Genomic DNA, 56394 nt, shown 5'->3' with positions numbered 1-56394 from the left:
ATGCGGCAAAAACGTTGCCGGTGGATATTCATCTCCTGGCCGGGCACGCAAGTTTTTCTGACGCGGTCATTGCCAGCACTAATCCTGCCGTAGGGGTCTCGCTCACCCGAAACGGTTTACCGCTCAGCCCTGGAGGAAAGTTCTCTACTCGTCTTCAGGACGGCCAGGGGCACGATACGCTGACGGCTACGGTTACTCGTAACCCCGCGGTGGCACCGGGCGCCGTCGATACAGGTCCTTTCAGCGCCAGTGCGATACTTATTCTTGAGCAGCAGTAACCACCGTAAACCCTTTGGGCAAAGCGCTTGTATGCCTATTTCAGTTTATTTACTGGCATCACCCAGCAAGAAGGCAATGCTTTTGCCGCCTTCCGATTGCTCAAGCGCAATTTTGGCGATGATGGTGAGCGGAACCGACAGCAGCATGCCCACCGGACCTAACAGCCAGCCCCAGAAAATCAACGACAGGAACACCACCAGGGTGGAGAGACCTAATCCCCGGCCCATCACACGCGGCTCCAGCATATTACCGATAACCAGGTTTATCACCAGATAGCCTGCCAGCACGACCAGCGCATCATAGAGTCGGCCAAACACCAGCACCTGGAGAATAGGGGGGATAGCCGCCAGTACCGAGCCAATGTTGGGAATATAGTTCAGACCAAAGGCCAGCATTCCCCAGATAAAGGCGAAGCGAACGTCGAGCATCACCAGCATGCCCCAGACCACCAGGCCGGTGAACAGGCTGATGAGCGTTTTGAGCACCAGGTAGTGAGACACGCTGTCGATGGCGCGCTGAATGGCGGCCATGCCCTCAACCGGGCGCGCCATCAATTGCTGCAGTTTGGACGGCAGCTGCGGGACTTCAAGCAGCATAAAAATGACGGTCAGCAACAGCAGAAAAATGGAGGACATGGCATTGGAGAGCTGGGTTAACATGCCGGTTACCATCGACATGACGGCGTTAGGGTCGAGATATTTCCCCAATTCTCCCGCCGAGACGCCAAAACCAAAACGGGTGAGCCAGGGCTGGATGTCCTGCAACGGCACCACCAGTGACGTACGATACTGGGGCAGAGTGCGGGCTAGCTCGTTCAGCGAAGTGCCAAGAGACGCGAGTAGCAGAACGGCAATGAGAATAATCAGCCCAATCAGCAACGAAATGGCCAGTGCCCGGGGGACGCGCCAGCGCACCAGCAGGTTAACCAGCGGATTTATCACCACGGCAATGAACAGGGCAAGGATGAAGGGGACGATGATATCCGCCGCCAGGCGAATACCGGTGAAAATGATGACCAGCATGCCCAGCATGATGACTATCTTTAATCCGTTAAATGTGATGATGGGCTTGACCATAGTGACTCCTGTACTTGTCCGGAGAACATCATAATGGCGATCGAATTAAGAATAAACTTATCCGTGCCAGTCACATTTAGTAAAGATTTGAAAATCTTTTGAGTAAAATGTGCCGCTGTGCTAAATATATAGTGTGTTTAACTACCGAGGACAATTTTGATCCGCAATGACGAGAAGCAATACCGCGGATAATTGTAATTTTATGGACAATATGTTCAGAACTTTCATCTCTACATACATCGTTTTACTATCCCCATACAACCTGCTCTCTGGTGAACAGCACTGGCGCTCTGAGCTATAGTCTTTCTTCCCCTGCATTCGCTGGCGCACTGCGCACGGCACTAACATAGTTTTTTTTCGGTTCGCCCCTTTTTTGGCTTACCGCGATGGATTTTTATTCTCAAGCAGGAGAAGAATGATGTTTTACTGGATCCTTTTAGGTTTAGCAATTGTTGCAGAAATTACCGGTACCTTGTCGATGAAATGGGCAAGCGTGAGCGGTGGCAACACTGGCTATATTTTGATGCTGGCGATGATTGCCACGTCCTATATTTTCCTGGCATTTGCCGTTAAAAAAATCGCCCTGGGTGTAGCCTATGCACTGTGGGAAGGTATTGGTATTCTGTTAATTACTTTGTTCAGCGTGTTGTTATTTGACGAAGCGCTGACACCGATGAAAGTGGCGGGTCTGACAACGCTGGTTCTGGGGATTGTGCTGATTAAATCAGGTACCCGCAAAGCCAAAAAAGCGTCGATGACCAAGGAGCCAGCTCATGCAACAGTTTGAGTGGGTCCACGGCGCCTGGTTGGCCCTGGCGATCGTTCTTGAAATCGCCGCCAACGTATTATTGAAACTTTCCGACGGTTTTCGTCGTAAAACCTACGGCATTCTCTCATTACTGGCCGTACTGGCAGCGTTCAGTTCGCTGTCGCAGGCGGTAAAAGGAATCGACCTGTCAGTGGCATATGCACTGTGGGGCGGTTTCGGTATCGCCGCCACCCTGGCTGCCGGTTGGGTGCTGTTTGGTCAGCGCCTCAACAATAAAGGTTGGGCCGGTCTGGTCCTGCTGATTATCGGCATGGTAATGATAAAACTCGCCTGATGTGATCGCTGCCCGTAATTCCGGGCAGCGAAATTCACCCTCTGTATTACGCTTAACAAAAAGATTGGGAACTCTCCCGGCATCTGCCACCATGAGGGTAGTGAATGTTCAATCCATTAAGTTGGCGTAATATTCCCACCGCACGAACGCTGTTCGTCATGATTTTCATGGCCGGGATAGGTCTTATTATCTCGGTCGTGGCGTTGTTGTACCTCTCTTTACACCTCATCAGTACCAAAGCGAATGAAATCGATGAACATCGTACGGCGCTCTCCGTGCAGGGCGCGGTACAGACCTCGGTTAATCGGGTGCTTTCATTGGTTATTGATAACGCTATCTGGGACGATGCGGTCCACAAAGTGTACCCGCCGGAACTCGATAAAGAGTGGCTGTTCAACACCTGGGGGGCGGGTTTCAAGATCAATAACCTCTACGACGGCACCTTTGTCCTCGACCAGGGCTTCAACGTGCTGTGGGGATCGTTTCACAGTAGCCCGTTCAATGAAACGGACCTCAATTTTTTTGGCGACGGCCTGCAGTCGATTATCCGTCAGCATGGTGACGGACTAAAAACCGGGAAAAATATCTACGCCGGGATCACCAAAACGCGGCAGGGAATTGCTTTTGTTGGCATAGGGCTCATTCGTCCAATGATGGGCCGCCTGCAGGTTTATGACAGCACCCGCCGCTATCTGGTCATCACCCGTCATCTCAATCCGCAAATTTTGCGTGAGCTGGGGAATACTTTCCAGATTACCAATCTTAACCTCACGGCAGAACGAACCAGTAAGTTCAGCGTTCCGATGAAAACCTCTGGCGGTACGGTAGTGGGGTATCTGAACTGGGAACCGCGTCTGCCGGGGGCGGAGGCGGCAAAAGCAGCGTCGAGCGGAATTCGCCAGATTGTTCTGCTAGCCGCGGCGATCATCCTTGCCTTTATTCTCTTCAGCAGCGTCGGCCTGTTTAAGCTTGCCAGTAACGAAAAAATTGCCCGTGAAATAGCGCTCACCGACTGGCTCAGCCATTTACCGAACCGCAGAGCGCTGATTGAGCGCCTTGAGTCGGTGAAAGGCCGGCCGGATAACGGTGTCAAAACGGCGGTGTTTATCGATCTTGATGGCTTTAAGGACGTTAACGATATCTACGGCCACGATGTGGGTGATGAACTTATCGTACACATAGCCCATACGCTGCAAAGCATTGTGCCGCCTGGCGGTATGCTGGCACGCCTCGGCGGCGATGAGTTTGCCATGTCCACTGAGGGGAAACATTCTCTGGCGCAGGCATCTGCCTTCGCCGGACGTGTACTGGAGTTTCTCAACAACCCGATTCGCATTGGCGAGAGAACTATTCATATTGGCGCTTCCATCGGTATTGCCAGCGGTACGGCGGAGGAGTGTTCCCGTACTGAACTGTTCCGCCGGGCAGACATTGCGATGTATCACTCAAAAATTACCGGAAAAGGGCGTATTACGCACTACGACACCGAGCTAAACAGCGCACGTGAATATCAGTTGATGATCGAAAATGATATTCGTCAGGGGCTGGAAAATGATGAGTTTGACGTCTGGTACCAGCCGATCGTCGATGCACGAACCCAGGTAATGATAGGCGTTGAGGCGCTGGTACGCTGGCCGCGCCGCCCTCAAGGTGCGTTGACCCCGGACGAGTTTATTACCATTGCCGAGACCGGGGGGCTTATCTATGCGCTGGGCCAGTTTGTGCTGCGACGAGCCTGTCAGGACCTGCAGGCGCTGGACGATTTGAAGCTGTCAGTCAACATCTCCCCGGCGCAGTTCCGTGACCCGGAGTTTGAAGAGAAGGTAGCAAACGTACTGGAAACCTGCCGCTTCCCGGCGCATCGCCTGCAGCTGGAAGTGACGGAAACCTACGTGCTGGAAAGCCCGGAGCGGGCGCGTACGGCCATTTACAATCTCAAAGCACTGGGCACCGCCGTGGCGCTTGATGATTTTGGTACCGGTTATTCCAGCATTGGTTATCTGCGTCGTTTCAATTTCGACTCTATCAAAATTGATAAATCGCTGGCGGGCCTGGTGGATAACGATGAACAAGCCGCTGCGCTGGTGAGCGGTACCATTCGCATCGCCAGTGCGCTGGGGATGACGGTGATTGCCGAAGGTGTTGAAAATGAGAAGCAGGTAAAATTGTTGCGTCTGGCGGGGTGTGACCAGCTGCAGGGATTTTATTTTAGCGAGCCAATGCCAATTGACTCGCTATTACAACTGCGACAGCAGCGCCAGTGCTAGGTTATTCTTGCGCCAGCGCTTCGAGTTTGTCGCGAAATCCCGTGACAGAGATAGCCCGGTTGTCCGCCCGCCAGCGATCTTTCGCCGCAGGAGCGGAGCTTTGTACGCCGATAACCTGCCAGCCACTGTCGGTTTTCAGCAGCAGCGGGGAGCCGCTGTCGCCGGGCAGAGTATCGCACTGGTGCGACATTACCGAGGTTTGCGCCCAGCCGGTCACCAGACAGTTGTTATGGGTGTACAGCGAATCAAGGTGATCCAGCGGATAGCCCGACTGGGTAACCTGACGTCCCGTGGCTTTCAGCGCGTCATTCAGTGCGGCTTTATCACCTTCAAAAATGGGCAATGGCTCAATCCCTGATGGGGCGTAGCGCAGGATAATCAAACCAAAATCCCAGGGCGCGGCAGAAGGCGGAACTATCCAGCCATCGCCATCGGCTTTTAATCGTTTACCGAGAGAGGGCTCAACACGCCCTTCGATCCCGTGAATTTCATAGCGCCAGACGCCTTTTTTCGACACAAAGCGCAATGCTATCGCTTTATCCGGTTTGGCATTTGGCGGCGTTAACAGGCAGTGCCCGGCGGTTAACGCCAGACGCGGGGAGATAAGTGTGGCGGTACACAGATTGCCACTGGCGGTTTCCAGCTGACCAATAGCGTCCCACGGTGAATCTGTTGGATTGCTGACGCGAGTACGGTCGTCATGGCCGAAAAATAGTGTCTTTTGGTCACTGGCGCTAAGGCCGTCATCGCTGGCGTCGTCTGCATGAGCGATGGCAGAAAACAGACAAAATGAACCCAGAAATAGCGCTACGGTTTTATGCATATCACACTCTGATGGGGCAATTAGAATTATAAAATGTAAACCCAATGACACTACTATAGACGGGACGGTAGAAAAGTGGGAGTAAAATCAGCGTGCTACACTCAGTAGAAAAAGAACCGCGTGGCAATAAGCGCGCAGATGATTAGCAATATAAGGATGAGCTCAAAACGATAGCGCCGCAACATCATTGCTCTCTCCAGAAAAAAACGGCGCTGAACCAGCGCCGATTTATCATAAGGTCTGTACTACCAGGCAATTATTATGCAGCTGGTTTCACAGCCGGTTTAGCTGCTGCTTTGTGGTGTTTTTTAGCAGCCTGAGCTTTCTGAGCTACTGGTTTAGCAGTTTTGTGGTGCTTTTTAGCAGCCTGAGCTTTCTGTGCTACTGGTTTAGCAGCAGTTTTGTGGTGCTTTTTAGCAGCCTGGGCTTTCTGCGCTACTGGTTTAGCGGCAGTTTTGTGGTGCTTTTTAGCAGCCTGGGCTTTCTGTGCTGCCGGTTTAGCGGCTTCTTTTTTGTGTTTCTTAGCAGCCTGCGCCTTCTGAGCTACTGGTTTAGCGGCTTCGGTGGAAGCGGCTTTTTTGTGGTGTTTCTTAGCAGCCTGCGCCTTCTGAGCGGCTGGTTTAGCGGCTTCAGTGGTAGCAGCTGCTTTCTTGTGTTTCTTGTGATGAGTAGTGGCTTTCGCCGGTGCTGCGTGAGTTGCGGCAGCAGCAGGAGCCGGAGTCGTGGTGCTTGCAGCATCAGCTGCAAACGCAGCAGCAGAAGACAGACCCAGAGCAGCGGCAACAACCAGAGCTAATACTTTTTTCATTCTCATACCCTCGAAATTGGTTTCTTCATTTCAACCCCACTGCGGGGCCGTTGAAATAACTATATCCTTGTGTTTACTCGCTTTCCGTGAGTGTTTGGTTTCGGCGTGTAACCGTTTGTACAATGTACAAAAACCACAGTACATGCGCCGTGGCGCGGTGTACCGGGGGTATCGAGAGAGAAAGAAGGGGGATACTCAGACGTAGGATGGTGTTATGCGGTCACAGTTTGTGTCAGCGCTTTTAAGGAAAGCCATTGCGCGCCAGAGAATTCACCTGCACTGACGGCCTTCACTTTATGCTGGGCATTCCTGTTGAGCAGATAAATGGCGTCTTTAACCGGATAAAGCCTGTCGCCTGTTTTGATAGGGATTACAGAAGTCACTTCCGCCAACATCTTTAATTTTGCGGACTGGAGGATCAGGGCATAACAGCCAGTAGTTCTCAGAAAAATGGCGTCAATAACCAGCCACTCCATAGATAACCTGCTTAAAATTCAACGTCGATGCATTAAGGCTAACAGATATTTTGATTCACAACGACGCTTCATTTATAGAAATGTGACCTCCACCAGGCGGCTTCGGAAGAATATATTTTTACAACTGGTTGATTTTCAACCTCTGGCTGCGAGCTGCATATTTGGCTATATTCTTAATTCAGAACAAGTACTTCTCTATTCCAGGAGTGAAATTTTATCTGATGGGTGCCATATGAATAAAAAAGATATTTTTCGGTTTCATCGACCATTATCTCGTTACTCGCATACTTTTGGCGATGAATGGTTTGCGCTGAAGGCAGAAGCGTTCGCTCGATTTTTCGGCACACCCACATTTCTGGTCGCGCAGACGATCATTGTTGGGGTCTGGATCCTGATTAACATTGTCGGCTGGACTAAGTTTGACCCGTATCCTTTTATCTTGCTTAACCTGGCCTTCAGTCTACAGGCCGCCTATGCCGCACCGTTGATTTTACTGGCGCAAACCAGACAGGCAGAGCGCGACGGGGCGCATGCGTTAGCCGATGCCCAGCACCGGGAAGATCTGGCGGATGCTATGAGCCAACGGCAGGAGCTCGCCGAGCGACAGTCAGAACAATTATTCAAGTTATTGCAGCAAAATACGGAATTAACGGATCTGACGCGGCAAATGGCTGAACGTATTGAAAAATTAACGCTGCAGCTTGCCCAACATCAGACTCAGGATGTTAAGCCAAACAACTAAGTGCGTGGGATAAAAATGGACAGCAACAGCGTAGAAAGCCACAGAACGTCGGGAAAGCTCATGTTAGCAGGCGGAGCACTGGGCGTTGTATTTGGTGATATCGGCACCAGCCCGCTTTATACCCTGAAAACAATATTACTATTGTCCGGGGATAATCCCACACCTGAGGTTATTCTGGGCTTGTTGTCGCTTATTTTTTGGACGCTAATCCTGGTCACTTCGGTAAAATACGCCATCTTCGCGATGCGTATCGACAATAATGGCGAAGGCGGCATTATGGCATTAATGTCATTGCTGGTGCATAAAGGGAAACACAGCAAGTGGGTGATGTTTGCCGCGTTGCCAGGTGCCGCTCTGATATATGGTGATGGTGCCATTACTCCCGCTATCTCCGTTCTTTCGGCTCTTGAAGGTCTTAACATCATCGTCCCGGAAGCTCAGTCTTATATTTTGCCTGCGACGGTCGTGATTCTGGTGGCCTTATTTGCTATTCAGCCCTTCGGCACCGCGAGAATAGGCAAAATCTTTGGCCCGGTGATGACTCTGTGGTTTATCGCCATTGCCGTGCTGGGGATATCAGGCATCGTCAAACATCCGGCGGTACTGTTGGCGATTAATCCGGCCTATGGAATTTCGTTTTTATTCTCTAACGGCTTCAGCAGTTTCCTGGTGCTGGGCGGCGTGTTCCTGTGCGTTACCGGTGCGGAGGCGCTGTACGCCGATATGGGGCATTTTGGTAAAAAACCTATCTGGTTGGCCTGGTTTGCTCTCGCGTTTCCTGCGTTATTACTCAACTATGCGGGGCAGTCAGCGATAATACTTTCCGGCGCTGACATTACGGGCAATATCTTCTTCCGTCTGTGTCCGCCGTTCCTGCAAATTCCGCTGGTGATTCTTGCCACCCTTGCCACGATAATTGCCAGCCAGGCGATTATCACAGGCGCATTTTCGATGACCCGACAGGCCATTCTGCTCGGCTGGCTCCCGCGTCTGCGCATCAAACAAACCACGGCGGAAAGCTATGGCCAGATTTACATCGGTACCATTAACTGGCTGTTGATGGTGGTGACGGTAGGCCTCGCCGTGACGTTCAAATCGTCGGAGAATCTTGCCGCGGCCTACGGCATTGCGGTGTCGCTGACCATGCTGATGACCTCCGGACTGCTGTTTATGGCCATGCGGCAGATCTGGGGCTGGAGCTTGTTGGCCAGCGGTCTGGTCGCCGCCTGTTTCCTGGTCATTGACAGCAGCTTCCTGATTGCCAACCTGGTGAAAGTGATGGAGGGGGGGTATATCCCGCTGACCCTGGCGGCGATTATCTGCGCCATTATGCTTATCTGGAACCGGGGAGTGAAGGCGACGTCACGTGCCATTAGTGAGAAAGTGATCGGTGTTGATGAGTTTTTCCAGAAACTCAGCGACATGCAGATCCCCCGGGTGCAGGGTACCGCACTGTTTTTAACCCGTATGCAGAATGGTGTTCCACCGGTGATGCGCTGGCATGTGGCGCGCAACCGTGCGCTACAGCAGAAAGTGGTGTCATTGACCATCGAAATACAGAACTTCCCGTACGTGAAGGCCAGCGACAGGCTGGTGTTTTGCGAACGTGCGCCGGGATACTGGCAGGGCGTGGCGCGCTATGGCTTTATGGAGCAGCCGCATATTCCGCAGCTGTTGCAGAGCGTTTCCGGTGCGCCAGCCCCGTTTATTGCCGATGAAATTACCTGGTATCTGGGGCACGAGACCATCATCGCCCGTGAAAGGGATGGGATGGCCTCGTGGCAGCGCAACTGCTATGCCTTTATGGTGAGAAACAGCACCCATATCACCAACTATTATCGTTTGCCGGGCGATCAGGTGGTGGAGATCGGTCGACGGGTCGCTATTTAACCGTATCGTGCAGACGATTGTGCAGCATCGAGCCGGTCAGCAGGGCGGCAATCAGCATCAGGGCGATAAAACCGCCCACGCCGTTCCAGCCGTAGTTATGCCAGAACACTCCGCCCAGCGTACCGGCGATACTGGAGCCAAGGTAATAGCTGAACAGGTATAACGAGGAAGCCTGACCGCGGGCGCGGCGGGCGCGTGGGCCTATCCAGCTGCTGGCAACCGAGTGTGCGGCGAAGAACCCGGCGGAGAACAGCAGCATCCCGGCAAAAATCAGCCACAGGGAAGCAAACAGGGTCATCAGCAGACCGAACAGCATTACGGCAATAGCGAACAGCATCACCGGGCCACGGCCATAGCGGGTGGTCATGGCGCCCGCTTTTGGCGAACTCCAGGTACCCGTGAGATAGGCAACCGACAGCAGGCCGACCACGGCCTGGCTCAGGGACCACGGCGAGAGCATCAGGCGGTAGCCGATGTAGTTGAACAGGGTAACAAACGACCCCATCAACAGGAATCCTTCAAGGAACAGCAGCGGAAGCCCGCGATCGCGCCAGTGCAGACGGAAGTTAATGAAAAGGGTTTTGGGGCGCAGGGACGTCGGGCGGAAGTGGCGCGAATCCGGCAGGATCTTCCAGAACATCAGCGCGGCCGCCAGGGCAAAACAACCGATAACCGCGATGGCAATGCGCCAGCCAAGGAAATCGGTAAACACCCCGGTAAGCAGACGTCCGCTCATCCCACCTATCGAGTTGCCGCTGATGTACAGCCCCATCGAGAATGCCACAAAGCTCGGGTGAATTTCTTCACTCAGATAGGTCATGCCGACCGCCGCAACGCCGCTCAGCGACAGGCCGATCAGGCCACGCATAATGAGGATCCCTTGCCAGCTGGTCATCATTGTCGAGAGCAGGGTGCAGCAGGAGGCCAGCAGCAGGGCGGTGACCATCACCTGCTTGCGGCCAATCGCGTCAGAAAGCGGGCCGGTAAACAGCAGACCAACGGCCAGCATCCCGGTAGAAATCGACAGAGAAATACTGCTGCCTGCCGGTGAAACACCGAATTCCTGCGACAGCACGGGCAGGATGGGCTGCACGCAATAGAGCAGGGCAAAGGTGGCAAGGCCTGCAGAAAACAACGCGAGCGTCACGCGGATAAACGCGGGAGTGCCGCGACGGATAAACTCATTCGACTGAAGTGCAGGTTTTTCGATGACGACGCCAGTCGGGGCGGTGTCAACGGTCGTTGTACGGCTCACGAGAGATCCTTGCTAATAGGGTGTAGATAATGCGACTCAGGTCACACTCAAAGAGTATGAAATTGTAAATATTCTGTCTAATATATTAATAATCTCAAATGATACGTTTTAAATATGAATATCGAACTGCGTCATTTACGCTATTTCATTGCCGTTGCTGAGGAACTTCACTTTGGCCGCGCCGCTGCCAGGCTCAACATCTCTCAACCCCCGCTGAGCCAGCAAATTCAGATCCTCGAGCAGCAAATTGATGCCCGCCTGCTGGCGCGCACCAACCGCAGCGTTAGCCTTACGGCGGCCGGGAGGCAGTTTCTGGCCGACAGTCGACAAATTCTCGGTATGGTGGAAGAGGCTTCCGCCCGTGCGTCCCGGCTTCATCATGGCGAAACGGGTGAGCTGCGTATCGGGTTTACCTCATCAGCACCGTTTATCGAGGCCGTTTCCTCCACGTTATCGCGGTTTCGTCACCAGTACCCGGATGTCCATCTACAGACCCGTGAAATGAACACTCGCGAGCAAATCACGCCGCTCAGCGAAGGTACTCTCGACTTAGGCTTAATGCGTAATACCCAGCTCCCGGACAACCTGACCTGGCAGGTTATTCGCCGTGAACCGCTGATGGCAATGGTGCCGCGCAGCCATCCGCTGGCGCAGCAGGAGAGCGTGAGTTTGCACGCTCTGGCCCAGGAGCCGTTCGTCTTTTTTGATCCACATGTCGGCACCGGGCTGTACGACGATATTCTCGGACTGATGCGTGAATTCAATTTGACGCCAACAATCACTCAGGAGGTGGGGGAAGCGATGACCATTATCGGCCTGGTGGCGGCTGGCCTTGGCGTATCGATTCTGCCGGCGTCATTTAAGCGAGTTCAGCTGCAGGAAATGTGCTGGCTACCCATAAAAGAAAAGCAGGCGTTATCAGAAATGTGGCTGGTATGGTCGAAGCACCATGAGCCGAGTCAGTCTGCCTTGCGTTTCCGGGAACAGTTAATTACCGCCGCAACGCACTAAAAAACGCCAACAAAAGGGGTAAAAATGTGCGGTAAATCACAAGGCTAAGTAAATATTTGACGGGTGGTATTGAAGTGTTTCACCATAGACATAAGTTTATTTCGAAGCGCGAAAATAAAGGGAGTTCAGTGGTGGTAGCCGACAGTCAGCCAGGGCATATTGATCAGATAAAGCAGACTAACGCCGGGGCGGTATACCGCCTGATCGATCAGCTCGGGCCGATATCACGCATCGACCTCTCCCGATTTGCGCAACTGGCACCCGCCAGTATCACCAAAATTGTTCGCGAGATGCTGGAAGCGCACCTGGTGCAGGAGACGGAAATCCAGGAGCCCGGCAGCCGTGGCCGCCCGGCGGTAGGGCTGATGGTGGAAACCGAAGCCTGGCATTATCTTTCGTTGCGCATCAACCGGGGGGAGATCCATCTCGCGTTGCGCGATCTCAGCAGCAAAGTGGTCGTTGAAGAACAACTCCCGTTGCCCGAGCAGGATACCCAGCCTTTCCTCAACCGCATCATCACGCATATTGACCAGTTTTTTATCCGCCACCAGAAGCAGCTGGAACGTCTGACCGCCATTGCCATCACTCTGCCGGGGATTATTGATACCGAGCACGGCATCATTCATCGCATGCCGTTCTATGACGACGTCAAAGAAATGCCGCTTGGCGAAGCGCTGGAGTCCCACACCGGCGTACCGGTATACATTCAGCATGACATCAGCGCCTGGACCATGGCGGAATCGCTGTTTGGCGCTTCCCGCGGGGCGCGCGACGTGATCCAGGTGGTTATCGACCATAACGTTGGCGCAGGGGTTATTACTGACGGTCGTCTGCTGCATGCGGGCAGCAGCAGCCTGGTGGAGATTGGCCACACTCAGGTCGATCCTTACGGTAAGCGTTGCTACTGCGGCAATCATGGATGCCTTGAGACCATTGCCAGCGTTGAAAGCGTGCTTGAGCTGGCGCAGGTAAGAATGGGGCAATCGATGAGCTCGTTGTTGCACCAGAAACCGTTAAGCGTGGAGTCGCTCTGTCAGGCGGCACTGCAGGGGGATCTGCTGGCGAAAGATATTATCAGCGGTATCGGCACCAACGTGGGCCGCATCCTCGCGATTATGGTCAATTTATTCAACCCGCAAAAAATACTGATTGGCTCACCGTTCAATCAGGCCGCCGACATCCTGTTCCCGGCCATTAGCGACTGCATTCACCGCCAGTCTTTGCCTGCATACAGCCGTCATATTTCGGTTGAAAGCACCCAGTTCTCCAATCGGGGGACCATGGCGGGCGCCGCGCTGGTAAAAGATGCGCTGTATAATGGATCTTTGTTGATACGACTGTTACAGGGTTAACAAATTCTGATTGTCGATAAAAAAATTGCGCTATCTCAAGCTGTGCATAACGCCCATCGCGTAGACTTTCACTCTTCTTAATTATTTCCTTTGGTTATAGACGACTCACGTGAAAGCCCAATTAATGAATGGGTTGACGGGAAGGGGCGTCTTCAATTTCACCAGCATAGCTGTGGAGTAAGTAATGCTTAAGCGTTTCTTTGTAACGGGTACTGATACTTCTGTCGGGAAAACGGTGGTTTCCCGCGCGCTACTGCAGGCGTTGGCGGCCAGCGGTAAAAGCGTGGCAGGATACAAGCCGGTTGCCAAGGGCTGTAAAGAGACGCCTGATGGTCTACGCAATCGGGACGCGCTGGTGCTCCAGAGCGTCTCAACGCCGGAATTACCCTACGAGGCCGTAAACCCGCTGGCGCTCAGCGAAGATGAGAGCAGCGTGGCGCACAGTTGCCCTGTTAACTATTCGCTGCTGTCGAACGGCCTTTCGCAGCTGAGTGGCCAGGTTGAACATGTTGTGGTTGAGGGTACCGGCGGCTGGCGCAGCCTGATGAACGATCTGCGTCCGCTTTCTGAATGGGTGGTGCAGGAGCAGCTGCCTGTTGTGATGGTGGTGGGCATTCAGGAAGGGTGTATCAATCATGCGCTGCTGACGGCTCAGGCCATTGCCAGCGATGGTCTGCCACTCATCGGCTGGGTCGCTAATCGCATCAACCCGGGTCTGGCGCATTACGCCGAAATCATCGAGGTGCTGAGCAAGAAACTGCCGGCCCCGCTGATTGGCGAACTGCCGTACCTGCCGCGCGCTGAACAGCGTGATCTGGCACATTACGTTGATTTATCTATCCTCGGCAGTGTGCTGGCGGTAGATAGAGTCTTTGCGTAGGGTTCGCGAGAGTACCGACGCCACCACGCACGCCATTAATAATCCGGGCAGTAACGTATACTGCCCGGTCATTTCACAGATCATCAGCGTCGACATAATCGGCGCATGCGTGGTTGCTGCCAGCAGCGTCGCCATTCCGGTAAGCCCCATCAACACGACCATCTGCGTATTTTCCGGCATCAACAAGCCACACAGATTTGCAAACAACATCCCGACGGCAAGGCCAACGAACAGCGTCGGTGTGAACACACCGCCCGGCGCGCCGGAGCCGCTGCTGACCAGCACGGCGAGCAGTTTGCAGATAAACACGCCGGCAATAACGCTAAGCACCGGCGGTGCCAGCAGATAACCCTGCACCGTACTGTATCCGTTTCCCCAGACCGCTGGCGTCAACAACGACAGCAGGCCAACGATTAGCCCGCCAAGCGCCAGTTGCCACGGCGGTGACAGATGTAAACGGACAAACTGCTGGTGAACGACGCCGAAAAGCCAGATAAACAGCGGGCCGCACAGCCCGGCGAGCAGGCCAGTGGCGATGATGAGTCCATATTCGGCAGGGGTGACGTGGGTAATGGCGTCCACCTTATAGAGCAGCGCGGCATCCCCGTTCAGCAGTTGCGTACTGAGCAGCGCCACGACGGCGGCGACCACCACCGGGCCGAGCGAGGCCAGCATCAATGTGCCAAACAGAATTTCGGCGATGAACAGGCTTCCGGCAAGGGGGGCATGATAAGCGCTGGCCATCCCGGCGGCGGCCCCGCAGGCAACCCACAGCTTCCACTCCGATTTAGGGGTAAAGCGCTGAGCGAACCACGATGCGGCCAGCGCGGCGAGCAGCACCATTGCGCCTTCGCGGCCAATGGCGCTACCGCTGACCACGACCAGAAGTGAGGCTAATGATTTAACCAGGCTGGCACCGTAATCGAACTTGCCATCGCCGGTTTCCAGCGCTTCCATGTAGTCGGTTGGCGCATGAGGGCGCTGCCGGGTATGGCGCTGCCAGCCCCAGAGCAGAGCGCCCGCGGCAAGCCCCCCTAGCGCAGGTGTCAGAAGTCGACGCCACCAGACCAGCGAGTTTGCCGCATTCACCAGGCTTCCGCTGTTGTTACTGAGGAACAACCACTCCAGCAGTAGCATCGCGTGACGAAACAGTGATACCGCCAGCGCCGCGAGAATACCAATCAGCATGGCAATCAGCAGACGGCGGAACATCGCATGAAGGTCTGGCCAGGCAGGGAGTCGTTGCATGATTTACCGGGATTTTCAGGGTGATACCGTATTGTGCGACGAAAATGGTGTTGAGGCAAAATCCGATGGTGAATAGTGAATAAAATTAAGGGGAGAAAACTCTCCCCCTAAATACCAGGCAGTTAGCGGTAGAGCTTTTTCTCGGCAACCGGGATAAGCAGCGTTTCACGCGCCTGCGCCAGAGTCAGCTGTGCCAGCTTACCCAGCGCCACATAGAACGGATGGCCAGCGTTCCCGATAAAGACCTCAAGGAAGCGCGATGACCATGGCAGCAGGTGCCAGGCCAGCAGCTCGTCGCAATCGTCGTACCGTTGGCTGTCGGTAAGCCAGGTGGCAAGCATCATCAGCGTGCCAAAGTGGTCTTCCGGCTCGTTCTGCGACACATCAAAGGCGATGCCTTTTTCCCGCATCCACTGGCGCAACGCGAGGGTGGAGTCTCCGAATAGCACGTTCTCACGGTCGAGCCAGACCGAACCCCACGGCGGTGCTGGCAGCGCCCAGGGTCCAACAAACAGGCGCTGATACGCCTCCGGCAGCGTCTCGTCGTTGGTTGCCGCAAAGCCCTCCGTCAGCGCCGCCACTTCCGGCGTTGCGTCCGGCCACTGTGCAAGCCAGGTGCCGTCCTGGAAAGCGTTAGCCAGCGGCGCGGTCTGTGCATTATCCGGCGCAAAGTAAAACAGGGCGCCAAGTACGCGGGTGGCAAAAGCGAAGGACTCGCGCTGTTGCTCATCAATCATCACATAATTCCTTTAATGGGCGTGGCAATAACGAGGAGTATACCCTCAGTATCAGGAGATCTTTTCAATCTCTACCAGATTAGTGTGCTGCGGATTACCTTTCGCCAGCGGCGAAGGGCGGTGCGTCGTCAGCGTGTTAATACAGCTTCCGTGATCAATACGGTCTCCGGTCATATTGGCATCGTGCCAGGCCCCCTGGCCCATGGCGGTGACGCCCGGCATGATGCGTGGCGTCACTTTTGCCGGAATGCGCAGCTCGCCACGTTCGTTAAACACCCGAACCATATCGCCATTGCGGATCTCCCGTTTTTGCGCATCGACGGGGTTCATCCACACTTCCTGACGACAGGCGGCCTGCAGCACGTCGATATTGCCGTAGCTTGAGTGGGTGCGGGCCTTATAGTGAAAACCAAACAGCTGCAGCGGAAGATGGGCGCGCAGCGGGCTGTCCCAGCCTTCGAAGGTGGAAGCGTATACCGGCAGCGGGCTGATGGTCTCATCTTTATCCAGATCCCAGCGGCTGGCGATATCAGCAAGCTGGCCTGAGTAGATCTCAATTTTTCCTGACGGCGTTTTCAACGGATTGGCGGCGGGGTCATCGCGAAACGCTTTGTAAGCGACAAAGTGACCATTCGGATCTTTGCGCTTGTAGATCCCCATCCGTTTGAGCTCGTCATAAGCCGGAAGCGCCGGGTCTTTGGCGGTCATTTTGGCGTACAGGTATTGTAACCATTCGGCCTGGCTGCGGCCTTCGGTGAACGCCTGATGGACGTCCGGCCCCAGACGTTTCGCAACTTCGCTCAGGATCCAGTAAATGGGTTTTCGTTCAAATTTCGCGGAGGTCGCGGGCTGAATGAATATCAGATAGCCCATGTTACCGGCGTAGTCGTTCGGGATAATATCTTCCTGCTCAACGGTCATCAGATCCGGGAGCAGCAGGTCGGCGTACTTCGCCGACGCGGTCATAAAGTTCTCAATCACCACGATCGTTTCGCACTTTGATTCATCCTGCAGAATGTCGTGGGTGCGGTTAATATCAGAGTGCTGGTTGATGATGGTGTTGCCCGCGTAGTTCCAGAAGAACTTAATCGGGACATCGAGTTTGTCTTTACCGCGCACGCCGTCGCGCAGGGCGGTCATCTCAGTACCGCGATCGATGGCGTCGGTCCAGCTGAAGCAGGATATCGCCGTTTTCACTGGGTTCTTCAGCACCGGCATGCGTTCAATGGTGATGGTATAAGTGGACTCGCGAGCGCCGCTGTTGCCGCCATTAATCCCAACGTTGCCGGTGAGAATGGGCAGCATTGCAATGGCGCGGGAGGTGAGCTCGCCGTTGGCCTGACGCTGTGGCCCCCAGCCCTGGCAGATATACGCCGGTTTGGTCATGCCAATTTCGCGGGCAAGCTGGGTGATTTTTTCAGCCGGAATACCGGTAATGCGCGCTGCCCAGTCCGGCGTTTTCGCCACGCCGTCGTCACCCTGGCCGAGAATATAAGCCTTGTAATGGCCGTTTGCCGGAGCGCCTTCCGGCAGGGTTTTCTCATCGTAGCCGACGCAGTATGTGTCGAGGAACGGCTGATCGACGAGGTTCTCCGTAATCAGTACCCAGGCGATCCCCGCGACCAGCGCGGCGTCGGTACCCGGGCGGATAGGGATCCACTCATCTTCACGTCCGGCTGCGGTATCGGTATAGCGCGGGTCGATGACAATCATCCTGGCGTTAGAGCGTTCGCGCGCCTGTTCAAGATAATAAGTAATGCCACCGCCGCTCATCCGCGTTTCGGCAGGATTATTACCGAACATCACCACCAGCTTGCTGTTCTCGATATCCGAAGTGCTGTTGCCCTCGTTAGTGCCGTAGGTGTACGGCATCGCGCAGGCAATCTGCGCGGTACTATAAGTACCGTACTGATTCAGATAACCGCCGTAGCAGTTCATTAATCGCGCAACCAGCGAGGCCGACGGTGACGAACGGGTTATATTGCCGCCGACGATCCCCGAGGCGTAGTTGATATACACCGCTTCATTGCCGTGTTCTTTAACCGTGCGCTGCAGGTTGTCCGCCAGCATATCCAGCGCCTCATCCCAGCTGATGCGCTCAAACTTACCTTCGCCGCGTTTGCCCACGCGTTTCATCGGATAATTCAGGCGCTCCGGGTGATTGATGCGCCGACGAATTGAACGACCGCGCAGACAGGCACGTACCTGGTGATTGCCGTAAACGTCGTCGCCGGTGTTGTCGGTTTCTACCCAGTAAACTTCGTTATCCCGCACGTGCAGGCGCAGCGCACAGCGGCTGCCGCAGTTAACGGAGCAGGCTCCCCAGACCACGCTATCTTTCGCCTGTTGCACCGCCTCCGCTGCTGCATTCAGACGAAACGGGAGCGACATGCCACCCGCGGCCAGCGCCAGCGACCCAATCGCAGAATTTTTTAGCAGCGATCGACGGCTGATCCCGCCTGAATGTTCGATTTCGGACATGACTACCCCCATTTTTCGCAAGATGGGGGGAATAGTACTTATTGGGAGGTATGAGAACATTATCCCCGGTCAAACCGGGGATAATCTGGCTGAAAGCGGTTACTGCGCTTCGCCAGAAGCGTCTTGTGCGCCAGAGGTGCGGGTATAAAGAATTTTGAAGGTGTCGTTGGCGCAGTGGCCTACGACCTGGGCACCAGGCTGGTCGGCCTGATCGTTAGGCACAATGCTCAGGGAGAAACCTGATTCCGGAACGCCATTGCCGATAATCTTCTGCTCAATGTCGCTTTTTACCCTTTCACAGGACTCCGGGGCCGCCAGCGCGGGCGCTGCCGCAACCACCAGTAAAGCCAGTAGCCATTTTGCTGATTTCATCTTTGCCTCCTTGTCACGCGTTCATCATCTCAGCATAGCAGAGCTAGTGTAAATAACTGTATTTGCTAAAATGAATGAGAAAAATCCCTGAACAGGAAGATTGTGTGAAGAAAGCGCTGATAATGGTGTCGATGGCGTGCGTGCTCGCCGGATGTGATAACGCCACGGCTCCGGCAAGCTTTACCCCGGAAATGGCCAGTTTCTCAAACGAATTTGATTTCGATCCGCTGCGTGGCCCGGTCAAAGCCTTCAGCCAGACGCTGATGGATGAAGACGGCAAAACAAGCAAGCAGGTCAATGCCAAAATGTCAGAAGAGGGGTGTTTTGACCTGCTCGAACTGAAAGACGTGGAGCACAATACCGGCGCAGCGCTGGTACTGGATGCCAACTACTACGTTGATGCCACGACTGACGAAAAACGGATTAAGTTGCAGGGTAAATGCCAACTGGCGGAACTGCCGGCGGCAGGATTAACCTGGGAGACCGACGACAACGGGTTTGTGGTTGCGGCGCATAGCAAAGATGTACAGATGACCTACAGCTATGCCAAAGACGGGTATCCGCTGGGGAAAACCACGGCGGCCCAGGACGAAAAGCTGGCGGTTGCGTTAACCCCTTCAAAAGATCTGCGTAAGCGCATGGACTACACGGCGGTGAGCCTGCTCAATGATAAGAAAATAGGGGATGCGTCCCAGCAGTGTAAATACGACCGTCACGATAACCCGGTGAGCTGCGAACTGAAAATGACCGATGACAGTGTAAAACCGCCGGTAGTGCGGAATTACACTATCAAGAACACTATCGAATATTACTGAGCCGTGGGCTTCAGCAGGGTCGGCGCTGGCGCTTTGTGAACCGCCAGATACTGGTTCTGGAAGATGCACATCCGAATTGTGTTGCGGTATTCACCGTTGATGAAGAACTCATGGATGAGTTCCCCCTCCACCATAAAACCGAGTTTACGGTAGATATGAATAGCCTTCTCATTCTCTTTATCAACAATGAGATACAGCTTATACAGGTTCAGCACGGTGAACCCGTAGTCCATCGCAAGCTTTGCAGCTTTAGAGGCCAGCCCTTTACCCTGATGCTCCGGGGAAATAATAATCTGGAACTCTGCGCGGCGGTGGACGTGGTTGATTTCCACTAACTCGACCAACCCGGCTTTCTCGCCTGCGTATTCCACCACAAAACGTCGTTCGCTCTGATCGTGAATGTGCTTGTCATACAGGTCGGAGAGTTCAACAAATGCCTCGTAGGGTTCTTCGAACCAGTAACGCATAACGCTGGCATTGTTATCGAGTTGATGGACGAAGCGCAGATCTTCGCGCTCCAGCGGGCGTAGCTTGATGGTTGGCGCATCAGCCATGAAAAGTCCTTTTGGTGAGAGTCATGAAAGGTGCCAGCATTTGGCACCTGGTTGAATTACGGCGCGACAGCCCGGCCGGTGCTACGATCGAGACAACGCAGGGTGTTAGGTTCCCAGTAAGCGTTAAGATTAGCACTTTGCTCGCACTTGTCGCGGGCATCAAAGGCGGTGTCCGTTTTGTCCCACTCTTTCTCAGCGCGGGTGTTCACTTTGTTGCGTAAGGAGCGGGTATCGTTCCATTGTTCCTTTTCCATGGCGGCATGCTGGCGGCTCTGGGCACTATCGCCGGATTCAATAACCAGTTTGCTGGTCTCGGCGCTAGCAGAAGCAGTGTACACGATGGCACCCAGCGTCAGCATAGCCGTCAGGCACAGGCGTTTGCTAAGTGTAATTTTCATTTCAGTATCCTTTCGATGATGAAAACGGTAAACCCAACGGTGAGTTTACTATATTCCTTTTCTACGTCATACCACTGCCATACAGACGGTATTCGCGTAAGATAGTTCAACTTTATTGAATAGTTACCAAACGATGATTAAAACCTCTCTACTTTTTTTCGCCACCGCCCTGTGTGAAATCATTGGCTGCTATCTGCCCTGGCTATGGCTGAAGCGGGGGGCAACACCGCTGTTGCTTCTCCCGGCGGCGCTTTCGCTGGGGCTGTTTGTCTGGCTTCTGACGCTTCACCCGGCGGCCAGCGGGCGCGTATATGCCGCCTATGGCGGTGTCTATGTCTTTACCGCACTCATCTGGATGCGCGCGGTGGACGGAGTACGCCTCAGTGCCTACGACTGGGTTGGCGCTGGCGTTGCCCTGTGCGGCATGCTCATCATCGTTGCCGGGTGGGGACGCGCATAATTTCTGCGGCTTCGGCCGCAATATATTCTTTTCTCTGTCGTGCTGATTTTGTGATCAATATACTTGTATGGTAGTAGGGTGATTGATTATGGTTGTGGCATACCCGTAAAGAGAAAAGGATCGAACTCATGAAAATCACTGGTGCAGAAGTTTTTGTCACCTGTCCTGGACGCAACTTCGTCACGCTAAAAATCACCACCGAAGACGGTCTTACCGGGCTGGGCGATGCCACGCTCAACGGACGTGAACTTTCGGTTGCCTCATATCTGCAGGATCATCTGTGCCCGCAGCTGATTGGCCGCGATGCCCGGCGCATCGAGGATATCTGGCAATGCTTCTATAAAGGCGCTTACTGGCGGCGCGGCCCGGTCACCATGTCGGCGATTTCTGCGGTCGATATGGCGTTGTGGGATATCAAAGCTAAAGCAGCAGGGATGCCGCTGTACCAGCTTTTGGGCGGCGCTTCGCGGGAAGGGGTGATGGTCTATTGCCATACCACCGGGCACTCTATTGATGAGGTGCTCGACGACTACGCGCGGCATAAAGAGATGGGCTTTAAAGCGATTCGTGTCCAGTGCGGGATCCCGGGCATGAAAACCACCTACGGTATGGCAAAAGGCAAGGGACTGGCGTATGAACCCGCCACTAAAGGCTTATGGCCGGAAGAACAACTGTGGTCGAGCGAAAAATATCTCGATTTCACTCCCTCACTGTTTGCCCGCGTGCGGGAGAAATTCGGCTTTAACGAACATCTGTTACACGACATGCACCATCGGCTGACGCCGATAGAAGCCGCGCGTTTTGGCAAAAGCGTGGAGGATTATCGTCTGTTCTGGATGGAGGATCCGACGCCGGCAGAAAACCAGGCCTGCTTCCGCCTGATTCGCCAGCATACGGTAACACCCATTGCGGTAGGTGAAGTGTTTAACAGTATCTGGGACTGTAAGCAGCTTATCGAAGAGCAGCTCATCGACTATATCCGCACCACCTTAACTCACGCCGGGGGGATTACCGGCATGCGGCGAATTGCTGATTTTGCCGCGCTCTACCAGGTGCGTACCGGCGCTCATGGCCCGTCGGATCTCTCCCCGGTGTGTATGGCCGCCGCGCTGCACTTCGACCTGTGGGTACCGAATTTTGGGGTGCAGGAATACATGGGCTATTCGGAGCAAATGCTGGAAGTGTTCCCGCACAGCTGGCGCTTTGATAACGGTTATATGCATCCTGGTGAAAAACCCGGCATCGGCATTGAGTTCGATGAAAAACTGGCGGCGAAATACCCCTACGATCCGGCCTGTCTGCCGATAGCACGGCTGGAAGATGGCACCCTCTGGAACTGGTAACAGGAGAATAAGATGAAAAGCATTGTGATTGAGCAGGCGAATCAGTTGAACATCAGCGTTCGTCCGTTACCGCAGCCGGGCGTGGGGGAAGTGCGTGTCAGAGTAAAACTTGCGGGGATCTGCGGCTCCGATAGCCATATCTACCGTGGGCATAACCCGTTTGCCCGCTACCCGCGCGTGATTGGCCATGAGTTTCTGGGGGTGATAGATGCCGTGGGTGAGGGGGGTGACCATAAACGTCTGGGGGAGCGGGTCTGCGTTGATCCGGTGATCAGCTGTGGTCACTGCTACCCCTGCAAAGTTGGCAAACCGAACGTCTGTACTTCGCTGGTTGTGCTGGGCGTACACCGTGACGGCGGGTTCAGTGAATACACCGTAGTACCGGCTAAAAACGCCTGGATTGTCCCCGATTCGGTGACCGACGAACAGGGTGTGATGACGGAGCCGTTCACCATTGCGGCCAACGTAACCGGGCAGGTTGCGCCCAATGAACAGGATGTTGCCCTGATTTATGGTGCAGGTCCGATGGGGCTTACCACCGTTCAGGTGCTAAAGCACGTGTACCACGTCAAAACGGTTATCGTTGTCGATCGTATTGATGAGCGATTGACGCTGGCGAAAACCTGCGGCGCCGATCTCATCTTCAATAATGCGCAGCGGTCGCTCCCGGAATGGCTGAACGAACAGGGGCTCCAGCCCACGCTGATTGTTGATGCAGCTTGCCATCCGACCATTCTGGCCGAAGCCATTGCGCTGGCTTCTCCGGCGGCGCGGATTGTCATCATGGGCTTTTCCAGTGAGCCGAGCAGCATTACCCAGCAGGCGATCACTGGCAAAGAGCTGTCGATTTTCTCCTCGCGGTTAAATGCGAACAAGTTCCCGCAGGTGCTGCAGTGGCTCGAGCAGGGCCTGATTCAACCGGAAAAACTGGTCACCCACCGCTTTGATTATCGAAACGTCGTCGATGCCCTGACCAAATTCGAACAAGACCAACAACACTGCTGCAAAGTTTTGCTGACTTTCGCGGATTAATTGTTCAACCCAATGGGTTTTTATTTATGCGATTACGTCGTACGCATCTTACCTCACAGAGATAGCTACCATGACAGACGTTACACATGAAAGAAGTACGAAAGACCTGGTCCGCGCGGCGGTTTCGGGCTGGCTTGGCACCGCGCTGGAGTTTATGGATTTTCAGCTGTATTCACTTGGTGCGGCGCTGGTATTCCATGAAATTTTCTTCCCGGAACAGTCTGCGGCGATGGCACTGATCCTCGCCATGGGCACCTACGGTGCCGGGTATATCGCCCGCATCGTTGGCGCTTTTATCTTTGGCAAAATGGGCGACCGCATTGGCCGCAAGAAGGTGCTGTTTATCACTATCACCATGATGGGGATTTGTACCACCTTGATTGGCGTGCTGCCCACCTACGCACAGATTGGTATTTTTGCGCCGGTGCTGCTGGTGACGCTGCGTATTGTTCAGGGGCTGGGGGCCGGAGCGGAAATCTCCGGTGCCGGGACCATGCTGGCTGAATATGCACCGAAAGGGAAACGCGGCATTATCTCTTCTCTGGTTGCCATGGGCACCAACTGCGGCACCCTCAGCGCTACGGCGATTTGGGCGGTGATGTTTTTCGCCCTCGATCGCGAAGAGCTGGTTGCCTGGGGCTGGCGCGTACCGTTTCTGGCAAGCGTCGTGGTGATGGTTTTCGCTATCTGGCTGCGTCTCAATCTGAAAGAGAGCCCGGTATTCGAAAAAGTGAGCGAAGCGGGCGGTTCGGCGGTGCAACAGGAATCAAACGCGGGCAGCCTTGGCGCAATGTTCAAAAGCAAATCCTTCTGGCTGGCAACCGGGCTGCGCTTTGGTCAGGCGGGGAACTCCGGGCTTATTCAGACGTTCCTCGCGGGCTACCTGGTACAGCAACTGATGTTCGATAAAGCCATTCCCACGGATGCGCTGATGATAAGTTCGGTGCTTGGATTCATCACCATTCCGCTGCTGGGCTGGTTGTCCGACAAGTTTGGCCGCCGGTTACCGTACATCATCGTCAGCCTCTCGGCGATCGTCCTCGCTTACCCGATGTTGTCTATTGTGGTCGATAAAAACTATGCGCCTGGTGCGATTATGGCCTCGATCATCATTATTCATAACGTGGCGGTGCTGGGTCTGTTTGCCCTTGAAAACATCACGATGGCGGAGATGTTTGGCTCCGGTAATCGCTTTACACGCATGGCGATCTCCAAGGAGGTGGGGGGACTGGTTGCCGTCGGTTTTGGTCCACTGCTGGCGGGGATTTTCTGCAACATCACCGGTTCGTGGTTGCCAATTGTGGTGATGATTGTCTGCTACTCGGTCATTGGCCTGCTTTCTGCTCTCTTCATGCCTGAGGTATGCGACCGCGACCTGAGCCTGCCTTATGACGCTGCAGACAAGCCAGGAAAGGAAGCGGTTATTACGGGTGTCACACAACTTTAGAATGATGTCATACCAATTGCGTATAAATTAACGTAAATCAAAACATCGGTGAAAACACTCGTTAATCTAGTATGGCAATCAGTTTTCTACACAGTGAGTACAACGATGCAAAACAAGCTACTGACCGCGAAAGCAACGCTTCCCGTATACGACCGCAATGCGCTGGTACCGCGCATTGTGCACCTGGGTTTTGGCGCGTTTCACCGCGCGCATCAGGCGGTATACGCCGATATTCTTGCCGCTGAACACGGCAGCGACTGGGGTTATACCGAGGTTAACCTGATTGGCGGCGAACAGCAGATTGCCGACCTGAATCAACAAAACACCCTCTATACCGTGGCGGAAATGTCCGCCGATGCCTGGACCGCCCGTGTTGTTGGGGTGGTAAAACGCGCGCTGCATGCCGAAGTGGATGGCCTGGAAACCGTATTCAGCGCCATGTGCGAGCCGCAGGTGGCGATTGTATCCCTGACTATCACCGAAAAGGGCTACTGCCATTCACCGGCCACCGGCGAACTTATGCTCGATCACCCGCTCATTGCTGCCGATCTGCGGGATCCGCACCATCCGCGCTCTGCGCCGGGCGTTATCGTCGAAGCGCTGGCGCGGCGTAAAGCCGCCGGGCTTGCCGCCTTCAGTGTGATGTCCTGCGATAATATGCCGGAGAACGGCCATGTGCTGCGTAAGGTGGTCTGCGCTTACGCCCGCGCGGTAGATGCCGGGCTGGCAGCCTGGATTGAACAACACGTTACCTTCCCGTCGACGATGGTTGACCGCATCGTTCCGGCCGTCACCGCCGATACGCTTGATAAAATTGAGCAGTTGACCGGCGTGCGCGACCCGGCAGGTGTGGCCTGCGAGCCGTTCCGCCAGTGGGTGATCGAAGATAACTTCGTCGCCGGTCGTCCGCAGTGGGAAAAGGCGGGGGCGGAGCTGGTCAGCGACGTTATTCCGTTTGAAGAGATGAAGCTGCGTATGCTTAACGGCAGCCACTCCTTCCTCGCGTATCTCGGCTATCTGGCGGGGTATCAGCACATCAACGACTGCATGGAAGATGAGAACTATCGCCGTGCCGCACATGCCCTGATGCTGAAAGAGCAGGCACCCACGCTGAAGGTGAAGGGGGTGGATCTCGGCCGTTATGCCGGGCTGCTCATCGATCGTTACAGCAATCCGGCGCTGCGCCACCGTACCTGGCAGATTGCCATGGACGGAAGCCAGAAGCTGCCGCAGCGGATGCTGGATTCCGTGCGCTGGCACCTGGTGCATCAGACTCCGTTTGATCTGCTGGCGCTGGGCGTGGCGGGCTGGATGCGCTACGTCGGCGGCGTGGATGAACAGGGCAATGCCATTGAAGTGTGCGATCCGCTACTCGCTGAAATTCAGGCGGCGGTGCGGCACAGCGCGGAAGGCGAAGCGCGCGTACAGGCGCTGCTGAGTATTGAAGCGATCTTCGGCAAAGAGCTGCCGCTGGAGAATCTGTTTGTCAGCAAAGTCACGAAGGCTTATCTGTCACTGCTCGAAAACGGCGCGAAAGCCACCGTTGCGGCGGCTGCCGGATCTCTGTAATCCCGTCCTGTTCCCCCTCGTTAACGAGGGGGAAGTCTCAGTTCACCAGCAGCCGCAAACCTAAATCTTCCGGATACGGCGTAAAATAGTTTTGCGTCAGCAGATAGTGGTTTGGATATTCATCCAGATAGCGCTTCAGAAGCGTGACCGGGGCGAGAAGCGGTAACTGCCCGGCGAGATAGCTGAGGATTGACTCGCGCAGTTCAGCGCGCTGCCTGGCGTTCAGTTGATTGCGGAAGTAGCCCTGAATGTGCATCAGTACGTTAGTGTGATTCTGTCGCGTCGCGACCTTCTGCAGAATAGCCATCAGCTTTTCCCGGTACATCACGAAAAAAAGTCTCCAGATCTTCCCATTCATGCAGTGACGCGACGAGCGGACCAATCTCGCGATAACCCGGCTGGTGGTGTGCCAGCAATTGCAGCTTATAGCGGCTGTGAAAAGCCAGCAGGGCATGCCGGGTGAGGCCATGAGCTTGCAGGCGATTAACGTCGTGGAGAGCAAAAACGCATTCGATAAAGTTTTCCCGCAACGAAGGCTCCTGCAGGCGGCGGTCTTCTTCGACCGGTAGCCAGGGGGAGTGCTGCAACAGCTCCGCCGCCGATGAAGCATCTGCGACAATCACGCCTGATACATCAGTCTGTAAGGGGAGTAACGGAGTGCTAATGGGTTTAAACGTCACCCAGTCCGTCAGCGTATTCATCACCAGGCCCATCCGCTTAAGCCCGCCGTCAAAAGGTTCACTGGAGCCTGTTATGCCGATAACGGGAAGCGTGTTCATGATGTTGTCCTTAGCCATATGATTCAGGTGAAAAGTCGGGGGCTCAGGTCTTATTCTTCGCTAAACCAGTCGCTGTTTTCCTGACGAATTAATAAGACAGACTCGCTGATTTCATCCAGATGCAGGGTCATCGCTTTTACCACCGCATCGGCGTCGCGTTTTTCCAGCGCATTGAAGATATCGTAGTGCTGGCGCAGCAGCATTTCCGGGGAGGAAATGTGATCGAGGCTCATGTAGCGCACCCGGTCGATAGCGGCTTTGATGTTTTCAATGGTGTCCCACGCCAGCTGGCAGTCGGCAATGCCCGACAGCGTCTGGTGGAACTCATCATCCAGCAGGAAGAAATCGTTCGGCTGATGACGCTCAATGGCGATTCGCTGCTGCTGCAGGTTCTTTTCCAGCTGGTAGCACTGTGCGTCGTTGATAAGCCCTGCGGCACGGCGAACCACGGCGCATTCGATGGCCTGGCGAACAAAGCAGCCGTTGCGCACCTGGGAGAGGGATATTTTGTTCACGTAGCTGCCGCGCTGCGGACGGATCTGGATAAGGCCGTTTTCCGCAAGCTTGATGAATGCCTCCCGCACCGGCTGACGCGAGACGTCAAAACGTACGGAGACCTCTTTTTCGGAAAGCGGAGTTCCCGGCGGGATCAGGCAATGGACGATCTCCCGGCGCAGGATCCGGTAGATCTGCTGGTTAACAGGCTGTGTTGGGTTTAATTGCGATTCAGCGGCCATTGGCTCTTACTTTTTAACGGATTAACGACATGATTTTAGACATTTTTTGCCAGCACGCCCAACCCGGCCACGGTGGGCCGGGAAGAGGGGGATCAGGAGCGGTGCACGCTCAGACCCGCAAACGACTGGCTGACCGGCATCATTTCAACGGTATTGATGTTGACGTGCGCAGGTAACGTCGCCACCCACCAGACGGTTTCGGTGACGTCTTCTGGCGTCAGGGCGTTAGCGTTCTCATAGGCTTTGCCCGCTTTCTCATCGTCGCCTTTGAAACGCACGTTGGAGAACTCGGTGCCGCCAACCAGACCGGGTTCAATGTCAGTCACGCGAATGGCGGTACCGTGCAGATCGGTACGCAGGTTCAGGCTGAACTGGCGCACGAAGGCTTTGGTGGCGCCATAGACGTTGCCACCGGCATACGGCCAGTTTCCTGCCGTGGAACCGATATTGATGATGTGGCCACGGTTACGCTCAACCATGCCCGGCAGCACAGCGCGGGTCATATACACCAGACCTTTGTTGTTGGTGTCGATCATGGTTTCCCAGTCTTCGAGGTTCGCTTTGTGCGCGGGTTCAAGCCCCAGCGCCAGACCAGCGTTGTTGACCAGTACGTCAATGCTGCGCCAGTCGGCAGGCAGACCTTCCATCATCTCTTCGATAGCGGCACGGTTGCGAACGTCGAGTTGCGCGGTCAGAATGCGGTCACCGAACTCCTCCTGCAGCTCCTGCAGACGTTCGTGGCGACGGCCGGTCGCGATAACTTTATGGCCATTAGCGATAAAACGACGGGTGATGCACTCACCAAAACCGGCGGTCGCCCCGGTAACCAGGATAATCATCTCACTGTTCCTCAATGCTTTTCATGTCTGACTACCATAGCACGATCTCGGTCTGCGAAAAATGATTGCTGAGGCTTTAAGGATTGCGGTTTTGCGGGCCTGCGCCTACTCTGGGCAATACGCTGAAAAGTCGGGAGAAGATGATGTCCGCCAATAATCCATTTTTTGAATCCAGCCTGCTGCCGTATCAGGCCCCCCCGTTTGACCGTATTAAAGATGAGCACTACCGCCCGGCGTTTGATGAAGCGATAAAACGTAAACGCGAAGAAATCGCCGCCATTGCCAACAACCCGGCTCCTGCTACCTTTGCCAACACCTTTGAGGCACTGGAAAAAAGCGGTGACATGCTGACGCGGGTGACCACGGTGTTTTTCTCGATGGCCTCGGCGAATACCAACGACGCTATTCTGGAGCTCGACCCATTATTCTCTGCCGCGCTGGCGGAGCTTGGCAGTGATATTTATCTTAACGATGCGCTGTTTGAACGCGTTCAGACGCTGTGGCAACAAAGAGCGTCCCTGGAGCTGGATGCAGAATCGCTGCGCTTAGTTGAGGTTGTCTATCAGCAATTCCTGCTGGCCGGTGCCACCCTCGGGGCAGAGCAGAAGCGTGAACTGAAATCGCTCAACGCTGAAATCGCCACTTTAAACAGCCAGTTTAACCAGCATCTGCTGGCGGCGGCGAAAAGCGGCGGCCTGGTGGTTGACGATGAAAAACAGCTGGCGGGGCTTTCCGCCGATGAGATAGCGGCCGCTGCCGGTGCCGCCCGCGATAAAGGGCTTGTCGGGCGCTGGCTGCTGCCGCTGCTGAACACCACCCAGCAACCGGCGCTGTCGGCGCTGAGCCATCGTGCAACCCGTGAGAAGCTGTTCAAAGCCAGCTGGCAGCGCACCGAAAAGGGCGATGAAAACGATACCCGCTCGCTTATCAGGCGCATAGTGGCTATTCGCGCCCGCCAGGCGGCGTTGCTGGGCTTTGCCGATTATGCAAGCTGGAGCATGGCTGACCAGATGGCCAAAACGCCGGCCGCCGCGTATCAGTTCATGCGCGAGATTACCCCAGCCGCGCGCGCCCGTGCCGAAGCGGAGCTTGCCGACATCCAGCAGATGATAGACGCAGAAAAGGGCGGTTTTAAAGCCGAAGCGTGGGACTGGCCCTGGTACAGCGAACAGGTTCGCCGCGCGCGTTATGCCCTCGATGAGTCGCAAATCAAACCCTATTTTGCCCTCGACCGCGTCCTGCAGGACGGGGTGTTCTGGACGGCGTCGCAGCTCTTTGGCATTCGTTTTATCGAACGCTTCGATATTCCCGTCTGGCACCCTGACGTGCGCGTCTGGGAGATCTTCGATAACAACGGCGAAGGCATGGCGCTGTTCTATGGCGATTTCTTCGCTCGCGACAGTAAATCCGGCGGCGCGTGGATGGATAACCTGGTACAACAGTCCACGCTGCTTGGCACCCGCCCGGTCATTTACAACGTCTGCAACTATCAAAAACCGGCTGCGGGGCTGGCGGCGCTGCTCTCCTGGGATGATGTGATCACATTGTTCCATGAGTTTGGTCATACGCTGCACGGCCTGTTCGCCAGCCAGCGTTATCCGGGGCTTTCCGGTACCCGCACGCCGCGTGATTTCGTCGAATTCCCGTCGCAGATTAACGAGCACTGGGCCAGCCACCCGCAGGTATTTGCCCACTATGCGCGTCATTTTGAAAGCGGTGAACCGATGCCGGAAACGCTGCGCGACAGCATGTTCCGCGCCGCCACGTTCAACAAAGGCTATGACATGACCGAACTGCTGAGCGCCGCGCTGCTGGATATGCACTGGCACAGCGTTGGGGACTCGGCGACACCGCAGGACGTTGACCAGTTCGAATCACAGGCTCTGGCCGCCGAGGATCTGAATCTGGCCGCTGTGCCTCCACGTTACCGCAGCAGCTATTTCGCCCATATCTTTGGTGGTGGCTATGCGGCGGGGTATTACGCCTATTTATGGACGCAAATGCTCGCCGACGACGGCTATCAGTGGTTTGTTGAGCAGGGTGGTTTGACTCGCGAAAACGGGCAGCGCTTTCGCGATGCGGTGCTTTCTCGTGGTAATAGTAGCCCACTCGAGGCGCTGTACCGTGACTGGCGCGGGCACGATCCGCACATTGAGCCAATGCTGGTGAATCGGGGCTTACAGTAATTCAACCGCTAATAAGCAATCAGGACAGGGATGAAAAAACGATTCTCACTTTGTGTAGCGCTGCTGATGGCAGCGCAGGTTCAGGCGGCCGATCAGATTCACTTCTGGGATCAACCGCAGCACGGCGGCAACAGCTTTAACCGTTTGCCACCTGATGAGGCCTATTTCCAGAGCCTGCGCGGCTACGGCGCGACCTGGGTGCGTCTCTCTTGGGATAAATGGAAACCGGAGGGGCGGGATTTTCTGATTGGCGATGCCGATAATTATCAGCATCTTTCGCCGCAGGATCTGGCTACGCTCAAACAGGTGCTGGCGCGGGCAGATAAGGCGGGGCTGAAAGTGGTTATTGCGCCGCTGTCTCTGCCGTGGATGCGCTGGTCGCAAAATAACGGCGGCAAGTTTGATGATCGCCTGTGGCAGGACAAAAAGCGCTGGGACTCAGCCATTCGCTTCTGGCGCGATCTGGCGCAGGCGTTGAAAGATGAACCGGCGATTGCCGCGTACAATCTCATTAACGAACCGGCCCCGGAAAAAACCACCGGACTGAGCGAGCAGGCAACGGTTGCCGCCCTGAGCGACTGGTACCAACAGCAGCAGGGAACCGCCCGTAATCTGCCGCAGTTTTACAATGAGGTCATCGCGGCTATCCGCGAAGTGGATAAGGTAACACCGGTGATGGTTGACGGTGGCTGGTATGGCTCTGCGCGTGGTTTTTCCGGCTGGCCTGAGCGGCTTAAAGACGATCGCGTGTTGTACAGTTTCCACATGTATGAACCCTATGCCTTTACCAGTACGCCTAACGTTCGCCGTAAAACACCGTATGTGTACCCAGGCAACGTCCCTTTTGGCGGGGAATTGGTGAACTGGGATGCCGGGACCGTCGCTAAATGGATGGCGGCACCCTACGACTGGGCGGAACGTCACCAGGTGCCGCAAAACCGCGTTGTGGCCGGGGAGTTTGGTTGTATTCGCACCCTGAAAGGCTGCACCCAGTGGCTGGAAGATGTGCTGCAGGTTCTCGACAAGCGCCAGTCTCACTGGGCGTTTTACAGCTTCCGCGAGGACGCCTGGGACGGCATGGATTACGAACTGGGTAGTGGTAAAGTGCCATGGAAATACTGGCAGGCGATGGAGCAGAATCTGCCGGATCCCGTACCACGAAAAGCCACGGCAGAATTTGCGCCCATTCAGAAACGCTTGGCTCCCACTGCACCATAAAATAAAAGGCCCCGCGGGGCCTTCAGTTTTTTATGGTTCGCGCCCGGGGTGTTTGTTACCTTCCTCGATAAACTCTTCGTCGATTTCATCTACGTTACCCTGATGGTCACGCCCGGAGAGCAGGTTCCAGCACGCGATAAACAGCGCTGCAATCAACGGTCCAATCACAAAGCCGTTGATGCCGTAAATTTCCATACCGCCAAGCGTCGCAATCAGGATAAGCCAGTCCGCCATCCTGGTGTCTTTGCCAACCAGTAACGGACGCAGAATGTTATCGATAAGGCCAATCACAATGACGAAGAAGCCGACGATGAACAGCCCCTGCCACAGCATGCTGCTTGCAAAGAAGTAAATTGCCGCAGGAACCCAGACGATCGCCGAGCCCACCGCCGGAATAAGCGACAGGAAAGCCATCAATGCTCCCCACAGCAGGCTGCCATCGATGCCGGTAAAGTAAAATGCCAGCCCGCCCAGCGCCCCCTGAACCACGGCGACCACCAGAGTGCCTTTTACCGTTGCCCGGGAAACGGCGACAAACTTCATAAACAGGTGATGTTTTACATAATCGGACAGCGGGATCGCTTCGAGGATAGTCGTCACCAGATAAGCCCCGTCTTTGAGCAGGAAGAACAGCAGATACAGCATGATGCCGAAACCTACGGTAACGCTGAAGGTTCCTTTACCAATCATGAATACGCTGCCCGCGATGTACTGACCACCTTTAAGGGTAATCTCGGAAAGCTGCTTCTGGATCTCCGAGGCCGTATTGAGATTATGCTCGGCAAGCAGTTGTCTCGCCCATCCGGGGAGGTGATGAATGACCTGGGCCACCGCCGTTGGAAACTGTGTCTCGTTTCCCTGCAGACGGGTGTAAACCAGGTTCATTTCGATCGCCAGAGACGAAGCAATAATCGCCAGTGGGGTAATGACAATCAGGCAGATGATGACCAGCATCAAAAACGACGCCAGCCCGTTGCGATCGCCCAGTCGGTGGCGTAGGCGGGTTTTGAGCGGATGGAAAATCACGGCCAGAATAGCGGCCCACAGAATGGCAGAGTACCACTGGCCCAGTACCTGGAAGAAGGCCAGTGTCACCACCAGCAAAATCAAAATGAAAAAGCCTTTGTTCAGTCCTTTATATCTCATGATGTCACCGATTTAGCGATCCATGTCACGAAATATAGTGGTTTATGGCTGATTTTCCATAGGAAAAGCGGTCAGCGGGCTTCTCATTGATGGGGGAAATGGCTTCGGGAGTTGTGCGCTGAGCAGATAACCAGTTTCTTAGCGCCAGGCAAGTACGTGATTTATTGGGGTAACATCCGACCGTTTAGGCCCCATTGAAGTTGTGGGTGATAGGTTAGCCTCAGTAGCCTGAGTCAGGACATGGAATGGCCAGATAAGGGCTTCAGGTATAATACAAATCTATCCATGCAAGCATTTACCGCCAGTCTCTGGCGGTTTTTTTTTGCCTTATTCATGGAATTTGGGCAAAAAAATAGCCCCTTGTGCGTGATGCAACAAGGGGCTTTTACGGGTGGGGATTATCGTTCATTAGTCATCCCATTTATGGCTGAAATACGCAGCGAGAAAACCGGAAAAAAGGATCGTTCCCAGTACCGCCATGAATACATGCATGTTTCCCAGCATGATTAACCTCCGTTATGTTTAAGTACGCTGTACTACCTCTCTGACTACCGTTGTGAAATGCGCTGTAATTGCACAAATAATACCCTGGTGAACTTAAACAAATCATTAACTATGTGAATAATTTCGCCTGTCTGGTAAAGAGTGGCTGACAAAATGCAACAACGCACGGCGTTCTGCTAACATTTTGATTAAACGACACTCATTCGCATTTATATTGTGGTAAAAGTAAGGTTTAATGCGATTTTTCTGCTAGCAGGAGCGCCACGGTATGTTATCCCGGTTCAGTACCTTAAGCCGTATTCCTCAGGGCGTCTGGGTCGTCGGCGGTGTCAGCATGCTGATGGATATTTCCTCTGAACTCATCCACAGCCTGCTACCTCTGTTTATGGCAACCACCCTGGGTGCCAGCGTCATCCTGATTGGTCTCATCGAAGGGCTGGCAGAAGCCACCGCGCTTATCATCAAAGTCTTTTCTGGCGCAATCAGCGATTATCTGGGGAAACGCAAAGGGCTGGCGCTGCTTGGCTATGGACTTGGCGCGCTCAGTAAACCCCTGTTTGCGATAGCTTCCAGCTCGGGCATGATCCTCAGCGCCCGGCTTATTGACAGGGTTGGGAAGGGCATCCGCGGAGCTCCCCGCGATGCGCTGGTCGCCGACGTCACGCCGCCGGAAATTCGCGGCGCGGCCTATGGGCTGCGCCAGTCGATGGATACCGTGGGGGCATTTTTAGGCCCACTGCTGGCGGTCGTGCTGATGCTGCTGTGGGACAACGACTTTCGTACCATTTTCTGGGTGGCGGTGATCCCCGGCGTGCTGGCCGTAGCGCTGCTGTTCTTCGGTCTGAAAGAACCGCGGACCCCGGTGACGCATAAGCGCACTAACCCGATTAAACGTGAAAATATACAGCGTCTCGGGCGCGGCTGCTGGTGGGTGATAGGCCTTGGTGCGGTATTTACTCTGGCGCGTTTCAGCGAGGCCTTCCTGGTGCTGCGCGCCCAGCAGGCGGCTATTCCGCTTGCACTGATCCCCCTGGTGATGGTGGCGATGAACCTGCTGTACTTTTTCTCAGCTTACCCCTTTGGCAAACTTTCAGATGCGATGAGCCATACCCGACTACTGCAGCTTGGTCTGGTGGTGCTGATCGCGGCCGATCTGGTACTGGCATTCAGCACTCACTGGAGCGGCATCCTCGTTGGCGTTGCGCTCTGGGGGCTGCATATGGGAATGACGCAGGGACTGCTGGCGGCGATGATTGCACATACTGCGCCGCAGGATCTGCGCGGGACGGCGTTTGGTATATTCAGTATGGTCAGCGGAATGGGTCTGCTTATTGCGAGCCTCGGGGCTGGCATTATCTGGGAGACGTGGGGGGCGGAATACACCTTCTTTACCGGTGCCGCCGTCTGCGTCGCCACGCTGCTCTATTTGTGGCTGAAACCCGCAGACAGCATGCAAATTAGCTGATTACTTCCGCAGTAGCTTTTGCAGACGCGCTTTTCGCCAGCGTTCAATGGCGCCGGCAAAGAGGAAAATCCGCAGCCCACGCACGAACAGTAACGCGCCCCAGATAGCCATGACCCACAATGACCAGAGGTTTGCCGGTGAGGTAAAGTGATTGATGGCGAACAGCAGGGCGCAGACGACCACGGCGGTCAGCAGCGACCGCCAGAAGCGTGACTCGTGATGCACCTGCTGGCGGGCATCCTCGATGCGTTTGTCGAGCGTTGCATCACGGTTTTCCGCTTCCCCACTGAGTTCCGCCACGCTGACTTCAAATACGGCTGCCAGCGCACTTAAGGTTTCCAGCCCCGGGCGTTCACCGTTCTCAATCCGCTGAATGGTACGAACGCTGACCGCCGCCATTTCTGCCAGCTGCTCCTGGGACCAGGCATGCTGCAAACGCAGCGCTTTAATGGTGTTCATGAGTTTTCTCCGAATCAGGTATCCGGTGGTTATTCTCGAACAAGGCCCGCGAAAACAACACGATCTTAACCCGACAGCAGCCCGACACGGAGGCGACAGACCGCTGACAGCGCCTTACACCGGGCTCAGTTGACCTTCACCCGGGCCAACGTTCATGCCGCGAATCATCATTAACCACGCCGCCACAATGGCGGTGATAAGAATAGCAAACAGCGACCACGATGGCAGATTGGTGAGGATCATCCCGGTCAACATCGGGTTAAACGCCGCGCCTAACCACCCGAGGGCCTGAGCCGAGAAATAGCTCGCTTTCAACCCCGGGGGAGCAATATTGTCGATGAGCATATATTCGCCAGGCGCGTAAATCACCTCCCCAAGGGTAAATATGGCGGCGGCAATCCCCCAGAACCAGAGACTGGAGCCGGCAAACATAAAGCCGACTAATCCAAGGACAAAACAGAGGGTACCCAGCGCCATCAATGGACGAAGGTTAGTGGTCGTCAGTTTACGGCCTATTGCGTACTGCAACGACACCACGACGGCGGCGTTCACCGGAAGAATAACGGTGATGACTTTCTCGGCAAACTCACCGTCGGCTACGACCAGAACATACTGCGAAAGGCAGGAGGCAAACGATCCGCCAACGAACGATGCCAGCAGGCCAGAGAGGGTAAACCACAAAAGCGCCCGATCGCGCAGCAGCACCGAAGGTGACCATGCTGCGGTCGGGTCCTGATGGTCCACGACGGCAATCTTCTGCACCCAGAGTTGAATAAACACCAGCGGAAACGCCGCACAGATAGCGGCCAGCCAGAACGGCAGGTTGATGCTGTACATCACAAGCCAGGTGCCAATCGGCGGTCCGACCGTCCAGCCAATATTGAGGAAGGTATAGTTGAGCGAGAAGATCCGCGCTTTCGCCGTCGACGCCAGAGTATCGGCGAAATAGGCCTTAAGGACGGTCGCAAACACCGAATAGGCGCAGTTGATAAGGGCAAAGAACAGCACCACTAAAGGCACACTGTCGACCAGCGGAATCGCCACAAAACCGCCGATAAACGCGGTAATCGACAACAGCATATAGCGTTTTTTGTCGAACTTATCGGCGAGGATGCCGAACCCCAGGCTGAATACCACGCCAACGGTCAGCGCGATAGTCATGGCATAGCCAATCGCATCCACACCAAGTGAAAACTGACGCGAGAGGTAGATAGCCATAAAAGGGAGGGTGGCGCCACGGCCAATCGTTAACAGCAACGACGACGCCAGCAGCGCTGCGGTAGAGCGCCTGGTACTTAAGTTCATTTTTCTGCCCGACATTGATTGTAATAATAATGTTATGTCATTCAGGAGTATCACGCCTCCCCGGGTGTTGTACAGATGAACTCGTGTCGGTAAATGCTTTTTCTCCCTGCCAAAAATAATGATCTATGACGAACTGGATTTTTTCGTTACCTTGGTTGTGTTTACAAAAATTTAATAATTGGGGAGCGGGATATGACGCGCAGAGATGGGCTGCTGGCGCTGCTGGTAGTGGTCGTGTGGGGACTGAATTTTGTGGTGATAAAGCTGGGTCTGCACAACATGCCGCCGTTGATGCTGGCGGGGCTACGCTTTCTGCTGGTTGCCTTCCCGGCGATTTTTTTCGTCGCCCGTCCCCGGATCCCATTTCGGCTGCTGCTGGGTTATGGCTTGACTATCAGCTTCGGTCAGTTTGCCTTCCTTTTCTGTGCCATTAAGTTCGGTATGCCTGCCGGGCTTGCATCACTGGTGCTGCAGGCTCAGGCATTCTTCACCATTATTCTCGGTGCCTTTGTATTTGGCGAAAGGCTGCAGGGGAAACAGCTGGCGGGCATTACGCTCGCGGTATTTGGTGTGCTGGTGTTGATTGAAGCGAGCCTTAATGGTCAACACGTCGCGCTACTGGGCTTCTTCCTGACGCTGGCGGCCGGGCTGAGCTGGGCCTGCGGTAACATCTTCAATAAGCTCATTATGCAGCACGAAACGCGTCCACCGGTGATGTCGCTCATCGTGTGGAGCGCACTGATACCGATCGTTCCTTTTATGCTGGCCTCATACGTACTCGATGGCCCACAGCTGATGTTTCAGAGCCTTATCCATATCGATCTGACCACCATTCTCTCGCTGGTGTATCTGGCGTTCGTGGCGACCATCATCGGTTACGGAATTTGGGGTTCATTGCTCGGACGTTACGAAACCTGGCGGATAGCGCCGCTCTCTTTACTGGTTCCGGTATTCGGAATAGGCAGCGCCGCGCTGCTGCTGGGGGAAACCCTCTCCGCTTTACAACTGGTGGGGGCCGTACTGATTATGGCGGGTCTCTACATTAATGTTTTTGGTCTGAAATGGCGGCGGGTAAAGACGGTCAGAGGATAGCGATAAAAAAAAGCCCCGCAGTCGCGGGGCAAAAAGAGTAACCGGGTAGACTAGTGGTAGTAAGGCACACCCAGTTCATCGGATTTATCGCTGCCAGCGCCCATATGGTTAAAATCAAACGGCGGCTGTCTATGGGCAGACACCATGATCTTTGCGTCATGCTCGGTCTGATTGCCCATGGTGGTTGATTGCTCCGCATAACTCTGGCCGGAGACCAGCACCAGTAAGGTGAGGGCGGCGGAGGCGAATAGTTTCATGATTTCCTCAATACGTCTTGCTGCAGGCGATTAACAGTTACAGTGTTTTAATGGGTAGAGATAGCGCGATTCACCAGGCATATTGGTGATGCGGTACTGATGCGGCGGCACGTCGAAATAGTTCTTAAACGTGCGCGTTAGCGTCTGTTGCGATTCAAACCCGTAACGCTCGGCCAGATACAAAATCGGCTCGTTACTTTGTTTGAGTTTCTGCGCAATCTCAGTCAGTTTACGGCTGCGGATGTATTGACCTAATGAATGGCCGGTCTCTTTTTTAAACATCCGTTGCAGGTGCCATTTGGAATAACCGGAACGCTCCGACACTTTCTCCAGCGACAGCGGCGATTCAAGGTTATTTTCGATCCAGTCCAAAATGCTATGAATAGTAATGGCGTCAGTATTGCGTCTGGACATCGTCATACCTCTTCTGTTTATGACAGAATTTTTTTAAGCAGCAGTTCGAGTTTCGCAACTTCGTCTGCCATTAAGTTTTTCGTCAGTTCCTGGTGAAGATCCTGGCCAACCCGTTGATGGCACTGCTCGCAGATAGCGGCACCTTCCGGCGTTAACTGTACCAGCACGCCGCGCTTGTCATTCGGGTTCGGCAGACGCTCAATCCAGCCTTTGCACAGCAGGCGATCGAGCATCCGGGTCAGGGCACCCAAATCGACCGACAGCACCTTTTTCAGCTCAACCGGCGTAATGCAGGTGGCGCAGCGAATAGAACACAGCACCTTGAACTGAGTGGCAGTGATGTCCAGCGGCGACAAATAGTCGTTAAGCAGACGGTCTTTTTTTGGTTAACCATGTAAATCAAGCGTCCTAGCGGTATCACTTCGTTGAACAGATCGCTTGTGGTTTTCACAATGGTTGCCCTGGCAAGTAGTTTAGTTGCGTTGGATATTATTGCCCAGGCAACCATAAGTCAACTGAATGGATCGCGCGATGCCACGAAATGCTAAAACGTTTCGTGTGCTGTTTTTTTGCACGCGTGGCAACGTTTACTTACTGTGTTACGGGGTAACAATTGGCGGCGAAACCGATATACTTCCCGCTGAACTTAATTCGATATCGACGGGATCTTAACGACGTATGATGGAACTTTTTAAAGCAATAGGCTTGGGTCTGGTGGTTTTGCTGCCGCTGGCGAACCCACTCACCACGGTGGCGTTGTTCCTCGGTCTCGCCGGAAACATGAACAGCGCAGAGCGCAACCGCCAGTCGCTGATGGCATCGGTTTATGTCTTTGCCATCATGATGGTGGCGTACTACGCCGGTCAGGTGGTGATGAACACCTTTGGTATTTCTATCCCCGGTCTGCGTATCGCCGGTGGTCTTATCGTGGCGTTCATCGGTTTTCGTATGCTGTTTCCGCAGCAAAAAGCCCATGAGAGCCCGGAGGCGAAAAGCAAATCAGAAGAGCTGGAAGAGGAACCTGGGGCTAATATCGCTTTCGTGCCATTAGCAATGCCAAGTACCGCAGGGCCGGGGACGATTGCGATGATTATCAGCTCCGCCTCCACCGTAAAACACGGTGTCAGCTTCCCGGACTGGGTGGTGCTGGTCGCACCGCCGCTAATTTTTGCCCTGGTAGGGATAATTCTGTGGGGCTGTCTGCGCAGTTCTGGCGCAATTATGCGCCTGGTGGGCAAGGGCGGGATTGAAGCCATCTCCCGTCTGATGGGCTTCCTGCTGGTCTGTATGGGCGTGCAGTTCATCATTAACGGCGTACTGGAAATTATTACTAACTTCCATGCCTAAAAAAAGGGCCTGCGGGCCCTTTGTTTTATCCGTGCTGCGGCTGTTCCAGCGATGCCGTTGGCCAGCGGCGGAAAACCACTACCGCCCACACCAGCGCCACCAGGGCCGGTACTGCGCCCACGTAACCAATCGACGACATTGACCACCACAGGCTGACCTGGCTCCCCACCAGTGCTCCGGCGCCGATACCGATATTGAAAATTCCGGAAAACAGCGACATCGCGACGTCGGTCGCATCAGGCGCCAGCGCCAGCACTTTCACCTGCATGCCGAGACCGATAATCATGATTGCGATACCCCAGAAAACGCTCAACGTAGCGAGCGACATATCGCTTTGTGCCGCCGGAAGCAGCATCAGCAGGCAGGCGAGCAGCAGCCCAATCGCCGAAATAATCAGCGTGGAGGCATGCTGATTGCCGAGTTTACCAAACAGTACGCTGCCGATGATCCCGGCACCGCCGAGGATCAGCAGCAGCATGGTGGCAAAACTGCCGCTCAGACCGGCAACGTTTTGTACAAACGGCTCAATATAGCTGTATGCGGTGTAGTGCGCGGTCACCACAATGGCGGTCAATACGTAGATCCCCACCAGCGCCGGGCGGCGGAACAACACCGGCAGGCTTTTCAGCGAACCAGAGTGCTCGCTTGGCAGCGGCGGCAGCAGGCGAATCAGGGCCAGCAGGGTGAGAAGGGCGCCAATACCAATAGCAAAGAAGGTGGTGCGCCAGCCAAAATACTGGCCGACGATGCGGCCAATCGGGATGCCGAACACCATGGCCAGCGCGGTACCGGTGGCAATCAGGCTCAGCGCCTGCGCTTTTTTTCCCGCCGGAGCCATACGAATGGCAAGAGAGGCGGTGATTGACCAGAAAATCGCGTGCGCAAAGGCGATACCGATGCGGCTAATCACCAGCACCGGGAAACTCCACGCCAGAAATGACAGTACGTGGCTTGCAATAAACACAACGAACAGGGCGATAAGCAGCCTGCGGCGCTCTATCTGGCTGGTCAGCAGCATAAACGGCAGCGACATCAGCGCCACCACCCACGCGTAGATGGTCAACATAATGCCGACCTGCGCCGTTTCCATATTGAAACTGGCGGCGATGTCTGACAGCAGTCCGACCGGGGCAAACTCGGTGGTGTTAAAAATAAAAGCGGCGATAGCAAGCGTAACCACCCGAAGCCACGCGACCTTGCGTGAGACCGTGTTCGTTGTCATAAACGTTATTCTGGATTAATAGCAAAAGGAGAGAAGCCGATCTTACGACCATCGCTGGTGAAAAGACAATCACTTTGTGATGTAAGTCTCATTTTTATTTCTGTCGTGAATATCACTAACCTGTTAATTTCTCGGATAAATAATCAAATGATGGGGTTGCGCTATGCAGGAAGTGGATTTTTATATGGTTGATGCGTTCAGCAGCAGTACGTTCGGAGGCAACGCGGCTGCGGTGTGTCCGCTGCGGGAATGGCTGCCTGATGAGCGGATGCTACAAATGGCGCAGCAGCATAACCAGTCAGAAACCGCCTTCTTTATTCCTGAAGCGGAAGGCTTTGCGCTGCGCTGGTTTACTACTCGTCATGAAGTCAATTTGTGCGGCCACGCAACGCTTGCTACTGCGCAGGTGATTTTCAACTACCTCGGCTACCCGCAAGACCACATCGCGTTTCAGACGGCCTCTGGTCCACTCACCGTCACCCGCGACGGAGACTGGATGACGCTGGATTTCCCGGCAGGTCATACCGATGCGCAGACGCCGCCGGCGGAAATGCTCCGTGCGCTAGGCGTTCGTGAATATGTGGCCGCGCGTAAAGGCCGTGCGTGGCTGATTGAACTTGCCAGCCGCGAAGCGGTAGAAGCGTTGACGCCTGACATTGGGGCCATGATCCCCGGTGAGCATAAGGTTACGGTCACCGCCCGCGGCGACGGGGAGTACGATTTTGTCAGCCGCTTCTTCTCTCCGGGTGAAGCCGTGTGGGAGGATCCGGTTACCGGTTCGGCGCACACGATGCTCATTCCTTACTGGAGTGAAAAGCTCGGTAAAACGCGCCTCTTTGCCCGCCAGGTTTCCCGCCGTGGCGGCGATATTCGCTGTGAGCTGAAGGGGGACAGAGTGCTGATGGGCGGCCAGGCGACCACCTATCTCATCGGCAAAATCACGCTACGTTAATCGCTCACCACGGGCTGCTGTTCGTTCAGCAGTTCGATAAACGCCTCAAGCTGGCGGGTCATTGCCCCACGACGCCAGATAAGCCAGGTCGTCAGCCAGCGCCACTTCTCCGCCAGCGGCCAGGCCTCCACCTGATGATGTCCGGGCATACTTTCCAGCATACTGCGCGGGATCAGCGCCAGACCTGCTCCGGCAATCACGCAGGCCAGCATCCCATGGTAGGACTCCATCTCGTGAATTCGGCCCGGCGCTGCGCGATCGGCGTGGAACCAGCTCTCAAAATGGCGGCGGTAAGAGCAGTTAGAGCGGAAGGCATAAATACTGGTGCCACTCACATCGCTTGCCCGGGTGACCGGTGAATGGCCGAACGGGGCGACTATCATCATCTCTTCGCGATAAACCGGGATGCCTTCAAGCCCCGGATGCATCACCGGGCCATCAACGAAGGCGGCGCTCAGGCGTCCTTCGGTCACGCCGTCGATCATCGTTCCGGAAGGGCCGGTAGCCAGATCGAACTGGATCTTCGGATAGCGCTGGTTATAGCGGGCGAGCGTCTCCGGGATCCGCACCGCGGCGGTGCTTTCCAGCGAGCCTAAGGTAAAAAGCCCCTGCGGTTCATCGCCCGCCACGACCATTCTCGCCTCATCAACCAGCGCCAGAATCTGCTGGCTGTAGCGTAAAAAACTGTGCCCTGCAGGAGAAAGCCGCAGACGCTGATTCTCACGAATAAACAGCTCCACGCCGAGATCGGCCTCAAGCTGGCGGATGCGCGTGGTGAGGTTAGAAGGGACGCGGTGCACTTTCTGCGCCGCCTGGGTAATGCTGCCGGTCTGGGCAACGGCGTTGAACATCTCAAGCTGAGTCAGATCCATGGCATTCTCGATTCGTGAATATGATGGTTAATATTATTCAGTTTTCATAAACAGCAGAGTAAGCCAGGATGAGAACATAACGCAATCGACAGAGAGAGAAAAAACATGACTTCACCTGCAACCCACGCAATTTCCGTCAACCCGGCGAACGGCGAAGTGCTCTCGTCATTGCCATGGGCGAGCGCTGCTCAGGTTAACCAGGCCATCGCCCTTGCCGACAGCGGCTATCGCCTGTGGCGTCAGAAAACCGTCGCCGAACGTGCCGATGCCTTGCGCGCGGTAGGTGCCGTTCTGCGCCGTCATGCCGACGAAATGGCGCTGATGATCACCCGCGAAGTGGGCAAGCCCATCGCTCAGGCGCGCGGTGAAGTCGCAAAATCGGCGGCGCTGTTTGACTGGTACGCTGAACATGGCCCGGCGATGCTCTCAACCGAAGCCACGATGGTGGAAAACAACAACGCGGTGATCGAATACCGTCCGATGGGGCCCATTCTTGCCATCATGCCGTGGAACTTCCCACTGTGGCAGGTTGTGCGCGGCGCGGTACCGATTCTGCTCGCCGGGAACAGCTATCTGCTCAAACACGCCCCGAACGTGATGGGCAGCGCGGCGCTCATCGGCAAAATTTTCAACGAAGCCGGGATCCCGGAAGGGGTATTTGGCTGGGTGAATGCTACCAATGATGGCGTGAGCCAGGCGATTAACGACGTGCGCATTGCCGCCGTGACGCTTACCGGCAGCATGCGCGCCGGGAAAGCCATCGGTGCACAGTCGGGGGCCGCGCTGAAAAAATGCGTTCTGGAACTGGGAGGCTCCGATCCGTTCATCGTCCTGAACGATGCCGATCTCGAGCTTGCCGTCCCGGCAGCGGTGACCGGTCGTTATCAGAATACCGGGCAGGTTTGCGCTGCCTCTAAGCGTTTTATCGTTGAAGCTGGCGTTGCCGAAGCCTTCACCCAAAAATTCATTGCCGCGACCGAAGCGCTGAAAATGGGGTCACCGGAAGATGAGCAGAACTATCTCGGTCCGATGGCGCGCTATGACCTGCGTGACGAACTGCATTACCAGGTGCAGGCGACGCTGGCGGAAGGCGCAACGTTGCTGCTCGGCGGCGAAAAAATCAGTGGTGCCGGTAACTACTACACCCCGACGGTGCTTGGTAACGTCACGCCTGAAATGACCGCGTTCCGCCAGGAGATGTTCGGCCCGGTTGCCGCCATCACCATTGCCCGCGACGCAGACCATGCGCTGGCGCTTGCCAACGATAGCGAGTTTGGTCTGTCCGCCACCGTGTTTACCGGAAGCGAGCAGGAAGCCCAGCGCTTTGCCAGCGAGCTTGAAGTGGGCGGGGTGTTTATCAATGGTTACAGCGCCAGCGATGCCCGCGTGGCCTTCGGCGGCGTGAAGAAAAGTGGCTTCGGCCGCGAGCTGTCACACTTCGGCCTGCATGAGTTCTGCAACGTGCAGACGGTGTGGAAAAACCGCCGCTAAGTTTCCTCTCCTTCAGGGTATCCGCATGGATACCCTGTCATTTTTATTCCGTAACCTCGCGCCTGTCCCAACGCCATGCCGCCTTGTGTATTGCAAAAATGTAATGCAATGTACAACTCAATGACACAACCGGTTGAAGAGAGGACGATGTCTATGGATAGCCGTAAAGAAGTGCTGTTTGTGCTGATCCCAGAATATGCCGACTGGGAGTTTGCTTTGCTGGCCCCAGGACTGCGCCGTGGGTTTGGTATGTGGGAGCCGCAATATGACGTCAGGACCGTAGCGGCGGATGAGGGGCCTGTAATGTCAATCGGTGGGGTACGCTGTCTGCCGGATTATACCTTCCAGACCATACCTGATGATTATGCTGCCCTGGTGCTGGTTGGCGGTTCGAACTGGTGGGGAGAGGAAGCGCAGCGTGTGGTGCCTCTGGTTGAACACGCGTTAGCGCGGCAGGTTGTCGTCGGCGCTATTTGCGATGCTTCAGCGTTCCTTGGGGCAAACCGTTTTCTCAATGATGTCGACCATACCTCAAACGGACTGGCTTACCTGCAGAGCAGGGCGGGAGCCGCCTATAGCGGAGCAGCACGATACCGGGACGTCCCTTCCGTTCGTGATGGTAATCTGGTCACCGCCAACGGCGTCGGCTTTATCGATTTCACCTGCAATATGCTTGCGGCATTAAATGCGGCGCAGGAAAAGGAGATTGACGCAGTGAGAGCGACGTTTAAGTCCGGGATGTTCTCCCAGGCCTGACGACGGGACACACACTCTGATATACTCGCAGGCCGAAAATGGCCTGTGGGCAAGGAGTCGTCAGTGGCAGCGGTCATCAATAACAATATGCTGGAAGCGATTCTGGCGGAAGTCAGGCCACTCATCGGCCGTGGTAGAGTCGCCGACTATATTCCGGCACTGGCCTGCGTTAAAGGGGACAAGCTGGGGATTGCCATCAGTACCATCGATGGACAGCATTTCTCTGCCGGCGATGCCGACGAGCGTTTCTCCATTCAGTCCATTTCCAAAGTCTTAAGCCTGGTGGTGGCGATGAACCACTATCAGGAAGAGGAGATCTGGCAGCGGGTCGGGAAAGATCCCTCCGGGCAGCCGTTTAACTCATTGCTGCAGCTGGAGATTGAACAAGGTATTCCACGCAACCCGTTTATTAACGCCGGGGCACTGGTGGTGTGCGACATGCTGCAAAGCCGTTTAAGCGCACCGCGCCAGCGCATGCTGGAAATCGTGCGTAAGCTCAGCGAAGCAAATATCAGCTATGATGCCGTCGTCGCCCGCTCTGAGTTCGAGCACTCGGCGCGTAACGCCGCGATTGCCTGGCTGATGAAGTCGTTCGGCAATTTCCACAACGACGTAGCGACGGTGCTGCAAAACTACTTCCATTATTGCGCCATGACCATGAGCTGCAGTGAACTGGCACAAACGTTCCTGTTCCTCGCCGACCAGGGCAAAGCCCCGCATCTTGCCACCCCGGTTATCTCTCCCATGCAGGCGCGGCAGGTGAACGCGCTGATGGCGACCAGCGGGATGTATCAGAACGCCGGGGAATTTGCCTGGCGGGTCGGGTTACCGGCGAAGTCCGGCGTTGGCGGCGGGATCGTGGCGATTGTGCCACACGAGATGGCGATTGCGGTCTGGAGCCCGGAGCTCGACGAGGCCGGCAACTCGCTCGCAGGCGTCGCGGTACTGGAAAAACTCACCCAACGGCTGGGGCGCTCGGTCTACTGATGAGTTCCTCACTGGAGCAGCTGTTTGCCCGTCTGCAGCGTTCGACGTTTCGCTCGCGCTTTCGTCTCGGCGTTAAAGAGCGCCAGTACTGCTGGGATAAAGGGGCTCCGCTTATCGACAGCCACGCCGCCGATTTTGTTGCCCAGCGTCTGGCGCCCGCCCATCCACAAAATGACGGCAAACAGACGCCGATGCGCGGCCATCCGGTGTTTATCGCCCAGCACGCCACGGCAACCTGCTGTCGTGGTTGCCTGGAGAAGTGGCATCATATCCCACAAGGTATTTCGCTCAGCGAAAGCCAGCAGCAGTACATCGTCAGCGTCATCCATCACTGGTTAGTTATTCAGATGAATTCTCGCTGATCAATCAGCCTGCGCATTACCGCCCGCGATTTATTCATGTTAGTATGAACCTCCAACAGGTTATTAATGAAATAATTGCAACCGTAATTATTGGATAAGTATTTAATGCGTTCATTCTCTCTATCGTCTTTCACGCTATTTCGTGAAGAACAACCCGTGCGGGATGCGCTGGTGATATTTATTCTGACCACCTTGTTCTATTTCGTCGGCGCAAAGCTGAGAATGGTGCAGGAGTTGTCGCTGTTCTGGCCGCTAAACGCCGTAATGGCGGGGGTTTTCGCCCGTTACGCATTTCTGAACCGCGCCTGTCATTATCTCGTTTGCTTTGCTGCCATGCTCATTTACGATGCCGTCACGACCCAATGGGGAATGGCATCGTTGCTGATTAATTTGTCGAATATGGTATTTATCGTGGTGGTTGCCCAACTGGTATTACGCGATAAAAAACAGACGAATTATATGCCTGGGCCAATAAGTGCATTGCATTTATTTTATTATTGCCTGCTTGCCGCCATACTTTGTGCTTTATTAGGCGCGGTTGCCTCGGTGGGTATCGACCGTCAGCAATTCATGCCGCTTTTTGCCGACTGGTTTAGCGAGCAGTTCTCTACCGGCATGCTGATCCTGCCGTGCATCATGACGCTGAGTCTGCCCTCAACGCTCAAAGGGTTTCATTTACGCCAGCTGACGCCGGTGGTGGCGCTGGGGTTGTCGCTGGCGGCCGCTGTTGCCGTGGGTGGCGCCGGGAGCCTTGCTTTCCCACTTCCCGCGCTTATCTGGTGTGCCATCCGTTATCCGATGTCGTTAACCTGTCTGCTGACCTTTGTCTGTGGCACCGCAGAAATCATTCTGATGGCTAATAACATCATCAACCTCTCCGTTGCGGCGCCGTTGCAAACGCCGCAGCTTTTCTCTACCCGGTTGGGAATTGCCGCGATAGCGGTGAGTCCGGTTATCGTTGCCGCCAGCGTCGAGGCGATTGGCAAACTGGTTAAACAGGTCTCGCTGCGTGCTGATTTCGATTTTCTCACCCGGGTCTATTCCCGCTCCGGCCTTTATGAAGCGCTGAAAAGCTTTAAGGGGCAGGAGGATCGTCATCTCGCCGTGATGCTGCTGGATATCGACTATTTCAAAAGCGTGAATGATACCTTCGGCCATGAATGCGGCGACTACGTGCTGGCTTCGTTCGCCCAGCAGGTGAAAACGGCGGTCGGCGAAAAAGGGCTGGTTGCACGTATGGGAGGAGAAGAGTTTGTGGTGGCCGCGCTGGTGGTAAACCCACATGAGAGTCACGATCTGGCCGAGAAAATTCGTTCCGCTATCGAGTCGTTCACCTTCCAGTGGCGCCAGCAGACGCTGCGTTTAACCGTCAGTATCGGCGTGGGCAGCCAGCTCATTGGTCGCAATCCGGTATCAGAGCTGTTCAGCCCGCTGTTGGTGGAAGCCGACGAGCACCTGTACCGTTCTAAGAAATTGGGTCGTAACCGGACCAGTTCCCGACAGAGCGATGACCCGCAAGATTCGCTGGTGGCGATGTAGGAATAGTATCTACAGACATCAGCATGTGTTCAAGGAAGGCAATCGCCACCAACGGCAGCGCCTCGGAAGAGGGCAGCCTGGCTGCGCGCCATTGATGAAATGCCGAACCGATCTTTCCTGGCTCAACCAGTCCTGCATCGGCAAGTCGTTCCGCCCGCAGCAGGCGTTGGAAATTTGGGCAGCGTAGCATCGCATTGGCACAGGTCTGTTCAAAAGACTCAGTGGATTGCGGGTGAGTGACCCGCGGCGAAAGTCTCCAGCGAACCAACAATTCCCGCATGAGTCGTCGTTCTTCACGCCATTCAGACGGTAAAGCATGCGCGTAGCGAACAACCTCAGGCGCAATCAGTGGATGTACTGGCCATAAGCCGTGGCGAAGACACTGCGCGGCCATGCCTGAGGCTGAATCAAGGACACCACGCTGAACATACGCGCGCGGAAGCGATTCGTTCAAAGCTGCTGCGCGTTCGGCATGTCCGCGTCGAACCGCCGTGGTCAGGAAGTCCGGAATTGAACGCTCTCCTGCCAGCATACGACGTTCTGCTTCACCCGCGTCCGCCATTTCGTTCCAGTAGGCCGTAAGCAGATCGTTTCCGCCTAATCCGCTGCAAAAATACTGATATCCCGACTGGTGGGCATGATGATAGAGAGCTTCAAAAGGGGAATAATAGAGTTCCTCCCACGGCAAACGGGCGCCGTCATCGCTCCACGGTGAGTATTCCTCACCTATTGGGATAGGGTTATCGTATAGTGCAAATCGACCGACCACGTCGTTTCGCCGTAAGATTTGTTCATCACGCTCCTTACCATGTACCAACAGCCCATAAGAACCGACTTCGCGACCGCTGCGGGACAGTAGACCGCAAACCAGTGATGAGTCCAGCCCGCCGCTCAGACCAGCTGCAACACATGGCGCGGTTCCGAGGATCCGCTCTGTGACTGCATTGAGTAATAATTCAAAGGTTGCTGGCGGATCGGCCTTCAGCGTTAATGCTCTTGGATAATCCGCGGGTGTTGAAGGTGGCGGAGTAAAGTGCCAGTCGTCCCGGCACGCTTCCAGAGAGACGCGGGCGACATATCCGGCGGCTAAATGATGGAGATCGCTCAGCACAGTATTACTGGCGTAAGGTTGTTCAAAGGTAGAGAGATACCAGGCGGCGACCTCCCAGTTAAGCTTTGCCCGAAGTGTCGCTAACATGCGACGGGGATCCCAGTTGGCTCGAATGTGGGTCCCCGTCGCCGTTAAATAAAGCGGTACCGTTGGATGTTGACTGCTCTCAATCACTAGCGAATGGCCATCTGACTCAACCCAGAACCAATGTAGTGGCCAGCTTTTGGTCTGTGTATGAAGCTGTTCCCAGTCACTTTTATTACTCGTACTGGTGAGCGTTACAACCGCATGTTTACGCCATTGGGAATACGGCTGCTCCAGCACTTGCAGACCTAGCTTTGCACCATCACAAAAAGCGTTGGCAATAATCGCCCGATGATCAAGAACTTCAATCGTTCCGGCAGAGCAATGAAATGTTAATGCTGATAATTGCCATGGGCTGTCAGTAATGCCTTTCTGCAGATTAAGAGAGAGCACTGATTTTATCCTCCGCTAACGCTGTCGTTTTTGTCGGGCATCCGCTGTACTAGCGGTTTTGACCGACATTTCTTCGTTAAATAATGTCGGCATCGTCAATAAAACTCTTTCTGCATGTAATTCAGTAATAAAATCGTTTTCTGCTATTAACACTGCATTGAGTGGTTTAATGGTTAAAAACACATCAGGGATTGTATGATTTAATTTACGCTGCAACATAATTTACCCTCTCTACAATATTAACCGGCATCCACCGGCACGGAATTTTCCAGTGGAACAGCAAGAGCTCGCAGAACGGTTTTTTTCGCGTTGGATAGAATAACCTGTGCATTAGAGTAATAACCCACGGTGATGTCTTCTGTGATCTGCCGGTTATTCGAAATTCCACCAGCACTCATCACATCGCCAATATTCAATGCCCAGAAGTGGTGGTCTTTAAAGGTGGGGTTGTAATTTACGGCGCTATAGCCAGTAAGATACACATCATAGAACACCCGCGCTCTTAATGAGCCGATGCTGGCGGTGAGCTGAACTTCAACGGACTCACCAGGATCAAGATCTACGGTAACGCCTTGGTCGGACCCAATACTGATACTCTCACTTTTGGATCCTCCAACGCCGAAGCTCATGCCAAAGCTCCATGTTGTTGAGCCGCCAACGCTGCCAAGGCCTTCAAAGCTAACTTCATAGCTGACGGTTTCGGAGAAATCCACCGAGGTTGTTACGTTCCAGTTGGTTTCAACGCTATTAGTAATATTATCACTAACACTGGCGTTGAATGTGGCAGGTTTATTCGAATTGTTCTTCAAAATCACGGTCTTGATGATTGAGGGGCTTGAATTGACCGAGAGCACCTGGGCACTTCGCGCGACCAACACCGTTTGTACTTGTTCCCAGCCGTAAGTTTTATACAGATCCCCCCAGGGGGTGGGGCTCTTTAAATATGCATCATTTGGTCTTTTACCAAAATATTTAGCCACTGCGTCTTTCAACGCTGAGTCGCTAAGTCCAAAACTATTAACTTCATTACCGGTGATAACATGTTGGATAGAGCCGCTAGCGCTGACCGTCGTTTTCTTCGGGTCAGCATCAGTGTTAACTTGTACATTAATACCCATAATGGACGCTCCGATGAAGTTGATAAATAAGGAATGCATACCATGACGGCAATACATCCGTTATGATGGCAAGAAAATAAGATATATATTGACACCCGCCGCGGCGGATGTCTGTTTAAATTAGATGGTGTTTTATTTATTCGCAAACGCCTCGGCGATGCCTGCCATTCAATAATCCAGCAATAATAAATGAGACTTACTTGTTTAAATCATCGGAAGAACTGCAATGTAATTAGATAGATGAAAAATAGCATTTCTTAAATATACCATATTTTAATAAAATAAAAGTCATGAAAACAACGCAATGCTGCGTCAGTCGAAAAATAATCATTATTCCAGCCACAAGTGAATGTATAAGATAAAATTCCAATGTTATTGATAAAAACGATATAAAATGCAGAAAGCCAAAACCGGCTGCCTGAACGATAGTTCTGACAGCGGACAAAAACTTGCTTCGGATGGCTTACACTTTGACGCTTTACGCTAAAATTGAATGACTTCCCCACGCAGGAGATGTCATGAAGACGCCTGAAATACCCGCCAACGAAGCACAACGCCTGGCGGCGCTGCATCACTCCGGGCTACTGGTCGCCGGTGACGCTCGCCGTTTTGACCGCCTGACCCGGCTGGCTCGTCGGCTTTTTGATGTGCCTGTTGCGGTTATTAGTCTAGTGGATGATACAACCCTGGTGCAGAAATCCGGCGATGGGGTGGACTGGAATGGGCTGGCGCGCCAGCTTTCATTTTGTGGTCACGTCGTCTTCAATGCACAACCGCTTATCGTGACAGATACCCTTCAGGACCCGCGTTTTAGCGATAATCCTCTGGTGGTAGGGCCGCCGCAGCTGCGTTTCTATGCCGGCGTACCGCTGCGCCTGCCGGACGGCACAATCGCCGGGTCATTTTGCGTCGCATCTGACCAGCCCCGGACGTTTAATGAAGAAGAAACGGCGGCGCTTGAAGATCTCTCGGCCATTGCCGGGGACGAACTGGCGTCGGTGAGCGTATCAACTTCTGATCCACTCACCGGATTACTGAACCGCCGCGGATTCGAAAACTTGGCCAACTACGCCATCCTCTCCTCCCACCGAAGGGCAGAGCCCCTGACGCTGGCCTGGCTTGATTGCAACACGTTCAATCTCATTGCCAGTCAATACGGAAACGCAGAAGGCGATGCCGCACGTTGCGCTATGGCGACCCTGCTGCGCAGTACCCTGCGCGACACAGATCTGCTGGTTCGTTACGACGCTAACCAGTTCGCGGTCCTGCTACCTGATACCGATGAAACCGGCGCCTGGATAGCGATTCAACATCTGGTTGAAGTGGTGGAGGAACAGAATCTCCTTTCCGGCAAGCCCTGGCAACTGGGCTTTACCTGGGGAGTTAAGGAGTTTGATCACGCCGTATTCCCGGACTTACGCACCTGGATCCGTGCGGCGGCGACGCACATGGCGCTGATGATCCCGCCTTCCGGCACTCAGACTCAATCTTCACCGTAATACCGGCCTGTTATTGATCAAAACAGGGTTCCCTGGTTTAGATATCTGATAAGTTGTCATACCAATAAAGAAATGCTGTATGACCAACAACCAAGGGAACCTCTTGTGAAAACATTAAACCGCCGTGATTTTCCCGGTGCTCAGTACCCTGAGCGCATTATTCAGTTTGGTGAAGGTAACTTCCTGCGTGCCTTCGTAGACTGGCAGATTGACCTGCTCAACGAACATGCCGGGTTAAATGCCGGTATCGTGGTGGTACGGCCTATCGACAGTACGTTCCCTCCGTCACTCAGTACTCAGGATGGCCTGTACACCACAATTATTCGAGGCCTGAATGAGAAGGGTGAAGCGGTAAGCGATGCGCGCCTTATCCGCTCGGTCAACCGTGAAATCAGCGTCTACAGCCAGTACGACCAGTACCTGGCGCTGGCGCACAACCCGGATATCCGCTTTGTTTTCTCTAACACCACCGAGGCAGGCATCAGCTACAACGATGACGATCGTTTTGAAGATGCGCCGGCGGTGAGCTATCCGGCGAAGCTGACCCGTTTGCTGTTTGAGCGTTTTGAGCATTTCAGGGGGGCCGCCGATAAAGGCTGGGTCATCATTCCGTGCGAATTAATTGACTACAACGGCGAAGCACTGCGCGAGCTGGTGCTGCGCTATGCTGACAAGTGGGCGCTTAGCCCAGAATTTAAAGCCTGGCTGCAGAATGCCAACACCTTCTGCTCGACGCTGGTCGACCGGATTGTGACCGGCTATCCGCGTGACGAAGTTGCCGCGCTTGAAGCGGAACTGGGCTATAAAGATGGTTTCCTTGATACCGCCGAGCATTTCTATCTGTTTGTCATTCAGGGACCAAAGTCGCTGGCAGCCGAGCTGCATCTCGATCAATACCCGCTTAATGTGCGTATTGTTGACGATATCAAGCCGTATAAAGAGCGGAAGGTCGCTATTCTGAACGGTGCGCATACCGCGCTGGTACCGGTGGCGTTCCAGGCCGGGCTGGAGACGGTCGGTGAGGCGATGAACGATGCGCAAATTTGTGCGTTTGTAGAGAAAGCGATTCACGAAGAGATCATTCCGGTACTCGATTTGCCAAAAGATGAGCTGGAATCGTTCGCCAGTGCCGTCACCAGCCGCTTCCGCAACCCCTATATCAAACATCAGTTGCTGTCGATTTCACTCAACGGGATGACCAAATTCCGCACCCGCATTCTGCCGCAGCTGCTGGCAGGGGTGGCGCAGAAGGGGCAGCTTCCTCCGCGTCTGACGTTTGCCCTGGCGGCGCTGATAGCGTTCTATCGCGGTGAACGCGAGGGCGAAGCGTATCCGGTGCAGGATGACGCTCACTGGATTGAGCGCTACCAGCAGCTGTGGGCGCAGCATAGCGATCGTCTGATTAATACCCGCGAGCTGGTAAGCCAGGTGCTGGCGGTGGAGAGCCACTGGGAGCAGGATCTGACGGTGGTGCCCGGACTTATCGACAGCGTTAGCGGTTATCTGGATACCATTCTGACCCAGGGGATGAAGCGCGCCGTTCAGCCGCTGTGCTGATGTAGCGCCTATTTTTACCCGCGGAAGATATCGCGATATATCTTCCGCTTTCTTATTTCGTTAATTTAAAATATAAATAATAACCCTGTGGGGATAATAACGGCGTGGTGATTATTTACCAGCCGTTATTACATAGGGTTTTACTTGAAATCAATTCGCCTCGTGTTATATTTCAGTCCTTCATCATTGGTCTGGAGTTTTCATAATGATAAAAAACAAGAATCCATTCTTTATTCTGTACCTGAGTGGCTTGAGTATGTTGGGCTACCTGGCAACAGATATGTATTTACCCGCATTTTCAATCATGCAGGATGATTTAAATACTTCAGCTTCTGTTATTAGCGGTAGTTTAAGTATCTATCTCGGTGGTTTTGCACTTGGGCAGTTAATATGGGGGGAGCTTTCCGATAATTTAGGTCGCCGTAGAGCATTACTGATGGGGCTGCTGGTGTTTATTGTCGGCTGTATCGGTGTACTGTTCGTCGACGGTGCCGCCGGGCTGCTGTTCTGCCGCTTCCTGCAGGCTCTCGGGGTATGCGCTACCGCCGTCATCTGGCAGGCACTGGTTGTCGACCGCTATGGTTCTGAGAACGCTCATAAGGTGTTTGCCGTGGTGATGCCACTGGTTGCATTATCTCCGGCACTGGCGCCGATTATTGGTGCATGGTTAATAGGACATTATCCGTGGCGAGCTATTTTCCTGGTACTGACTGCCATTACGTTTGCATTAATTGTTTTCACCGCGTTACTGAAAAATAAAAACAAACAAAGTGCTAAAAGTAATGCCCGCAGAATTAAGCTGCCGCTGGCTGATATTTTAAGATCACGCGTCTTTATTGGTAACGTCATGATGTACTCGTCGTCTTCCGCCGCATTCTTCTGTTGGCTGGGTGGCTCGCCGTTTATTCTGACGAAAATGGGTTACGGTGCCGATGTTATCGGTTTAAGTTTTCTGCCACAGACCATTGCCTTTTTGATCGGAGGTTACGGTTGCCGAATTCTGGTGAACTATTTTGATAAGAAAACCGTATTAACCGCCTTTGTGGTTTTATTCTGTGTATCTCTGGTGGCTCTGTTTGGCATTGCGGTAGTGGGGAACCCTGCGCTGTCTATGCTGCTGGGCGTTTTCAGTCTGATGGCGATGGCGAATGCCGCTATCTTCCCACTGGTGGTAGCGAATGCGCTGGCTATCTTCCCGAACAACACCGGAAAGGCTTCGGCGCTGTTTAATGCTATTCAGCTGACAGGTTGTTTCATCGCCACGCTGCTGGTTTCTGTGCTGGTACAAAACCCGCTTATCGGGACGACATCGATGATGCTTTGCATGGTACCGATGAAACTGCTGGGGTATTACGTGGCGCATCGCGGAAAAAAATGCGCCACCAGTGAAGATAAACTGGTGGCCTGATTTTTTCTGCCCCTCGCTGTCCGGCAAGGGGCGCTGGGCTTAAAAGATACTGATGCTGTAACCGACGATAAACTTCACGTCGTTACGATCGGTTTTATAGTTGCTGTCCGTTGCCCGGAAGAGCGCCGGGAGTAGGGTAAAGGAGAGTCCTTTTGCCATGCCGTCTGCCACCAGGTAGCGGGCGGAAAGATCGAACGACACCATACTACCGTCGTACTTTCTCGCCGAACCGGTTTTACTGACATCGGTCACTACGTGCCAGCCGTAGGTTCCGGCTCCGCCCAGGGTGAGCTCCGGTAGATTGAAATCAGCAAAGTTGTAGCTCACGCCAAAACGAACCGCGTGGGCGCCGGAGACGTTAAAGTCTTCCAGCTGTGACAGCGTTGGTTGATAATCACGCTTATCGGAGTTCGCCCACGGGGTTAAGCGGAAGTTGTAATCCCCGGTGTTGGGGGCGTAGTTCTGACTGTAGCCGAGCGACCACACGGTGTTGTTGTGGCTCAGGTTAAAACCGACCCCGACGTAGTATTCCGTTGAAGGATCTTTAATCTTCGACAGATCTTCGATGTAGCGCGCGCCCTGATAGAAGAGCTTACTTTGCAGGGAGACATCTTTGGTCAAAGTATCGTTCCGTTCGACCAGCGCCTGCCAGTTGCGACGATAGCCTTTACCTTCGCCGTAGCCCACGTCGAGAACGGTATTGCCGAAGTTATAGACCGCACCCACCGTGTGAATGTAATCGATGATTTCACCGGCTTTAATAGTTTTGCCGTTGTCATCAAGCCCGGCGGCGTTGTTCTGGTGCCAGGCCGTGGTCATCGGTTTAAAATCACGGCTCCAGTCGTTCTTGAAGCGGTCGGCCCAGGCGTAGGTTAGC

Annotated in this window: 56 protein-coding genes and 2 pseudogenes (2 of these 58 running past the window's edge); 30 read left to right on the top strand and 28 right to left on the bottom strand. The window is 54.5% G+C overall.

Translation table 11 applies throughout. The annotated features are described in order from the left end of the window. Window positions 1–278, top strand: partial view of a fimbrial protein gene (locus GYRE_RS19145; protein WP_038257578.1) — the final stretch only. It extends 754 nt beyond the left edge of the window; 278 of the gene's 1032 nt are visible here — the last part of the coding sequence; its start codon lies beyond the left edge, outside the window; the stop codon is at window positions 276–278. 45 nt (window positions 279–323) lie between these two features. On the opposite strand, the gene GYRE_RS19140 is transcribed toward GYRE_RS19145, so the two are convergent. Beyond that, a complete protein-coding gene (locus tag GYRE_RS19140; protein WP_038257576.1) occupies window positions 324–1355 on the bottom strand; it encodes an AI-2E family transporter in 1032 nt (343 codons plus the stop codon). Between the two features lie 166 nt (window positions 1356–1521). Here GYRE_RS19140 and GYRE_RS25350 point away from each other — a divergent pair, with 166 nt between their 5' ends. The 4 genes from GYRE_RS25350 (at window position 1522) to GYRE_RS19125 (ending at window position 4725) form a co-directional block, all read left to right on the top strand. Beyond that, a complete protein-coding gene (locus GYRE_RS25350; protein WP_087943268.1) occupies window positions 1522–1656 on the top strand; it encodes a protein YdgV in 135 nt (44 codons plus the stop codon). Window positions 1657–1773: 117 nt separating this feature from the next. Continuing rightward, a complete protein-coding gene (gene mdtJ, locus GYRE_RS19135; protein ID WP_038257574.1) occupies window positions 1774–2142 on the top strand; it encodes a multidrug/spermidine efflux SMR transporter subunit MdtJ in 369 nt (122 codons plus the stop codon). After that, a complete protein-coding gene (gene mdtI / locus GYRE_RS19130; RefSeq protein WP_006819954.1) occupies window positions 2129–2458 on the top strand; it encodes a multidrug/spermidine efflux SMR transporter subunit MdtI in 330 nt (109 codons plus the stop codon). The genes mdtJ and mdtI overlap by 14 nt, the downstream gene beginning before the upstream one ends. A 104-nt stretch (window positions 2459–2562) precedes the next feature. Beyond that, a complete protein-coding gene (locus tag GYRE_RS19125) occupies window positions 2563–4725 on the top strand; it encodes a bifunctional diguanylate cyclase/phosphodiesterase (RefSeq protein WP_038257572.1) in 2163 nt (720 codons plus the stop codon). A 1-nt stretch (window position 4726) separates the two neighbouring features. On the opposite strand, the gene GYRE_RS19120 is transcribed toward GYRE_RS19125, so the two are convergent. From GYRE_RS19120 to GYRE_RS19110, 4 genes are all read right to left on the bottom strand, one after another. Beyond that, window positions 4727–5548 carry a trypsin-like serine peptidase gene (locus GYRE_RS19120; protein ID WP_038257570.1) on the bottom strand — a complete coding sequence of 274 codons (822 nt, stop codon included), beginning with the start codon at window positions 5546–5548 and terminating at the stop codon, window positions 4727–4729. Between the two features lie 101 nt (window positions 5549–5649). Next, the gene (gene ydgU, locus GYRE_RS25415) at window positions 5650–5733 is read right to left on the bottom strand and encodes a small membrane protein YdgU (protein WP_455685177.1); all 84 of its coding nucleotides are present in this window, start codon (window positions 5731–5733) and stop codon (window positions 5650–5652) included. Between the two features lie 74 nt (window positions 5734–5807). After that, complete coding sequence (gene asr, locus GYRE_RS24320) at window positions 5808–6356, bottom strand: acid resistance repetitive basic protein Asr (protein WP_038257600.1); 549 nt, start codon at window positions 6354–6356, stop codon at window positions 5808–5810. Window positions 6357–6568: 212 nt separating this feature from the next. Then, window positions 6569–6832 carry a signal transduction protein PmrD gene (locus GYRE_RS19110; protein WP_006819959.1) on the bottom strand — a complete coding sequence of 88 codons (264 nt, stop codon included), beginning with the start codon at window positions 6830–6832 and terminating at the stop codon, window positions 6569–6571. Between the two features lie 232 nt (window positions 6833–7064). On the opposite strand from GYRE_RS19110, the gene GYRE_RS19105 reads away from it, so the two are divergent. Together GYRE_RS19105 and GYRE_RS19100 are read left to right on the top strand one after the other, a co-directional pair. After that, entirely contained in the window at window positions 7065–7574 is a 510-nt protein-coding gene (locus GYRE_RS19105) for a DUF1003 domain-containing protein (RefSeq protein ID WP_006819960.1), read from the top strand. 15 nt (window positions 7575–7589) lie between these two features. Beyond that, window positions 7590–9464 (top strand): potassium transporter Kup, encoded by a 1875-nt coding sequence (locus tag GYRE_RS19100; RefSeq protein WP_006819961.1) that lies wholly within the window; start codon window positions 7590–7592, stop codon window positions 9462–9464. On the opposite strand, the gene GYRE_RS19095 is transcribed toward GYRE_RS19100, so the two are convergent. Continuing rightward, window positions 9457–10719, bottom strand: a complete 1263-nt coding sequence (locus tag GYRE_RS19095; protein WP_006819962.1) for an MFS transporter — start codon at window positions 10717–10719, stop codon at window positions 9457–9459. The genes GYRE_RS19100 and GYRE_RS19095 overlap by 8 nt on opposite strands. A gap of 114 nt (window positions 10720–10833) precedes the next feature. Between GYRE_RS19095 and GYRE_RS19090 the strand changes: the two genes are divergently transcribed. From GYRE_RS19090 to bioD, 3 genes are all read left to right on the top strand, one after another. Continuing rightward, window positions 10834–11730, top strand: a complete 897-nt coding sequence (locus GYRE_RS19090; RefSeq protein ID WP_006819963.1) for a LysR family transcriptional regulator — start codon at window positions 10834–10836, stop codon at window positions 11728–11730. Between the two features lie 131 nt (window positions 11731–11861). Continuing rightward, window positions 11862–13082 carry a sugar metabolism global transcriptional regulator Mlc gene (gene mlc, locus GYRE_RS19085; protein ID WP_038257598.1) on the top strand — a complete coding sequence of 407 codons (1221 nt, stop codon included), beginning with the start codon at window positions 11862–11864 and terminating at the stop codon, window positions 13080–13082. Window positions 13083–13266: 184 nt separating this feature from the next. Next, the gene (gene bioD / locus GYRE_RS19080) at window positions 13267–13962 is read left to right on the top strand and encodes a dethiobiotin synthase (RefSeq protein ID WP_006819965.1); all 696 of its coding nucleotides are present in this window, start codon (window positions 13267–13269) and stop codon (window positions 13960–13962) included. Here bioD and clcB read toward each other — a convergent pair. From clcB to GYRE_RS19060, 4 genes are all read right to left on the bottom strand, one after another. Further along, entirely contained in the window at window positions 13915–15210 is a 1296-nt protein-coding gene (clcB, locus tag GYRE_RS19075) for a voltage-gated ClC-type chloride channel ClcB (protein ID WP_038257568.1), read from the bottom strand. The two genes, bioD and clcB, sit on opposite strands and share 48 nt — an antisense overlap. Window positions 15211–15332: 122 nt before the next feature. After that, on the bottom strand, window positions 15333–15947 hold the full coding sequence (dmsD, locus tag GYRE_RS19070; RefSeq protein WP_038257567.1) for a Tat proofreading chaperone DmsD: 615 nt from the start codon (window positions 15945–15947) through the stop codon (window positions 15333–15335). Window positions 15948–15998: 51 nt separating this feature from the next. Continuing rightward, a complete protein-coding gene (gene ynfE, locus GYRE_RS19065) occupies window positions 15999–18428 on the bottom strand; it encodes a selenate/tellurate reductase subunit YnfE (protein ID WP_038257566.1) in 2430 nt (809 codons plus the stop codon). A gap of 99 nt (window positions 18429–18527) precedes the next feature. After that, entirely contained in the window at window positions 18528–18800 is a 273-nt protein-coding gene (locus GYRE_RS19060; protein WP_006819969.1) for a DUF1161 domain-containing protein, read from the bottom strand. Window positions 18801–18904: 104 nt separating this feature from the next. Between GYRE_RS19060 and GYRE_RS19055 the strand changes: the two genes are divergently transcribed. After that, a complete protein-coding gene (locus GYRE_RS19055) occupies window positions 18905–19615 on the top strand; it encodes a YnfC family lipoprotein (protein WP_081874679.1) in 711 nt (236 codons plus the stop codon). On the opposite strand, the gene speG is transcribed toward GYRE_RS19055, so the two are convergent. Both speG and GYRE_RS19045 read right to left on the bottom strand, forming a co-directional pair. Further along, entirely contained in the window at window positions 19609–20169 is a 561-nt protein-coding gene (gene speG / locus GYRE_RS19050; RefSeq protein WP_006819971.1) for a spermidine N1-acetyltransferase, read from the bottom strand. The two genes, GYRE_RS19055 and speG, sit on opposite strands and share 7 nt — an antisense overlap. Before the next feature lie 56 nt (window positions 20170–20225). Next, window positions 20226–20567, bottom strand: coding sequence for a DUF1283 family protein (locus GYRE_RS19045; RefSeq protein WP_006819972.1), 342 nt, complete (start codon window positions 20565–20567; stop codon window positions 20226–20228). Between the two features lie 133 nt (window positions 20568–20700). Between GYRE_RS19045 and GYRE_RS19040 the strand changes: the two genes are divergently transcribed. The 5 genes from GYRE_RS19040 (at window position 20701) to GYRE_RS19020 (ending at window position 26418) form a co-directional block, all read left to right on the top strand. After that, entirely contained in the window at window positions 20701–21027 is a 327-nt protein-coding gene (locus tag GYRE_RS19040; RefSeq protein WP_038257565.1) for a YnfA family protein, read from the top strand. Between the two features lie 128 nt (window positions 21028–21155). Further along, complete coding sequence (gene manD, locus GYRE_RS19035; protein WP_038257563.1) at window positions 21156–22370, top strand: D-mannonate dehydratase ManD; 1215 nt, start codon at window positions 21156–21158, stop codon at window positions 22368–22370. A 12-nt stretch (window positions 22371–22382) separates the two neighbouring features. Next, entirely contained in the window at window positions 22383–23402 is a 1020-nt protein-coding gene (locus tag GYRE_RS19030; RefSeq protein WP_038257561.1) for a Zn-dependent oxidoreductase, read from the top strand. After that, complete coding sequence (locus GYRE_RS19025; RefSeq protein WP_258521985.1) at window positions 23398–24849, top strand: MFS transporter; 1452 nt, start codon at window positions 23398–23400, stop codon at window positions 24847–24849. Before GYRE_RS19030 ends, GYRE_RS19025 begins: the two co-directional genes overlap by 5 nt. Window positions 24850–24954: 105 nt before the next feature. Further along, complete coding sequence (locus GYRE_RS19020) at window positions 24955–26418, top strand: mannitol dehydrogenase family protein (protein WP_038257559.1); 1464 nt, start codon at window positions 24955–24957, stop codon at window positions 26416–26418. Between the two features lie 37 nt (window positions 26419–26455). Here GYRE_RS19020 and GYRE_RS19015 read toward each other — a convergent pair. The 3 genes and pseudogenes from GYRE_RS19015 to ydfG all read right to left on the bottom strand — a co-directional run bounded on the left by GYRE_RS19015 (window position 26456) and on the right by ydfG (window position 28773). Next, window positions 26456–27197, bottom strand: a pseudogene (locus tag GYRE_RS19015) (YbgA family protein). 50 nt (window positions 27198–27247) lie between these two features. Beyond that, the gene (locus GYRE_RS19010) at window positions 27248–27934 is read right to left on the bottom strand and encodes a GntR family transcriptional regulator (protein WP_006819979.1); all 687 of its coding nucleotides are present in this window, start codon (window positions 27932–27934) and stop codon (window positions 27248–27250) included. A 92-nt stretch (window positions 27935–28026) separates the two neighbouring features. Beyond that, entirely contained in the window at window positions 28027–28773 is a 747-nt protein-coding gene (ydfG, locus tag GYRE_RS19005; RefSeq protein WP_006819980.1) for a bifunctional NADP-dependent 3-hydroxy acid dehydrogenase/3-hydroxypropionate dehydrogenase YdfG, read from the bottom strand. 143 nt (window positions 28774–28916) lie between these two features. Between ydfG and dcp the strand changes: the two genes are divergently transcribed. Both dcp and GYRE_RS18995 read left to right on the top strand, forming a co-directional pair. Beyond that, window positions 28917–30959, top strand: coding sequence for a peptidyl-dipeptidase Dcp (dcp, locus tag GYRE_RS19000; RefSeq protein WP_038257556.1), 2043 nt, complete (start codon window positions 28917–28919; stop codon window positions 30957–30959). A 30-nt stretch (window positions 30960–30989) separates the two neighbouring features. Beyond that, window positions 30990–32177, top strand: coding sequence for a glycoside hydrolase family 5 protein (locus GYRE_RS18995; protein ID WP_006819982.1), 1188 nt, complete (start codon window positions 30990–30992; stop codon window positions 32175–32177). A 30-nt stretch (window positions 32178–32207) separates the two neighbouring features. Here the strand turns inward: GYRE_RS18995 and GYRE_RS18990 are convergent, their stop codons facing one another. Beyond that, entirely contained in the window at window positions 32208–33323 is a 1116-nt protein-coding gene (locus tag GYRE_RS18990) for an AI-2E family transporter (RefSeq protein WP_038257554.1), read from the bottom strand. Window positions 33324–33731: 408 nt separating this feature from the next. Then, window positions 33732–33827 (bottom strand): protein MgtS, encoded by a 96-nt coding sequence (gene mgtS / locus GYRE_RS24640; RefSeq protein ID WP_087943270.1) that lies wholly within the window; start codon window positions 33825–33827, stop codon window positions 33732–33734. Between the two features lie 268 nt (window positions 33828–34095). Here mgtS and GYRE_RS18980 point away from each other — a divergent pair, with 268 nt between their 5' ends. Then, on the top strand, window positions 34096–35292 hold the full coding sequence (locus tag GYRE_RS18980) for an MFS transporter (RefSeq protein WP_006819985.1): 1197 nt from the start codon (window positions 34096–34098) through the stop codon (window positions 35290–35292). Here GYRE_RS18980 and GYRE_RS18975 read toward each other — a convergent pair whose 3' ends face one another. Together GYRE_RS18975 and ydeE are read right to left on the bottom strand one after the other, a co-directional pair. Beyond that, a complete protein-coding gene (locus tag GYRE_RS18975) occupies window positions 35293–35751 on the bottom strand; it encodes a helix-turn-helix domain-containing protein (RefSeq protein ID WP_038257552.1) in 459 nt (152 codons plus the stop codon). Window positions 35752–35865: 114 nt separating this feature from the next. Continuing rightward, window positions 35866–37056, bottom strand: a complete 1191-nt coding sequence (gene ydeE / locus GYRE_RS18970) for an efflux MFS transporter YdeE (RefSeq protein ID WP_038257550.1) — start codon at window positions 37054–37056, stop codon at window positions 35866–35868. 192 nt (window positions 37057–37248) lie between these two features. On the opposite strand from ydeE, the gene eamA reads away from it, so the two are divergent. Then, window positions 37249–38148 (top strand): O-acetylserine/cysteine exporter, encoded by a 900-nt coding sequence (eamA, locus tag GYRE_RS18965; RefSeq protein ID WP_006819988.1) that lies wholly within the window; start codon window positions 37249–37251, stop codon window positions 38146–38148. 50 nt (window positions 38149–38198) lie between these two features. On the opposite strand, the gene marB is transcribed toward eamA, so the two are convergent. The 3 genes and pseudogenes from marB to marR all read right to left on the bottom strand — a co-directional run bounded on the left by marB (window position 38199) and on the right by marR (window position 39270). Further along, a complete protein-coding gene (gene marB / locus GYRE_RS18960) occupies window positions 38199–38405 on the bottom strand; it encodes a multiple antibiotic resistance protein MarB (protein WP_006819989.1) in 207 nt (68 codons plus the stop codon). 30 nt (window positions 38406–38435) lie between these two features. Further along, the gene (marA, locus tag GYRE_RS18955) at window positions 38436–38819 is read right to left on the bottom strand and encodes an MDR efflux pump AcrAB transcriptional activator MarA (RefSeq protein WP_146748686.1); all 384 of its coding nucleotides are present in this window, start codon (window positions 38817–38819) and stop codon (window positions 38436–38438) included. A 17-nt stretch (window positions 38820–38836) separates the two neighbouring features. After that, window positions 38837–39270: pseudogene (gene marR / locus GYRE_RS18950) on the bottom strand (multiple antibiotic resistance transcriptional regulator MarR). A 227-nt stretch (window positions 39271–39497) separates the two neighbouring features. Between marR and GYRE_RS18945 the strand changes: the two are divergent. Beyond that, on the top strand, window positions 39498–40166 hold the full coding sequence (locus tag GYRE_RS18945; protein ID WP_006819992.1) for a MarC family NAAT transporter: 669 nt from the start codon (window positions 39498–39500) through the stop codon (window positions 40164–40166). Window positions 40167–40191: 25 nt separating this feature from the next. On the opposite strand, the gene GYRE_RS18940 is transcribed toward GYRE_RS18945, so the two are convergent. Further along, window positions 40192–41388, bottom strand: coding sequence for a sugar transporter (locus GYRE_RS18940; RefSeq protein ID WP_006819993.1), 1197 nt, complete (start codon window positions 41386–41388; stop codon window positions 40192–40194). 163 nt (window positions 41389–41551) lie between these two features. Here GYRE_RS18940 and GYRE_RS18935 point away from each other — a divergent pair, with 163 nt between their 5' ends. Beyond that, a complete protein-coding gene (locus GYRE_RS18935; RefSeq protein ID WP_038257547.1) occupies window positions 41552–42340 on the top strand; it encodes a PhzF family phenazine biosynthesis protein in 789 nt (262 codons plus the stop codon). Here the strand turns inward: GYRE_RS18935 and ptrR are convergent. Further along, window positions 42337–43212: a putrescine utilization regulator PtrR gene (gene ptrR / locus GYRE_RS18930; RefSeq protein WP_006819995.1), complete on the bottom strand. Its 876-nt coding sequence runs from the start codon at window positions 43210–43212 to the stop codon at window positions 42337–42339. The genes GYRE_RS18935 and ptrR overlap by 4 nt on opposite strands. 105 nt (window positions 43213–43317) lie before the next feature. On the opposite strand from ptrR, the gene sad reads away from it, so the two are divergent. From sad to GYRE_RS18905, 5 genes are all read left to right on the top strand, one after another. Beyond that, entirely contained in the window at window positions 43318–44703 is a 1386-nt protein-coding gene (sad, locus tag GYRE_RS18925; protein ID WP_006819996.1) for a succinate-semialdehyde dehydrogenase, read from the top strand. A gap of 153 nt (window positions 44704–44856) precedes the next feature. Then, on the top strand, window positions 44857–45459 hold the full coding sequence (locus tag GYRE_RS18920) for a DJ-1/PfpI family protein (protein ID WP_038257545.1): 603 nt from the start codon (window positions 44857–44859) through the stop codon (window positions 45457–45459). Between the two features lie 63 nt (window positions 45460–45522). Continuing rightward, window positions 45523–46446 carry a glutaminase B gene (gene glsB / locus GYRE_RS18915; protein WP_038257543.1) on the top strand — a complete coding sequence of 308 codons (924 nt, stop codon included), beginning with the start codon at window positions 45523–45525 and terminating at the stop codon, window positions 46444–46446. Further along, the gene (locus tag GYRE_RS18910; protein ID WP_006819999.1) at window positions 46446–46808 is read left to right on the top strand and encodes a DUF4186 domain-containing protein; all 363 of its coding nucleotides are present in this window, start codon (window positions 46446–46448) and stop codon (window positions 46806–46808) included. Before glsB ends, GYRE_RS18910 begins: the two co-directional genes overlap by 1 nt. Before the next feature lie 105 nt (window positions 46809–46913). Continuing rightward, the gene (locus tag GYRE_RS18905; protein WP_038257541.1) at window positions 46914–48347 is read left to right on the top strand and encodes a sensor domain-containing diguanylate cyclase; all 1434 of its coding nucleotides are present in this window, start codon (window positions 46914–46916) and stop codon (window positions 48345–48347) included. On the opposite strand, the gene GYRE_RS24635 is transcribed toward GYRE_RS18905, so the two are convergent. The 3 genes from GYRE_RS24635 to GYRE_RS18900 are packed head-to-tail and all read right to left on the bottom strand — an operon-like array spanning window position 48274 to window position 51053. Next, window positions 48274–49935, bottom strand: coding sequence for an asparagine synthase-related protein (locus GYRE_RS24635; RefSeq protein ID WP_146748687.1), 1662 nt, complete (start codon window positions 49933–49935; stop codon window positions 48274–48276). The two genes, GYRE_RS18905 and GYRE_RS24635, sit on opposite strands and share 74 nt — an antisense overlap. Window positions 49936–49950: 15 nt before the next feature. Beyond that, the gene (locus GYRE_RS24630; protein ID WP_006820001.1) at window positions 49951–50154 is read right to left on the bottom strand and encodes a hypothetical protein; all 204 of its coding nucleotides are present in this window, start codon (window positions 50152–50154) and stop codon (window positions 49951–49953) included. A 20-nt stretch (window positions 50155–50174) separates the two neighbouring features. Beyond that, the gene (locus GYRE_RS18900) at window positions 50175–51053 is read right to left on the bottom strand and encodes a hypothetical protein (protein WP_038257597.1); all 879 of its coding nucleotides are present in this window, start codon (window positions 51051–51053) and stop codon (window positions 50175–50177) included. A 518-nt stretch (window positions 51054–51571) separates the two neighbouring features. Here GYRE_RS18900 and GYRE_RS18895 point away from each other — a divergent pair. The 3 genes from GYRE_RS18895 (at window position 51572) to punC (ending at window position 55517) form a co-directional block, all read left to right on the top strand. After that, window positions 51572–52552, top strand: a complete 981-nt coding sequence (locus GYRE_RS18895) for a sensor domain-containing diguanylate cyclase (protein WP_006820004.1) — start codon at window positions 51572–51574, stop codon at window positions 52550–52552. A gap of 105 nt (window positions 52553–52657) precedes the next feature. Beyond that, on the top strand, window positions 52658–54109 hold the full coding sequence (locus GYRE_RS18890) for a tagaturonate reductase (RefSeq protein WP_038257540.1): 1452 nt from the start codon (window positions 52658–52660) through the stop codon (window positions 54107–54109). 205 nt (window positions 54110–54314) lie between these two features. After that, entirely contained in the window at window positions 54315–55517 is a 1203-nt protein-coding gene (punC, locus tag GYRE_RS18885; protein ID WP_038257538.1) for a purine nucleoside transporter PunC, read from the top strand. Between the two features lie 39 nt (window positions 55518–55556). Here the strand turns inward: punC and GYRE_RS18880 are convergent, their stop codons facing one another. After that, a protein-coding gene (locus tag GYRE_RS18880; RefSeq protein WP_006820007.1) for an OprD family outer membrane porin crosses the window boundary here: on the bottom strand, window positions 55557–56394 show its 3' portion. It continues 575 nt past the right edge of the window; 838 of the gene's 1413 nt are visible here — the last part of the coding sequence; its start codon lies beyond the right edge, outside the window; it ends in the stop codon at window positions 55557–55559.

The sequence above is a fragment of the Yokenella regensburgei ATCC 49455 genome, assembly GCF_000735455.1.
Classification (GTDB): Bacteria; Pseudomonadota; Gammaproteobacteria; order Enterobacterales; family Enterobacteriaceae; genus Yokenella; species Yokenella regensburgei.
Note: the sequence above shows the minus strand (reverse complement) of the source record. Positions and strands in the feature narration are given on the sequence as shown.

What these genes read in the sequence shown, in the direction of transcription:
- GYRE_RS19140 (WP_038257576.1), bottom strand. Translation starts at nt 1,355, where the DNA reads ATGGTCAAGCCCATCATCACATTTAACGGATTAAAGATAGTCATCATG.
- GYRE_RS25350 (WP_087943268.1), top strand. Translation starts at nt 1,522, where the DNA reads ATGACGAGAAGCAATACCGCGGATAATTGTAATTTTATGGACAATATG.
- mdtJ (WP_038257574.1), top strand. Translation starts at nt 1,774, where the DNA reads ATGTTTTACTGGATCCTTTTAGGTTTAGCAATTGTTGCAGAAATTACC.
- mdtI (WP_006819954.1), top strand. Translation starts at nt 2,129, where the DNA reads ATGCAACAGTTTGAGTGGGTCCACGGCGCCTGGTTGGCCCTGGCGATC.
- GYRE_RS19125 (WP_038257572.1), top strand. Translation starts at nt 2,563, where the DNA reads ATGTTCAATCCATTAAGTTGGCGTAATATTCCCACCGCACGAACGCTG.
- GYRE_RS19120 (WP_038257570.1), bottom strand. Translation starts at nt 5,548, where the DNA reads ATGCATAAAACCGTAGCGCTATTTCTGGGTTCATTTTGTCTGTTTTCT.
- ydgU (WP_455685177.1), bottom strand. Translation starts at nt 5,733, where the DNA reads ATGTTGCGGCGCTATCGTTTTGAGCTCATCCTTATATTGCTAATCATC.
- asr (WP_038257600.1), bottom strand. Translation starts at nt 6,356, where the DNA reads ATGAAAAAAGTATTAGCTCTGGTTGTTGCCGCTGCTCTGGGTCTGTCT.
- GYRE_RS19110 (WP_006819959.1), bottom strand. Translation starts at nt 6,832, where the DNA reads ATGGAGTGGCTGGTTATTGACGCCATTTTTCTGAGAACTACTGGCTGT.
- GYRE_RS19105 (WP_006819960.1), top strand. Translation starts at nt 7,065, where the DNA reads ATGAATAAAAAAGATATTTTTCGGTTTCATCGACCATTATCTCGTTAC.
- GYRE_RS19100 (WP_006819961.1), top strand. Translation starts at nt 7,590, where the DNA reads ATGGACAGCAACAGCGTAGAAAGCCACAGAACGTCGGGAAAGCTCATG.
- GYRE_RS19090 (WP_006819963.1), top strand. Translation starts at nt 10,834, where the DNA reads ATGAATATCGAACTGCGTCATTTACGCTATTTCATTGCCGTTGCTGAG.
- bioD (WP_006819965.1), top strand. Translation starts at nt 13,267, where the DNA reads ATGCTTAAGCGTTTCTTTGTAACGGGTACTGATACTTCTGTCGGGAAA.
- clcB (WP_038257568.1), bottom strand. Translation starts at nt 15,210, where the DNA reads ATGCAACGACTCCCTGCCTGGCCAGACCTTCATGCGATGTTCCGCCGT.
- dmsD (WP_038257567.1), bottom strand. Translation starts at nt 15,947, where the DNA reads ATGATTGATGAGCAACAGCGCGAGTCCTTCGCTTTTGCCACCCGCGTA.
- ynfE (WP_038257566.1), bottom strand. Translation starts at nt 18,428, where the DNA reads ATGTCCGAAATCGAACATTCAGGCGGGATCAGCCGTCGATCGCTGCTA.
- GYRE_RS19060 (WP_006819969.1), bottom strand. Translation starts at nt 18,800, where the DNA reads ATGAAATCAGCAAAATGGCTACTGGCTTTACTGGTGGTTGCGGCAGCG.
- speG (WP_006819971.1), bottom strand. Translation starts at nt 20,169, where the DNA reads ATGGCTGATGCGCCAACCATCAAGCTACGCCCGCTGGAGCGCGAAGAT.
- GYRE_RS19045 (WP_006819972.1), bottom strand. Translation starts at nt 20,567, where the DNA reads ATGAAAATTACACTTAGCAAACGCCTGTGCCTGACGGCTATGCTGACG.
- GYRE_RS19040 (WP_038257565.1), top strand. Translation starts at nt 20,701, where the DNA reads ATGATTAAAACCTCTCTACTTTTTTTCGCCACCGCCCTGTGTGAAATC.
- manD (WP_038257563.1), top strand. Translation starts at nt 21,156, where the DNA reads ATGAAAATCACTGGTGCAGAAGTTTTTGTCACCTGTCCTGGACGCAAC.
- GYRE_RS19030 (WP_038257561.1), top strand. Translation starts at nt 22,383, where the DNA reads ATGAAAAGCATTGTGATTGAGCAGGCGAATCAGTTGAACATCAGCGTT.
- GYRE_RS19020 (WP_038257559.1), top strand. Translation starts at nt 24,955, where the DNA reads ATGCAAAACAAGCTACTGACCGCGAAAGCAACGCTTCCCGTATACGAC.
- GYRE_RS19010 (WP_006819979.1), bottom strand. Translation starts at nt 27,934, where the DNA reads ATGGCCGCTGAATCGCAATTAAACCCAACACAGCCTGTTAACCAGCAG.
- ydfG (WP_006819980.1), bottom strand. Translation starts at nt 28,773, where the DNA reads ATGATTATCCTGGTTACCGGGGCGACCGCCGGTTTTGGTGAGTGCATC.
- dcp (WP_038257556.1), top strand. Translation starts at nt 28,917, where the DNA reads ATGTCCGCCAATAATCCATTTTTTGAATCCAGCCTGCTGCCGTATCAG.
- GYRE_RS18995 (WP_006819982.1), top strand. Translation starts at nt 30,990, where the DNA reads ATGAAAAAACGATTCTCACTTTGTGTAGCGCTGCTGATGGCAGCGCAG.
- GYRE_RS18990 (WP_038257554.1), bottom strand. Translation starts at nt 33,323, where the DNA reads ATGAGATATAAAGGACTGAACAAAGGCTTTTTCATTTTGATTTTGCTG.
- mgtS (WP_087943270.1), bottom strand. Translation starts at nt 33,827, where the DNA reads ATGCTGGGAAACATGCATGTATTCATGGCGGTACTGGGAACGATCCTT.
- GYRE_RS18980 (WP_006819985.1), top strand. Translation starts at nt 34,096, where the DNA reads ATGTTATCCCGGTTCAGTACCTTAAGCCGTATTCCTCAGGGCGTCTGG.
- GYRE_RS18975 (WP_038257552.1), bottom strand. Translation starts at nt 35,751, where the DNA reads ATGAACACCATTAAAGCGCTGCGTTTGCAGCATGCCTGGTCCCAGGAG.
- ydeE (WP_038257550.1), bottom strand. Translation starts at nt 37,056, where the DNA reads ATGAACTTAAGTACCAGGCGCTCTACCGCAGCGCTGCTGGCGTCGTCG.
- eamA (WP_006819988.1), top strand. Translation starts at nt 37,249, where the DNA reads ATGACGCGCAGAGATGGGCTGCTGGCGCTGCTGGTAGTGGTCGTGTGG.
- marB (WP_006819989.1), bottom strand. Translation starts at nt 38,405, where the DNA reads ATGAAACTATTCGCCTCCGCCGCCCTCACCTTACTGGTGCTGGTCTCC.
- marA (WP_146748686.1), bottom strand. Translation starts at nt 38,819, where the DNA reads ATGTCCAGACGCAATACTGACGCCATTACTATTCATAGCATTTTGGAC.
- GYRE_RS18945 (WP_006819992.1), top strand. Translation starts at nt 39,498, where the DNA reads ATGATGGAACTTTTTAAAGCAATAGGCTTGGGTCTGGTGGTTTTGCTG.
- GYRE_RS18940 (WP_006819993.1), bottom strand. Translation starts at nt 41,388, where the DNA reads ATGACAACGAACACGGTCTCACGCAAGGTCGCGTGGCTTCGGGTGGTT.
- GYRE_RS18935 (WP_038257547.1), top strand. Translation starts at nt 41,552, where the DNA reads ATGCAGGAAGTGGATTTTTATATGGTTGATGCGTTCAGCAGCAGTACG.
- ptrR (WP_006819995.1), bottom strand. Translation starts at nt 43,212, where the DNA reads ATGGATCTGACTCAGCTTGAGATGTTCAACGCCGTTGCCCAGACCGGC.
- sad (WP_006819996.1), top strand. Translation starts at nt 43,318, where the DNA reads ATGACTTCACCTGCAACCCACGCAATTTCCGTCAACCCGGCGAACGGC.
- GYRE_RS18920 (WP_038257545.1), top strand. Translation starts at nt 44,857, where the DNA reads ATGGATAGCCGTAAAGAAGTGCTGTTTGTGCTGATCCCAGAATATGCC.
- GYRE_RS18910 (WP_006819999.1), top strand. Translation starts at nt 46,446, where the DNA reads ATGAGTTCCTCACTGGAGCAGCTGTTTGCCCGTCTGCAGCGTTCGACG.
- GYRE_RS18905 (WP_038257541.1), top strand. Translation starts at nt 46,914, where the DNA reads ATGCGTTCATTCTCTCTATCGTCTTTCACGCTATTTCGTGAAGAACAA.
- GYRE_RS24630 (WP_006820001.1), bottom strand. Translation starts at nt 50,154, where the DNA reads ATGTTGCAGCGTAAATTAAATCATACAATCCCTGATGTGTTTTTAACC.
- GYRE_RS18900 (WP_038257597.1), bottom strand. Translation starts at nt 51,053, where the DNA reads ATGGGTATTAATGTACAAGTTAACACTGATGCTGACCCGAAGAAAACG.
- GYRE_RS18895 (WP_006820004.1), top strand. Translation starts at nt 51,572, where the DNA reads ATGAAGACGCCTGAAATACCCGCCAACGAAGCACAACGCCTGGCGGCG.
- punC (WP_038257538.1), top strand. Translation starts at nt 54,315, where the DNA reads ATGATAAAAAACAAGAATCCATTCTTTATTCTGTACCTGAGTGGCTTG.